The following is a 57,671-nucleotide window of genomic DNA, read 5'->3' as shown; positions in this document are numbered from 1 at the left end:
CTGCACGTCATGCTCGGCGATTTTGGTGTGCGCAAGCGTTTCGGCGAGGATTGCAGCGTGGAGCAAGCCGATCAGCTTGAAGACGAGCTGGTGGAGATGATCTGGCGCCTGCCGGACAATGGATCTGTGCTGTCCGGGTCACGTTGACCGGGTCACGCTGACCGGCTCGCGCGGCCGAACGCGGCTCCCACAGGCTGATCCCGCTAGTTCAGGCGATATTATTCTCCACTACCCATACTGCCGCTTCAGTGCGCGAGCGCATGCCGAGCTTGTTGAGCAGCCGCTTGACATGCACCTTCACCGTTCCCTCGGCAATATCCAGGCGGCGGGCGATCATCTTGTTGCTCAGGCCCTTGGTAATGAGCTTGAGCACGTCCTTTTCCCGTTTGGTCAGATTGGCCGCCTGCACCTGTGACGGGGTTTTGGGCCTCTCGCGGATAGCTTCGGCAAGCACCATGGTCAGTTCCGGGCTCAGGGCCAGTTTGCCCCGTGCAGCCAGGCGTATGTGCTCAACCAGAGCTTCCGGATCCATGTCCTTGAGCAGGTAGCCGTCGGCACCCTGGCGCAGAGCCTGCAGCACGTCACTGTGATCATCCGACACGGTGAACATGATAATGCGCGCATCCACCTGTTGGTCGCGCATCTGACGCAGGGTCTCCAGGCCGTCCATGCCGGGCATGTTCAGGTCCAGCAAAATCAGGTCGGGCTCCAACTCGGTGGCCATGCGAATGGCGTCGGGGCCGCTCCCGGCTTCACCTATCGGATCCATGTCGTCCTCCATGGCCAGCAGGTCACGCAGGCCCCTGCGCATCATGGGATGGTCGTCTACCAGCAGAATTTTTACCGGGTCATCTGTGGGGCTGTCCGTGGCAATGGCTTGGTCGGTCATGATCCGCTCCGCTCCTGTTTGAGATCGAGTAGGCGATAGTCCGGTGGGAAGCGCAGATATACCCGTGTGCCGCCTGCGTCCCTCGGTGTAACAGTCAAGGTACCATTGAGGCTGTTGGCGCGCTCGACCAGAATAGTAATACCGTAATGTCCCGCCGGAGAAATGCTATCGGTGATCCCGATGCCGTCATCATCGACGGTGACATGTATGGTGCCTTGCCTGTCCTGAGTCAACCGCAGGGCGCAGCTCTTTGCCCTGGCATGTTTGACGACGTTGCTCAGTGCCTCACGGACAATCTGCAGACAATGGATTTCCTCGTTGGGCGTCAACGGGCAATGGTCGAGCTGGTAGTCCATCTGGATGTCTACTCCCGAGTTGGCCCCGAACTCCTTCACGGTTGCCTGCAGTGCCGGTTTCAGGCCCGGCTCGTTGACCTTGATGCGAAAGGTCGTAAGCAGCTCGCGTAGCTGACGATAGGCGGAGTTGAGGCCTCGCTCGATCTCCTCCATGGTGTCGGCCAACTCTTCCGGCGCGCATCCCTTTGCCGTCTGACGCTTGAGCCTGGCCAACTGCAATTTCTGTGCGGACAGGGATTGGGCAAGGGAGTCGTGGAGTTCGCGGGCGATCACCGCGCGTTCTTCCATTAACGCCATCCTGGCGTGCTGCTGACCTTGATTGGCCAGGCTGAGAGAGGCCGCATACAGATCGGCGAGGGTGATCATCAATCGTGATTGCCAGGGCTCGAGCTGCTCGCCTGCCGGCTGTTCGACGCGCAGAGAGCCCAGATCGGTCTGCCCTGAACGCAATTCGAAACTGATCAGATGGTTGCCGGACGGCAAATGGGCGCCGTCCTGGTTGACCGGGCACGCCTGGCAGTCGGGCAGCTTGCAATAGGCTGGCGGCAGCAGGCTGGCTGAGGTCATCGCTGTATGGCTGTCGGTCTCGGCTACCCGGTTCAGGCATAGCGAGACCGGACCGCAACCGAGAATGGTGCGTACTTTTGACAATTGGCGGCCCATCACCACTACCGGCTCGTCGGGTTGGCTGTAAAGCAATCGCGCGCTGTCGAACAGCAGCTGCAGCGTGGCGTTGCTGCGCGTCAGTGCGGCGGTTTTCTCATCAACCTTGCTTTCCATATTGGCGTAGAGGCTGCCCAGCTCCTGATTCATCTGGTTCAGCGTGCGCGAGAGCATGCTCAATTCGGTTTCACCTGCCACAGTAACCTGGCCGGTGAAATTGCCGCGGCTGATCTGCCTTGCCATGGCGGTCAATTGACGCAACGGGGTTACCAGCTTGTTGTTGAGCGCAAAGATGAGCAGGAATGCAATCAGTACAATCACAAACAACGTACCAACCTGAAGGCCTCGGATGATTTCCAGGTTCTTTTCCGATGATTTCTGCAGGGTTCCCACAAAATCATCGATCTGGGCAACAAACTGGGGCACCTCGGCGCGGAACGCTGTTGCGTTGGTGGGTAATTCCAGCAGCGGCCGCATGGTCTGCTGCCATTGCTCCAGGGTTCGGGCGTGCAATTCACTAAGGCCACTGCCGCTGTGTCTCATCAGCGCCGATTCAATGGCGGCCGCGCCCAGAGTGGCGTCCATTATCTGTACCTGCCGATTCAGGTTGGCCGGGTCCTGATCGGCGATCAGCGCCAGGCGATAAGCCTGCATTCGCAAGCTCCCAGCCTGGTTTATGGCGCCTGCATCCCCCTCCAGCGAATCCGCCATATACAGCCCCCCAAGCATGCTGACCAGGGTGACTCCGATGATGATGACAAACGCCACCAGCGTACTGAACACGATCGAATGGCGTGGTGCTGGAAGGTCAGCGTCGCCTGCCGCGATTTCGTCGTCTGTGCTGAGTGAGTGCATTTCGAGATGGTTCCGTGGGAAGGCCCTACGTTGCTGGCGGGTATACCCCTTAAGCCTCGACGTAGCGCGCAATGAACTGATCGCTTGTGTGCTGGTGTTACAAGTTGCTGATTTTTAGCATTTTTATGTGATTTTAGGGAGTAACCCAAAGGAGGTACACCCTCCAGTCTGCCAGTTTCACCCCCCTGAAAATATTGATGTGGATCAACTTAACAGGGGCGTCCCTCTTATACGTTGCCAGGCATCCCCAACGCTCCGGGCCTCCGGACGATGGCACAGCAGGCAAGATGGAAGGGCGCATTATGACCGATATCGAAAAATGGAACCCGGAAGATACCGACTTCTGGGACAGTCGCGGCAGGAAAATAGCCAATCGTAATCTGTGGATATCCATCCCCAGCCTACTGATGGGCTTCGCCATCTGGTTGATGTGGGGCATTGTAACGGTCCAGATGATCAACCTGGGCTTTCCCTTCGCTCCGGCTGAGCTCTTCACCCTGACCGCCATCGCCGGTCTGACCGGTGCCACCCTGCGTATCCCGGCGTCGTTCATGATCCGGATCTCCGGGGGGCGCAATACCATTTTCCTCACCACACTGTTGTTGGTGATCCCGGCTGCAGGCGCGGGCATGGCTCTGCAGAGTCAGGATACCCCGCTGTGGGTGTTCCAGCTGCTGGCCTTTCTGTCCGGTATCGGTGGAGGCAACTTCGCCTGCTCGATGAGCAATATCAGCGGATTTTTCCCGAAGAAACAGCAGGGCCTGGCCCTGGGCCTGAATGCCGGTCTGGGCAACTTCGGCGTCACCACCATGCAGATTCTCATTCCCCTGGTGATGACTGCAGGGGTATTCGGCGCCTTTGCCGGTGGTTCCATGACGCTGCTCAGCGACAGTGGAACCCTGATCGGGCGTATCGCGGCGGGTACCGAAACCTGGATACAGAACGCCGGCTGGATATGGGTGGTGTTCCTGATTCCGTTGGGGTTCGCCGGCTGGTTCGGCATGAACAACCTGCTGACTATCACGCCCAATCCAGGGAATGCCCTATCAGCCTTTGGCAAGATTCTGGGCCTGTATGTAGTCGGTTTTGCTACCGCCGGACTTGGCCTCTACCTCTACTTGCCGGCGCCAACCGGGTTGGGCGTGCTGAACATGTGGGTGACCATGATCCTGATCATGGGGCTGACCCTGTTCATTCTGCGCATGCTGCCAGGCAGCATCAAGCCGAACATCAAGCGCCAGTTCCAGATTTTTTCCGACAAGCACACCTGGTCGATGAGCGTGCTTTACATCCTCACTTTCGGTTCCTTTATCGGCTTTTCCATGGCGTTGCCCCTTTCGATCACGGTGATCTTCGGTTACCTGAATGAAGTTGCCATCGATGGCACGGTCACCCGGGTAGTGAATCCCAACGCGCCAAGCGCGCTGACCTATGCATGGATCGGACCCTTTATTGGCGCTCTGATCCGTCCTCTGGGTGGCTGGATTTCCGACAAGGTTGGCGGCTCCATCGTCACCCAGGTGATCTCGGTAGTCATGGTCATAGCGTCCGTTGCTGCCGGCTATGTGATGCAGCTGGCTTACAGCTCTACGCATCCAGAGCAGTATTTCTTCCTCTTTCTGGTGCTTTTTCTGGTGTTGTTTGCCGCATCGGGCATCGGCAACGGTTCGACCTTCCGCACCATCGGCGTGATCTATGACCGCGAGAAGGCCGGCCCGGTACTGGGCTGGACCTCGGCGGTGGCTGCCTATGGCGCCTTTGTCGCGCCTATCGTGATCGGCGAGCAGGTCAAGGCGGGTACTCCTGAGGTGGCCATGTACGGGTTCGCGGTGTTCTACGCACTCTGCCTGGTACTCAACTGGTGGTTCTACCTGCGCCCCAATGCCTACGTCAAGAACCCCTGAGCGGAGCAACCAATATGCGAATCATGATTGCCTATGACCATTCCCGCAACGCCATCACGGCATTGCAGAGCACCATCGATATGTTCAAGCCGCTCAAGCCGCTGATCATGCTGGTCGGTGTGGTGGAGGAGAGTCTGGATACCAGCAGCGTTGCAAGCCAGAGCTACGAACAGCAGCGGGCTGAATTCGAGGGTCACCTGCGCCTTGCAGCTGAAAAGGTTGTAGGCCAGGGCCTGGATGCCGAGGTGATTATTGCCGAAGGGGATGTGCGCAAGATGATCCTCAAGGCAGTCGAGCACAAGAAACCGGACCTGCTGGTGATTGCTCGTCACAGTCAGGAGCCCGACGGCGGATTTATCTCGCGGTCGCTGAACCTGCTGGTCGATGAGCTCGATTACATGACCTTTGGCAGCGTCAGCGCCTTTCTGGCCCGGCGCGCGCCCTGTCCGGTGCTGATTCAGGCATGTCCTTGATTACACCAGGAGAATCCAAATGAAAGTGTCTGAAGTTTTCCAGTGGAAGCGCCCTGAAATCCGCGCCCTGCACCTGACCTGGCTGGCTTTCTATATCAGCTTCTTTGTCTGGTTTGGCATGGCGCCATTGGCGTCGAGCATGCTCAAGAGTCTGAGCTGGCTGACCCCCGATGACATAAAGCTGTTTGCCATTGCCAACGTGGCGCTGACCATACCGGCGCGCATCATCGTCGGTATGGCACTGGACCGTTTCGGCCCACGCCGGGTGTTCTCGATTCTGCTGGTGGTCATGGCGCTACCGGCGCTGTTCTTCGCCTTTGGCGACACGCGGGTCCAGTTGCTGGTGTCACGACTGGTGCTGAGTTCGGTGGGTGCCAGCTTCGTCGTGGGTATTCACATGACTGCGATGTGGTTCAAGCCCAAGGACATCGGCTTCGCCGAGGGCTTCTATGCCGGCTGGGGCAACTTCGGCTCTGCCGCAGCGGCGATGACGCTACCGGCAATTGCCATTCACGCCTTTGGCGGGCCGGACGGCTGGCGCTGGGCGGTGGCTGCTTCGGCAATCATCATGGCGGCTTACGGCGTGTTTTACTGGTTCGCGATTACCGACGGCCCGGCCGGCACAGTCCATCGCAAACCCCACAAGACCGCCGCGCTGGAGGTCAGCACCTGGGCGGACATGCTCAAACTGATTGCCTGGACCATCCCCATGGTCGGGGTGCTGGCGATTCTGGTGTGGCGTATCGAGGGTATGGGCTACCTGTCTGATACTGGGGCCTGGATCTGCTACGCGGTCATTGCTGCGGTAGTGGTCTATCAGGTAGTGCAGATTCTCAGGGTGAATATTCCGATTCTGAAAAAGGGTGTGCCCGAGGACGACAAATACCCCTTCAACAGCGTCGCGGCACTCAACTCGACCTACTTTGCCAACTTTGGTGCCGAGCTGGCGGTGGTGTCCATGCTGCCGATGTTCTTCGAAATGACCTGGGGTCTGACGCCGACTACGGCCGGCATTATCGCGGCATCCTTTGCCTTTGTGAATCTGGTGGCGCGTCCGATGGGCGGGCTGGTGTCGGACCGTATGGGTAACCGCCGCTTCGTGATGCTCGCTTATATGCTCGGGATCAGCGTGGGCTTCCTGTTCATGGGCCTGATGAACGAGAAATGGCCGCTGTTTGTCGCCGTGATCATCACTGTCTGTTGCTCGGTTTTTGTTCAGGGTGCAGAGGGCGCCACATTCGGCATCATTCCTTCCATCAAGCGTCGGGTCACTGGCCAGATTTCCGGCATGGCCGGGGCCTACGGCAACGTCGGCGCTGTCTGCTATCTGACCCTTTTCACCTTTGTAACGCCTTCCCAGTTTTTCATGATCATTGCTGCCGGCGCGTTCGTCAGCTTTGCGGTCTGCTTCTTCTGGCTCAAAGAGCCGGAGGGTGCATTCTCCGATGAATATTACGTGTCTTCGGTAGACCGCGAACTGGAGGTACGGAACGCGTAGAAAGCCATCTGAATACGAACCTGAGTGCGCCGCACCGCGGCGCCCTGACATTACGTGATAGCCGGTCCGGCTATAAGACCAGACCGAATGAGGAGAAATACCATGAGCCACTTGCTTGATCAGCTACGCTTCTTCAACCGCAAGCAGGATGAATTTGCTGACGGACACGGTGAAACGCGCATCGAATCGCGCGACTGGGAAAATGTCTACCGGGCCCGCTGGCAGTACGACAAGATCGTGCGCTCCACCCATGGTGTGAACTGCACCGGATCCTGTTCCTGGAAGATCTACGTCAAGAACGGTCTGATTACCTGGGAAACCCAGCAGACAGACTACCCGCGCACCCGTCCGGACCTGCCCAACCACGAGCCACGCGGCTGTCCGCGGGGGGCCAGCTACAGCTGGTACATCTACAGCGCCAACCGCCTGAAGTACCCCAAGGTGCGCAAGGCACTGCTCAAGCTGTGGCGCGAAGAGCGGACAACCAAGGCCCCGGTGGACGCCTGGCGCAGTATTGTCGAGGATCAGGCCAAGGCCACCTCATACAAGGCAGAACGCGGCCTGGGTGGTTTCATCCGGTCCAGTTGGGACGAAGTCACCGAGATCATCGCCGCGGCCAACGTCTATACCGTCAAACAGTATGGCCCGGACCGTGTGGTCGGATTTTCACCGATCCCGGCCATGTCCATGGTCAGCTACGCAGCGGGCAGCCGCTATCTGTCGCTGATCGGTGGTGTATGCCTGAGCTTCTATGACTGGTACTGCGATTTGCCCCCAGCCTCACCCATGGTCTGGGGCGAGCAGACCGACGTGCCGGAATCGGCCGACTGGTATAACTCCAACTACATCATTGCCTGGGGTTCCAACGTCCCGCAGACCCGTACACCGGACGCGCACTTCTTTACCGAGGTGCGCTACAAGGGCACCAAGACCGTGTCCATTACCCCGGATTATTCGGAAGTTGCCAAACTGACCGACCTCTGGCTGAACCCCAAGCAGGGCACCGATGCCGCCCTTGCGCAGGCGTTCAACCACGTCATCTTCAAGGAGTTCCACCTCGAGAATCCGAGTGCGTACTTTACTGATTACGTGCGCCGCTATACCGATTTTCCGATGCTGGTGTTGCTGGAAGAGGCCGAGCATGGCTTCAAGCCAACACGCTTTCTGCGCGCTTCGGATCTCGACGATCAGCTGGGCCAGGACAACAACCCCGAGTGGAAAACCATCGCGATCGACAGCAACACCGATCAATTGGTATCGCCGCTCGGGTCTATCGGCTACCGCTGGGGCGAGTCGGGCAAGTGGAACATTGAAGCCCGTGAGGGTGGCGAGGGTCGTGAGGTCACACTGCAGCTCAGTCAGATCGAGAAGGGCGAAGTCGTCAATGTGGCCTTCCCGTATTTTGGCGGCCAGTTACACGATCACTTCCAGCAGGCCGATGGCGAAGAGATACAGTACCGTCATCTGCCCAGCCGTCTGCTGATCATGGCCGATGGCAAGCAGCTGCGCGTGGCCACCGTATTCGATATTCAGGCTGCAGGTCTGGCTATCGACCGCGGCCTGGGCGGCGCCAACGTGGCCAGCAGTTATGACGATGCCAGCGTACCGGGTACCCCGGCTTGGCAGGAGCAAATCACCGGTGTGAGCCGCGAAAAGGTCATTCAGGTGGCACGCGAGTTCGCCGACAACGCGGACAAGACCAAAGGCCGCTCGATGATCATCGTCGGCGCGGCGATGAACCACTGGTACCACATGGACATGAACTACCGTGGTCTGATCAACATGTTGTTGATGTGTGGCTGCGTGGGTCAGACCGGTGGCGGCTGGGCACACTATGTGGGCCAGGAAAAACTGCGTCCGCAAACCGGCTGGCTGCCCCTGGCCTTCGGTCTGGACTGGGACCGCCCACCACGTCAGATGAACGGCACCAGCTTTTTCTACAACCACAGTTCCCAGTGGCGCCACGAGAAGATGAGCGTGCACGAAATCCTCTCGCCGCTGGCCGACAAGTCGCAGTTCCCCGAGCACATGCTCGATTACAACATTCGCGCCGAGCGCGGCGGCTGGCTGCCGAGCGCGCCGCAGCTTAACCGCAACCCGCTGGCAATCTGCCGTGAGGCTGCGGCCAAGGGCATGGATCCCAAGGACTATGCACTGCAGAGCCTGCAGGATGGCAGCCTGAGATTTGCCTGCGAGCAGCCGGACAACAGCGATAACTTCCCGCGCAACATGTTCATCTGGCGCTCCAACCTGCTGGGCAGTTCGGGCAAGGGCCATGAGTACATGCTCAAGTACCTGCTGGGTACGCCCCGGCATGGCGTGATGAACGAGGACCTGGGCAAGCGTGACGGAGTCAAGCCGACTGAAGCCGACTGGGTAGACGAGGGTGCCATCGGCAAGATCGACCTGGTCACCACGCTGGATTTCCGTATGTCCTCGACCTGCGTGTACTCCGATATCGTCCTGCCGACCGCAACCTGGTACGAGAAGGACGACATGAATACCTCGGACATGCATCCGTTCATTCACCCCCTTTCCGCTGCCATCGATCCAGCCTGGGAGTCCCGTTCCGACTGGGACATCTACAAGGCAATCGCCAAGAAATTCTCGGAGATTTCCGAGGGTGAGCTGGGTGTGGAAAAGGACCTGGTAACCATCCCGATGCTGCACGACAGCCCCGGCGAACTGGCCCAGCCCTTCGGCGGTACCGACTGGAAAACCGCCGGTGAAGCACCTGTGCCCGGCAAGAACTGCCCGAACATGGTGGTAGTGGAGCGTGATTACCCCAACACCTTCAAGAAGTTCAGTTCCCTGGGCCCTTTGCTCGAGAAGCTGGGCAATGGCGGCAAGGGGATCAGCTGGAATACCGATGACGAGGTGGAGTTCCTCGGCAAGCTGAACCACGAAGTCCTGGATGAGGGTATCAGCCAGGGTCGTCCACAGATCAATACCGCGATCGACGCCTGCGAGGTGATCCTCTCGCTGGCTCCGGAAACCAATGGCCACGTTGCGGTCAAGGCCTGGGCTGCACTGTCGAAGTTCACTGGCCGCGACCACAGCCACCTGGCGGTGGGCAAGGAGCATGAGGCGATCCGCTTCCGTGATATCCAGGCCCAACCGCGCAAGATCATCTCCAGCCCGACCTGGTCAGGCCTGGAAGACGATCACGTGAGCTACAGCGCCGGTTACACCAACGTCCACGAGATGATTCCGTGGCGCACCATTACCGGCCGCCAGCAGTTCTTCCAGGATCACCCCTGGATGCAGGCCTTCGGCGAACAGCTGATGAGCTACCGTCCGCCGGTCAACACCCGCACCACCGGCTATGTGCTGGGCAAGAAGCCCAATGGCAACAACGAGATCGTGCTGAACTGGATCACCCCGCACCAGAAGTGGGGTATCCACAGCACCTATTCCGACAACCTGATCATGCTCACCCTGAGTCGTGGTGGCCCGATCATCTGGTTGTCCGAGGTCGATGCGGTCAAGGCCGGGATCGAGGACAACGACTGGGTTGAATGCTTCAACGCCAACGGCGCCCTGGTCGCCCGTGCAGTGGTCAGCCAACGGGTGATGGAAGGAATGGTGATGATGTACCACGCCCAGGAACGCATCATGAACATGCCCGGTAGTGAAATGACCGGCACCCGCGGCGGGCACCATAACTCGGTCACCCGCGTGGTACTCAAACCGACCCACATGATTGGCGGCTATGCCCAGCAATCCTGGGGTTTCAATTACTACGGCACCGTCGGCTGCAACCGCGATGAATTCGTTGTGGTGCGCAAGATGGACAAGGTCGACTGGTTGGATGACGTCGAACTGGGTGGCCTTGGCGGGGACGCCCTGCCACAAGCCCTGCCACAGGACATCAAGTGAGGAACCGGCCATGAAAATTCGTTCACAAGTAGGAATGGTACTGAATCTGGACAAGTGCATCGGCTGCCACACTTGCTCGATTACCTGCAAGAACATCTGGACCAGCCGTGAAGGTATGGAATACGCCTGGTTCAACAACGTCGAGACCAAGCCTGGTATCGGTTACCCGAAAGAGTGGGAAAACCAGACCAAATGGAAGGGCGGCTGGAAACGCAATGCCGACGGTTCGATCAATCCGCGCATTGGCGGCAAGTTCCGTGTACTGGCGAACATCTTCGCCAACCCGGATATGCCGACCATCGATGATTACTACGAGCCCTTCGACTTCGATTATCAGCACCTGCACACCGCACCTTCGTCCAAACACCAGCCCACCGCCCGGCCGCGTTCGGCCATCAGCGGCAAGCGCATGGAAAAGATCGAGTGGGGTCCCAACTGGGAGGAAATTCTAGGTACCGAGTTTGCCAAGCGCCGCAAGGATCAGAACTTCGACAGCATTCAGGCTGACATCTACGGTGAGTACGAAAACACCTTCATGATGTATCTGCCAAGGCTGTGCGAGCACTGCCTGAATCCGACCTGCGCAGCGGCGTGCCCCAGTGGGGCCATCTACAAGCGCGAGGAAGACGGCATCGTACTGATTGACCAGGAAAAGTGCCGCGGCTGGCGCATGTGCATCAGCGGTTGCCCGTACAAGAAGATCTACTTCAACTGGAAGAGCGGCAAGTCGGAAAAGTGCATTTTCTGCTATCCGCGTATCGAAGCCGGCATGCCCACCGTCTGCTCGGAAACCTGCGTCGGCCGTATCCGTTACCTGGGTGTACTGCTGTACGACGCAGACCGCATTCACGAAGTGGCCAGCACGCCCAGCGAGCAGGACCTGTACGAAGAGCAACTGGGTCTGTTCCTGGATCCCCATGATCCGGCGGTAATCGAGCAGGCGTTGGCTGACGGCGTACCGATGTCAGTGATAGACGCAGCGCAGGCTTCACCAGTGTACAAGCTGGCGGTCGACTGGCGTCTGGCGCTACCGCTGCACCCGGAGTATCGCACCCTGCCGATGGTCTGGTATGTGCCGCCATTGTCGCCGATCCAGAACGCCGCCGAGGCGGGCAAAATCAGCATGAACGGCATTTTGCCGGATGTGGACAGCCTGCGCATTCCCCTGCGTTATCTGGCCAATCTGCTGACTGCCGGCGACGAAGCGCCGGTCAAACTGGCGCTCAAGCGGCTGTTGGCCATGCGTGTGTACAAGCGCTCGCAGCAGGTCGACGGTGTAGAGAATCTCCAGGTGCTGGAAGACGTGGGTCTGACCCGCGCGTTGGCCGAGGACATGTACCGCTACCTGGCGATTGCCAATTACGAAGACCGTTTCGTGATTCCGACCGCCCACCGCGAGGAAGCGTTGAGCGAAGTATTTGCAGAGCGAAACGGCTGCGGCTTTAGCTTCGGCAGCGGCTGCTCCGGCAGCTCCGATACCAATATGTTCGGTGGCAAGAAAGCCAACCGTCGCGACGTCGTCAAGACCGTCCAGCTCTGGGAGGAGTAAGCATGAAAATTCTCAAGGTGATTTCCCTGCTGATGGATTATCCGGTGCAGGCCTTGCAGGACGCCCGCATGGAACTCGAGGAGGCCATTGTTGCCTCCCGCGAGATCAGCCCCGAGCAGCGCCAGGATCTGGTCGACCTGCTCACGCGTCTGGCCAGTACCGATCTGCTGGACGTACAGGAAGCCTATACCGAGGAATTCGAGCGTGGCCGCTATCTGTCGCTGCTGCTATTCGAGCATGTACACGGTGAATCCCGTGACCGGGGTCAGGCCATGGTCGACTTGATGGCCCAGTACGAGAGCGCCGGCTTTGCCATCGGCGTGAAGGAGCTGCCTGACTACATACCCCTGTATCTGGAGTTTCTGGCTACCCGCGACGGTGAAGAAGCGCGTGCCGGGCTGGGTGAAGTCGAACACCTGCTGGCGCTGCTCGCCAGTAGGCTGGAAGAACGCGGCTCTGATTATGCGTCCTGTTTCCGCGCCCTGCTGCAGATTGCCGGCACGATTCCGGAGCTGGCAATGGCGGCGATTCGCGAGCAGGTGCTCGAGGAAATTCCCGACAACAGTCTGGAGGCCCTCGACAAGGAATGGGAGGAGGAGCAGGTGACTTTTCTCAACGGCGACAGCGTTGCGGCCTGTGGTACCCGGCCGGCAAACGTCAAGGCCAAGGAAGAGATAGCAGTGCCGGTGCACTGGGTAGATTTCAATGACAATACCGTGCCGGCTGGCCGGGCATAGGAGGCAGACATGTCAAACTTCAATTTTCTGTTGTATGGGGTCTATCCCTACGTTGCTCTGGCGGTCTTCATCATCGGTAGCTGGGCGCGATTTGATCTGTCCCAGTACACCTGGAAGGCGCACTCCAGCCAGCTGATGGATAACAAGGGCCTGCGACTTGCCAGCAACCTGTTTCACATTGGCATCCTGTTCATCTTTGCTGGGCATTTTGTTGGCCTGTTGATCCCCGAGGTTATCTATCACCATGTGATCAGTACGTCGGGCAAGCAGATTCTGGCGGTCGTCTCAGGCGGCTTCTTTGGGATTCTTTGTCTCATTGGTCTGGTGATGTTGATTCACCGACGCATGACCAATCCGCGGGTCAGAGCCCAATCCAGCTTCTCCGACATCATGATTCTCTGGGTCCTGCTGGCGCAGTTGCTGCTTGGCCTGCTCACCATCTTCTTCTCCGTGCAACATCTGGATGGTTCAGTAATGGTCATGCTGGCGAACTGGGCACAGTACACAGTAACCCTTCAGCCGCTGTTGGGTGCCGCCGCCATCGAGCCTGTCGGGCTGGTTTACAAGTTGCATGTGTTTCTTGGTTTGACGCTGTTTGTACTCTTCCCCTTCACCCGTCTGGTTCATATCATCAGTGCGCCTGTGTGGTATCTGGGGCGGCGCTATCAGATTGTAAGGCTCAAGGCATCTGCCCCTGAGCGTCCCAGGCCGGTTCGTCCGGCGCGCGCCGGTGCTTCACCGGCCAAACAGCCCGCTGCAGCGCACAAGGGGCAACCATGAACGCCGACAGCATCATTGCCAGCAGTACCCGGCAGGAATGGCCGCGGGTGAGCATCAATGGAGTACCGCTCGATCCGCAGGATATTGCCCTGGAAATGCAATATCACCCGGCCGATACACGGGAGGAGGCGGTATTTATGGCCGCCCAGGCCCTGGTTATCCGTGAGCTGCTTGAGCAGCGCGCGGCATTCCTGGGGGTTGAAGTCTTGAAGCAGGCTGATGAGACCGATGAGGAGGCACTCATTCGCGGCTTGCTGGAGCGGGAGGTCCAGGTGCCGGCGATAGACGAGCAGGCCCTGGAGCAGTTCTACCAGTCCAACCTGGAGCGTTTCAGTTCGGCGCCGTTGGTTGCCGCCAGGCATATTCTGCTCGCGGTCGCTCCGGACGATGTAGCTGGGCGCAGCCGCACCCGTGAGCAGGCAGTGGCCCTTATCGGCCAGTTACAGGACAATACTGCGCGTTTCGCCGCGCTGGCCACGGAGTATTCCGACTGCCCGTCCAGGCAACAGGGCGGCGCCCTGGGTCAGCTCAGTTCCGGGCAGACAGTTGCCGAGTTCGAACGCCAATTGCTGCGCCTGGATGAGGGTCTTGCGAACCAACCGCTGGAGTCGCGTTATGGCTTTCATATCGTTCTGGTTGATCAGCGAATCGACGGGAAGCAACTGCCCTTCGAGCTGGTCAGAGACAGCATCGAGGGCGAGCTGGGCGAAAGAGTCTGGCAAAAAGCCGTGGTACAGTACATCGAAATGTTGATAGGTGAGGCAGGTATCGAAGGCATCGTCATGCGCGGAGCTGCTTCACCACTGCTGCAATAGGGGAAGAGTCATGGCCGACACACAATTGATGGATGGACTGGGTCGACGCATCGATTACCTGCGCATGTCGGTGACCGATCGCTGCGACTTTCGGTGTGTCTATTGCATGGCTGAGGACATGACCTTTCTGCCTCGGCAACAGGTGCTTACCCTGGAGGAAATCCAGCGGCTTGCCGCGCTCTTTGTTGCCCAGGGAGTAAAGAAGATCCGCCTCACCGGCGGTGAGCCCCTGGTGCGGCGCGGTATTGTTGAGCTGTGTGCCGGTATCAGCGCATTGCCTGGCCTGCGCGAGCTGGTGATGACCACCAACGGTTCGCAACTGGTGAAGCTGGCGCAGCCGCTGGCGGACGCCGGCGTCAAGCGACTGAACATCAGCCTGGACAGTCTGGACCCGGAGAAATTCCGCGCCATTACCCGCACGGGTGAATTGCAACAGGTGCTTGACGGCATTGATGCCGCGCGGGATGCCGGGTTCAAGCGCATCAAGCTCAATGTGGTGGTGATGAAGGGGCGTAATGCAGATGAGGTGCCAGCGTTGGTGGACTATGCGCTGGCACGCGATCTGGATATCACCTTTATCGAGGAAATGCCCCTGGGCAATGTGGGTCGGTCCCGGGGCGAGTCATTCTGCTCCAGTGACGAGGTGCGTGGGATTATCAGTCAGCGCTACCAGCTGCTGGACAGTGCCGAGAACTCCGGTGGGCCAGCGCGATACGTGCGGGTGGAGGGATATGGGGAAAGTCGTATCGGGTTTATTTCCCCGCACTCGCATAACTTCTGTGCAAGCTGTAACCGGGTGCGCATGACCGCCGAGGGGCGACTTTTACTTTGCCTGGGACAGGAAAATTCGATCGACATGCGCGCACTGGTGCGCCGCCACCCCACAACTGATGAACCGTTACGAAATGCATTGCGCAAGGCGCTGCAGGGCAAGCCAGCCCACCATGACTTTACGGCTGATGGAGATGTTCAGATTGTCCGTTTCATGAACGCGACAGGGGGATAGTAAAACGCCCCTTATCGCAGAGCGACAAGGGGCGTTTTCAAGTCGGTTTGACCCGGTTTACTTGAGTGAGGCGTAGTAGGCAGCCAGGTCGGCGATGTCCTGGTCGCTCAGGTTCTTGGCCATCGGGCTCATGATGGCGGCGTTACCACCCGCCCGCTGGCCTTCGCGGTAGGCTTTCAACGAGCCCTCAAGGTAGGCCTCATTTTGTCCCTTCAGGTTAGGATAGATCGGTACCAAGGCAATGCCGTCGGCGCCATGGCATGCGGAGCAGACTGCAGATTTGCCTTTGCCAGCAGCAGCGTCGCCAGCAGCCTGGGCTACACCGCTGATGCCAAGAGCCAGTACGGTAGAAGCAAACAGAATTTTCAACATCTTAATTTCCTCATCATTTCTTTATTGGGTGTTTTCACAACCAGTAATACCATCAATTGTGAATTTGCAAAGGCTAAAGTTTCTCCATTGCACCTCCTTGTATAACCAGACATTACCGCAGGGTTGATCACAGAAACAACGCTATCGCGCAGAGGACGACTAACAGCCATCCACTGACCGCCAGACGAAACACCAGAGGTGCGGTTTTCATCCCCATGAACTGGTCAATGACCCACTGTCCCTTGATGGCGCTCAACAGCAGGACAGCCCACAGCAGCCATGCTGGTTGGACCTCGTTGGTGGCTGGTTGGTGCCCCAGCCACCAGCCGATCAATGTAAGAGCCAGAAGACCAAGCCAGGTCAACGTCAATCGGTAGGTCATGCTCACCTCAGGGCAGCACATAAAGCAGTGGAAAGAGCATCAGCCACACCAGATCAACCATATGCCAGTAGCTGGCTGCGGACTCTGCGGCCATTTGCCGCGTCTGGTGCGAGTCATATACGCCCCGCCGGAAGCGGCTTGCCACCACCAGCAGGATTAGCATCCCCAGCACCACATGCATTAAATGGAAGAAGGTGGTGAAGAAGTAGAAAAAGTAGAAGGTATTGGTGCGCAGCGTGTAACCGGCGCTGAACATCTGCTGGTATTCCAGCAGCTTGATGATCAGATAGAGCAGGCCGCTCGCCGCTCCTGCGCGAAACCACCACACCACGCTGGTTGATCTGCCGCGGCGCATAGCCGCGACGCCCAGTGCCACCCAGTAACTCCCGGTCAGCAGCGCCAGGGTGTTGATCAGCCCTGCCACCGGGTGCAAGGTGGCGACGCCCGCACTGAACATCTCCGGCCATCTGCCGCGCACGTAGGCCATGGAGCCCAGCAGCAGCGCGAACACCGCCAGCTCGGCCAATATGAAACACCACATGGCCAGATCACCTGGTAGCTCGCGTCTCCGGGTGACCGGAGCAATAACCGGCAGGCACTGCATTGCTGTCACGGGGTCCTCCCGGTCAGGGTCAGGTACAGGCGGGGTAGCAGGGAGGGCAACTCGGCGGCGTTGTGCAGCAGGTGAAAACGCTGTGGCCCGAACAGATACGGCAGATAATCGGCTGCCTGCTGGTCGATAGTCACGCAGAACGGCTCCAGGCCAGCCTTGCGTGCCTCCAGAAGCGCCTGGCGGGTGTCTTCCATGCCGTAACGCCCCTCGTACAGGTCAAGGTCGTTGGGCTTGCCATCGGTCAGAAGCAACAGCAGCCGCTGCTCGGCAGGCTGCTCCTTGAGGATCTCGGTGGCCTGACGTATCGCCGCGCCCATGCGGGTGTAATATCCCGGTCGCAATGCCTGGATGCGTCCGTGCACCGGCTCACCCCAGGATTCGGCAAAATTCTTGATCACGCTGAAGCGCACCTGATCACGCCGTTTGGAAGAAAACCCATACATAGCAAAGGCGTCGTTGCCGGCGTCCAGTGCCTCACCCAGTAAATGCATGCTGTCGCGCACCACATCGATCACCTGATGTTCGTTGTCGGCATAGGCTTCGGTGGACAAGGACAGATCCGCGAGGATCAGGCAGGCCAGGTCGCGATGTTGCACCGCCTGCTGGCGCCACAGGGCCGGTTGTGCGCTGGCCGCCCCACGTTGTCGGGCGGTGGCAAAGTCGATGCAGGCGTCCAGGTCCAGTGCCGAACCGCTGGGCTGGCGCTTGTTCCAGGCCTTCTGCGGGCGCAACACTTCAAAACGTCGGCGCAGCTGGCGGCCCATCGCCTGCAGCCGGTCGGGCAGGGGGCAGGGCGCGGCATCCTTGGGTAGCATCGGTATCACCCGACAGTGCCGCGGTATCAGTTGCTGTTTGCGCCAGTCCCACTCGGGCAGCAGGGTGCCCTCGCCCAGGGGGATGTCATCCTCCGCTGCGCTGGGTAGATCCAGATCCAGTTTCAGTCGCGATGCACCGGCATCACCGTGGCGGGACAGGCTGAGGTGGTCGAGGTCTTCAGCCACGCGATCGGCATCGTCGTCTTCGCTGTCATCGACGGTGCGGTCGACTGGTACAAATTCCGACCAGGAGAACAGGCTTTCCAGCCGAAATACGATCAGCCCGTCCTTGCCATCCACGTCATCGATGAATTCGGCGCGTTTGCGGCCCTTGCCCTCTTTTGGCTTGAGCCCGCCGTTGCTGGTATCGCTGTCACTATCCTCACGCGAGACGGCGGCCGGGTTGGTGTGCAGTGATGGATAAAGCCACAGTGGCACGGGCAGGCTGTCGCCATCGGCGTAGGGCAGGCTCTGTTGGCTTCCCGGCTCGAGAATCGCGTTGCGCAGGCAGTGCTCCCGACGCCGCTGGGCACCAGTGAGCGTATCCAGCGGTGCACGTACAGTCACCAGCCGCCAGGCCAGACGCTGGTATAGCCCGGTCAGGCCGGGAAAGCGCTCCAGTGTTTCCAGTACCTGGCGCTGATTCCACGCCAGCCAGTCGTTCTCCCCGGGTTGGCTCGCCTGGCTGGCCAGTGCGGTCAGCCAGAGATACAGATCTCGGTTCAGGTCCCTTTCGGGGTAGGCCTGAATGACTGGCGGCAGCCTTACACTGTCCTCGTCACGCCAGGCCATGGCGTATTGCCGCCCTGTGCCGGCGATCTTTTCCAGCCAGTGACGGGGTGGCTTCAGGGCGCGCTCTGTTGCCGCCTTGATCACCAGGCCGGGATCGCCACCCAGGGCACGGAAAACCATGGCCAGCCGCGGGCCCTCATCCTCCAGGCGAACCAGAGCTTCGGGGTAGCTGGTGCGGGCCAATCGGTTGATCAGATTGTGCCAGCGCATACCGACATATTCTTCCATCGTACTAGTCCTTTTCCAGAACGGGGATGCGAACGGGATCCTGAACCGGGATCTGGCTACCCGGTTGCTTGTCCATCTTCACGGCGTCCTCACCGCTGACCCAGTGCAACAGGGCACCTTCGGGGTTGTTTGCCTGAACCTGCTGGCAGGTCTGTACACAGACGCCGCATTGGGTGCAGGTAATCTTGTGGCGCTTCATGCCGCGCGGTGGCAGCCGCATCGGGCAGGCTCTGTCGCAGGCATTGCAGTCGCGGCAGTCACGCGCCCGTTCGCGTTTGAAACCGATCACCATGGCGCGGCGGTTCACCGCCCAGATCAGGCTCTGAAAGATGCCTACGGCGCAGCCGTATTTGCAGAAAAAATGCCGCGCCAAGGCAAACTCGATACAGAACAAAGCCGTACCGATACCGATGAAAAACCAGTGCCAGGTCGGCAGGTTCAGACTCAACAGCCCCGTCCACAAGGGTATTGGCGGTACCAGGTAGCTGAGCAGCGTGACGGCCCACAAAGCGGATCCGCCCAGCACCACCAGGCTCATGACCATCCGCGCGCCGGCCTGCCGGGGGGCAGAGGGCTTTTCCCAGACTGAGCGCCGGCCCAACCAGCGGGCCATCAGGCCGTCGATCCACTCAACCATCGAAAAGTGCGGGCATAGCCAGCCACAATAAATGCGGCCCCAGCGCCAGACGACCCAGAGCAGCACTCCCAGGGTCAGCAGAATGGGCAGGCCCAGGCGCAACAGCAGGTGCAGGGTGATGGCCGCGGGATCCAGGGCGCTGTTCTGGGGATCAAGCCCCAGGGTCCAGTCCATGGTCAGAAAAACAAAATGGCCCCTGCTCAGATCGAGACGAAACAGATCCAGTAAAGGCGCCAATAGAAAGAGGATAAAAAAAGCGCTGCGACTGAGTCGGCGAAGCGTTGCAAGCATCATGGTGTCTTCGCCTCCAGCCAGTTTGATGTTCGAGGTGGTGCTGGCAGTGGATACTGCCAGCACCGGGTTATAGCCATGATCAGCTCAGGGCGGCTTCAGCAACGAGCGGCTCGGTCGGCTCACTGGTGCGGGCTGCGACCACAAAACTGGCCAGGTACATGAATACGCCGACACCAAAACCGATCCCCGCCCCCAGACGCAGCCAGTAAATCGTGGTGATGGCGTCCTGGGTGGCCATGAAGCCCAGTGCATCGGCGTTATCCGGAATACGCTGCAGCCAGATCTGCACCACGCCAGCGGCGGTCAGCAGCAGGGTGATCAGCAGCATGCTGATGCTCATGGTCCAGCAGGAGGCAATCTCCAGGCGCTGTGCCTGCAGGCTGTTGGCTTGCCGGCCGTGGAGTATCGGCCAGGCGTAGGAGATGATGGCCAGCACGATCATCACGTAGGCACCGTAGAAGGCCAGGTGGCCGTGCGCCGCAGTCAGTTGACTACCGTGTGTGTAGTAGTTGATCGGTGCGAGGGTGTGCATGAAACCCCATACGCCCGCGCCCAGGAAAGCCATGATGGTGCAACCGACTGCCCAGGTAACGGCGGCCTTGTTGGGGTGGTCGCGGCGACGCTGCTTGAGCATGCTGAATGCGAACACCATCAGCATGAAGAATGGCAGCGGTTCGATAGCCGAGAAGATCGAGCCGATCCAGAGCCAGTATTCCGGTGCGCCAATAAAGAAGAAGTGGTGGCCGGTACCCAGGATGCCGCTGATCAGGGCCATGGCGATAATCAGGTACAGCCATTTCTCGACGACCTCACGGTCTACACCGGTAGTGCGGATCAGGATGAATGCCAGGATAGCGCCCAGAATCAGTTCCCAAACGCCTTCAACCCACAGATGCACGACCCACCACCAGAAGTACTTGTCCATCACCAGCGAAGCGGGGTTGTAGAAGGCAAACATCCAGAACACCGCCAGACCGATCAGACCGGTTGTCAGCACCATGTTGACCACGGTCTTGCGGCCCTTGAGTACGGTCATGATGACGTTGAACAGAAAGCCGATAAACACCAGGGCCAGACCGATCTTGGTAATGGTCGGCTGCTCGAGAAACTCCCGTCCCATGGTCGGGAAATACTTGTTGCCGGTGATGTCCGCCAGGGTCGCGTAGGGCACGGCCAGATAGCCAATAATGGTCAGCGTGCCCGCGGCTGCGAATACCCAGAACAGAATTCTGGCTAGCAAGGGACTATGCAGTTCGCACTGGGTTTCCTCGGGTAGCAGAAAATAGGTCGCGCCCATGAAGCCGAACAGCAACCAGACGATCAGCAGGTTGGTGTGGACCATGCGGGCCACGTTAAAGGGTATCTCCGGAAACAGAAAGTCACCGATGATGTACTGGGTTCCGAGGATCAGACCGAAAACGATCTGCCCCAGGAAGAGAATGATGGCGAAGATAAAATAGGGCTTCGCCTCCGACTGACTTGCGTATTTCATGGCAGTAATCCTTGCGTAATTGATCCGGGGTCAGCTTCAGCCTTCGTTGTTTGGTGGCCAGTCGTTGGTGTCGATCCGCGATGTCCAGATCAGGAACTGGGACAGCGCGCGGGTTTCTTCGGCTGTCAGGTTGAATTGCGGCATCTTGCGCCGGCCCTCTACCGGAATCGGTTGGGCGGCCATCCAGGCGCTGAAATACGCATGAAACGCCTCTTCGTTATCGCCGCCGCGGCGCGGGAATACATTACCCAGCTCGGGAGCAAAGTAAGCGCCTTCGCCCAGCAGCGAATGGCAGCCAACACAGTTGTTTTTCTCCCAGAGCTCCTTGCCATGGGCGACCTCCGCAGTCAGTTGATCCCGGTTCTCGCGCTCGGGAATTGCGACTACCGTATCGAAGGTGAGACCAATAAATAGCAGCATGAAGAACATGCCACCGCCGTAGTAGATATTGCGGGCCATGCCCTTGGTGAATCTTTCCGACATGATTGAATCCTCATTGATTAGGCAGTAACGGCTTTACCGTCAGCGTCAGATGCTGGAGCGGCGCAACGCCGGATTGTTGTGATTGTTGTTCTTGTTCGATGTCTCGGCGAAGTGCGCGCGGACGACATCGAGAATGGCCGCCTGGGTGGTCGGGTCGTCGCTGAGCGGCTCGGCCAGGCAGGCGGTACAGGCAGTAATCGGGTCCATCCCACTGAGCATCATGCGTGCGGTATGGATCAGTAGCCGGGTGGACGGGGCTTCTTCCAGATCATGGGAGCCCATGTGCCGCAGTGAGCCGCACAGCTGGACCAGCCGGCCTGCCGTATCAGCGTCGATGCCGCTTTCGCTGATCAGAATGTCGGCTTCGGCGTCGGCATCCGGATAATCGAAGCTCATCGCGACAAAGCGCTGGCGAGTACTCGGCTTGAGACCCTTGAGCAGATTGCGATAGCCGGGGTTATAGGACACTACCAGCATGAAATCCGGGTGTGCCTCCAGGCACTCGCCGGTGGCATCCAGTGGCAGAATGCGGCGGTCATCGGCCAGCGGGTGCAGGACCACAGTGGTGTCCTTGCGCGCCTCGATTATTTCATCCAGATAGCAGATGGCGCCCTCGCGCACGGCGCGGGTCAGTGGGCCATCCTGCCAGTAGGTGCCATTGCTGCCGATCAGATGACGGCCGACCAGATCGGCGGTTGTCAGGTCGTCATGGCAGGCGACGGTGTATAGCTTGCGACCCAGTTTGTCGGCCATGTGCTGCACGAACCGGGTTTTGCCACAGCCGGTTGGGCCCTTGATCAGAACGGGCAGCCGATGGCTGGCGGCGTGTTCGAAAACATCGATTTCGTTGCCGGTGGGGCGGTAGTAGGCGTTGCCTGCGTCCCGTCTGGGTGGCGCTGGGATGGAGGTCAGATTGTTCACGGTTGGATCTCTGTCAGTGTGCGTGCCAGATACACTGCAAGGTCGATGCCATATTGTAAGTTATTGAATATTAACGAATAAAAAACGACAGGGTGTTATTAACCAAGCTTTTGGATGGTTTTTAGTACCGGCAATGGTAAAAATAACCTCAAGCTGTTCCTTTTACCTCATGAAAATGCGGAGCGGGCAAAAGCGTGGTCGCTCTTGGTCGGGAGGCAATTGAGAGCAACCTGTCTGAAAAAAGGCAAGGCGGGTTATGGTGGGGGCGTCACTGACTGCGTACCGGAGGTGTCGCCTGTATCGGGTCGCGACCAGAGCCAGAATGCAACGCTCAGCAAAATGGCATTGCCACCCGCGCTCAAGAGTAGCGGCACAGGTACGAGCCAGAGCATGATTGCGCTGGCCAGCATCATCACGCTGGCCAGCCATTTGGCCCGGCGTGGTACCGCGCGGCGCTCGCGCCAGTTGCGGATCATGCTGCCATAGCGTGGATGCTCGAGCATTCTGGCCTCAAGTGCAGGCCAGCCCCGGGAGCCTGCCCAGGCTGCAACCAGCAGAAAGGGTGTCGTGGGCAGGCCGGGCAGGACCACCCCCAGCGCGCCAAGGCCTAGAAAGACAGAAGCCAGGCCGCGCCAGAGCAGCAGCCGGATCATCAGCTGACGCCCTGGGGTTCCAGCGTAAAGGTATTGAGCAGTTTCTCTACGCTGGGAATACGGATATGCCTGGCATGGCTTTCTATCAAGCCGCGATCGCGCAGGGTCGCCATTGCCCGGGAGAGGGTTTCGGGCTTGATCGACAGGCGGGCCGCGATCAGGCCCTTGGGCAGCATAAGATCGAGCTCTGCATGGTCTTTCTTCCGATCTTTCACCTGACCCACCAGGTAGAGTGCAAAGCGTTGGGTAGCATTCTGCAGGGTCAGGTTTTCCAGTTCATCCAGCCGCTGGTGCAGGCGTATGCTCAGATGCCCGAGCAAATGCAGGCAGGTTTGCGGATTGTCCTGCAGAAAATTCAGCATCAACTTGTTGGGCAGTGCGGCAATACGCACCGGCTCCAGAGCTTCAGCGCATACCGGGTAGACCTGCTTCTGCATAAACATGACCGCTTCAGCAAAGGTGTTACCGGCCTGGATAATCTCGACGACTTTTTCCTTGCCGTCGGCGGAAATCCTGAACAGTTTTACCTTGCCCTCAAGAACAAAGAAAAACCGCTCGGCCCTGTCGTCCTGCCTCAGTATCAGCGCATGTACCGGATACTCCCGGCACATAGTGTCGCTTAACAGATCAGCCTGTGCCTGCTCGGGAAGCAGGGCCAGTATGGGATGTTGCAAAAGCTGTTTGCGATCTTGTGGTGTCAGCGTCATGGAGATTGCCTGTGTTGATGCGTGCCTGTGACGGAGGGTCTTAGCCGGGTCGTCCATCGGGACGCGGGCGATACAGAATGGCCGCGTAAAACCAGACGAAAAGAGCAAAAGCAGCAGCCCAGCTGAGTGCTGCCAGCCAGAACCCCAGTTGCGGCCAGGTGGGTGCAATCCAGACACGTGCAGGTACCGCCAGGTTGATCAGGGCAAAGGCCATCGACATCGCCGGCACCGTTTCCAGGGGGCGTCCAGTGTGGCCCAGACTAACGCGGGCAATCATCGCCAGGATCATGCCGCTCAAGCAACCAATGGCGAGCAGGTGAACGGCCTGGCTGAAATCCACCAGCCAACCAGCATTCCACAGGGCCATGGCGTAAAGTGCGATCACCAGCCAGGCATAGGCCAGGTGCAGCGACCAGAGCAGGGGCACAGACCAGATCCGGGGGTTGTGCCAGAGTATCAGGCGGACCAGATGTCCGGCTCCCAGCAGAGCGAACAGGAATCCGACGGGCACGGAAGGGCGCAGTGCTATCCCGCTCACCATCAGCAGTGCGATCAGAATACTGCCGCCGAGTAGCGAGTAATCGAGCCAGGGTAATGCGGGCATTGGCTTGTCCAGGTCCAGTCCCCGTTGGGTGAAGAAAGGGATCACCCTGCCGCCAATCATGCCAACCAGTGCTGCTACCAGCCAGAGCGCACCGAGGTTGCCCTGACGTTGTACTGTCACATCCAGCGAGGCGATGCCGATCAGGCTGACCAGGTTGCACAAGGCCAGCAGAGCCAGCACCAGCACTATGGGGTAGTTGCGTTTCTGACGGGCGATCCATATGGAGCGGGCCATAGCAAGGGTGACCGCGGGTAGAAACAGCATATCCAGGGTCATAACCAGCCAGAACGGCAGCGCTGTCAGCCAGGCCAGGCGGGCCAGTAGCCAGACTGCAGCCAGAACGATCAGCGGTTTGCCGCTCAGACCGGGCACGCCTGTCCAGTTCTGCACCGCAGTGAGCAGAAAGCCGGCGGTGATTGCGGCAATGAAGCCGAAGAGCATTTCATGCATGTGCCAGGCGAACCAACCACCGGTGGGTTGCCAGTCGCCGGTCATCCCAAGCCACGCAGCCACCCACAGTGGGATCGCCAGCGCGGCCAATACGCTCCCAGCCAGAAAGAACGGGCGAAAGCCGAGATCGAACAGCGCCGATCGGGGTGGTTGATGCTGTTTCATGTGCTACTCCATTATTGGACGTATGCTCACCCCCGGCATGCCTGGCCACAATATGCCAATAGGGGTACTCCGCCTGCCGCAGGGGATAACAGTCAGTTACTCGTTACAATGGCCTGCAAACCGGAGGAAAAGATTCATGCTTTATCTGTCACTCAAGACGCTGCATCTATTGATGGCCATTGCCTTTATCGGCACGCTGTTTTTTCAGGTTTTCATCCTGGCCCCTGTCAGTCGTCAGCTTCCGGAAGACATGCGTAGCCGGATGTCCTCCCTGTTGGGACAGCAGGCGCGACGAGTGATTCACTGGGTCGCCTTGCTGTTGTATGGCGCGGGTATCGCGCTGGCCTGGCCGCACCGGCAGGCGCTTGCCGATCCGTTGGCTAGTACCTTCACTCTCCTTTTTTCCATCAAGCTGCTTTTGGCGGCCCTGATCATCGGGCATTACGTTGCTCTGATCATGCTGCGCATCAAAGGCCGGATTACCGAGCGTGGCATGCGCCTGCTGAACATCAGTCTGCTGGTGCATGCAGTCGCATTGGTGTTCTGTGCCAAGGCGATGTTCATCCTTTAGAGCAGCAGGCGTAGCCAGTTGCCCTGGGTGAGCTGGCAAACAGAATGTTGTTCTCCAGGTGAATATGCTGCATCAGGTCCTGTCTGAACTCCTCGAGTCCGCGATACAGTGCCTGCCAGGTATTGCAGGCCCCCACCGGCGGGGTGATGTCATCGGTCAGTCTGATGATTTCATCCAGTGCTTCACCGTGCTGTTCATGCTCGTAGCGCATCACGCTGATAGGGCCGCCTGCTATCGCCTGCTGCCCCTGGAGTAACAGCGGGAACAGGATCTGTTCTTCCTTGAGCATGTGGCTCTCCATTTCCTGAGCCATGCAGGAGAGATGGTCCGCCAAGCCGTTCGGACAGTCAGGACGATCGCCATGGACCTGTTCCACGCGCCGAGCCAGTCTCATCAACTCCGGTAACTGCTCGCGATGGCGCATGTGGAAGCGTGCCAGAATGTGTTCTACCAACTCTGCAGAGGATGCCTGCTGCCAGTCACGCGCGTCCGAGACTCCCGGCTTCAGGGCCTCGAGCTGGACGATAACGTCTGTAGCGCTGATGCCTTTTTTTGCTGCGGCATCGGCGAGCGTGCGGTGACCCTGGCAACAGAAGTCCAGGCGATTGGCATGGAAGACGGCGGTTGCGCCCGGGATGGTGCGGGCTAGATCGCCCAAGGCGGTGTTCAGATAATCGGCAGACATGGCATGTGCACTCCGGTAGAGGTGTCAGGTTGTGTGTATAAGACCTGTTTCTTCTACAGCAAGGCTTGTGCCAGAAACTAATTCCATAAAAAACATATACTTGAAACTGAATAGGTTTTTTATACCCTGATCAGGTAAGGTATTTAAAACCCCGAAAGGTGATTGATACCATGATCGAACCCTTGCTGCTGCCGGACCTTGTTGCGGAATTGCCGGCCGCCGTTCGCCTGCAACGCCTGGTGCAGGTGCTGCGCGAACATTTCCAGTGTGGTGCAGTAGTACTGCTCCAGCATTCCGATGAATGCCTGCGCCCGCTCGCCGCCGTGGGTCTGGTTCAGGACGCTCTGGGTAGACGTTTTCAGACTGCCCGCCACCCGCGTCTGGCGGCCCTGCTGTCACGCCGTGAGCCGACCTGGTTCGATCCGCAAAGCCCGCTGCCGGACCCCTATGACGGGCTTCTGGATGAATCGCCGGGTGAGCCGCTGCCGGTACATGACTGCATGGGCGTGAGCTTGTATCTGGAGGGACGTCTATGGGGCGCAGTTACCTTCGACGCGCTGCAGGCCGGCACCTTCGATGAGGCCGCGCGACTGGAATTGCAAAAGATGACTCCCTTGATCGAGACCTGTGTACGCATCACCCGTCTCGAGGAAGACAATCGTGCGCTGCGTATGGCACGTGTGGTTGGGCAGGGAACGCTGTCCGAAGCCAAGGATCACAGCATTATTGGGCACAGCGGCCCGGTGACCAAATTGCTTGAAGAGTTATCAGTGGTTGCCGATACCGAGCTTCCGGTGTTGCTTAGTGGCGAAACCGGTGTCGGCAAGGAGCTGTTTGCCCGCTGGCTGCACAGTCACTCGGATCGGGCCGACAAGCCCCTGGTGTTGGTCAACTGCGCAGCGTTACCCGAATCCCTGGCCGAGAGCGAGTTGTTTGGTCATGTAAAGGGTGCGTTTTCCGGGGCCTCAACTGACCGGGGCGGCCGCTTTGATGCTGCTGATGGCGGCACTCTGCTTCTGGATGAGATCGGCGAACTGCCCTTGAACGTGCAGGCCAAGTTGTTACGAACACTGCAGAACGGCGAGATTCAGCGTCTGGGCGCCGATCAGCCATTACGGGTAAATGTACGCATTATCGCCGCAACCAACCGTAATCTGGCGGACCGGGTGGCCAGTGGCGATTTTCGTGCCGACCTCTACCATCGTCTGTCGGTCTATCCGGTACAGATTCCGCCGTTGCGCGAGCGGGGTAACGATATACTCCTGCTGGCCGGGCACTTCATCGAGCTCAATCGCGCGCGGCTGGGATTACGGGGGCTGCGCCTGTCCGTAGAGGCAGAACAGGTTCTGCTGGGTTATTTCTGGCCGGGTAACGTACGTGAACTGGAACATGTGGTCAGTCGCGCGGCGATCAAGGCACTGGGTTACAAGGGGTCGCGTCTGGCGATTTTGACCCTGGAGCCGGTGCATCTGGATATCCAGCCAGGCAACAACAATTCATCGGCCGCAGAGTTCGGTCCCGGGCAGCTTGATTCGCCAGGCCAGGTACTCCCGCTTAAGCAGTCGGTTGACGCCTGTCAGCGTGAACAGATTCGACTGGCTCTGGCGCAGACCGATGACAGCTGGGCGGCAGCTGCGCGGCTGCTCGACCTGGACGCCAGTAATCTGCACAAGCTGGCCAGAAGGTTGGGAATGAAAAGCTGATCAGTCAGTTGACCAAAATTTGACCTGCATCAAAGTGGTGGTTCCGCCCGGGGTTTAGCCTGCACGACATTACAGCTATAACGCCATGTTTGCGGAGTCATCCCATGTTCGATCCAATCTGCTGGAACGCGGACCTGATACGTCGGTACGACAACGCAGGGCCGCGATATACCTCCTATCCCACCGCAACCCAGTTCGTTGACGGTATCGAGCCATCTGATCTGGTGCGGGCGCTGCAACTCAGCAGCCAGGCACAAAGCCCCCTGTCGCTGTATGTGCACATCCCGTTCTGCGCGAACATCTGCTACTACTGCGCATGCAACAAGGTCATTACCAAGGATCGCAGTCGGGCCGAACCCTATCTACAGAGCCTTTACCGCGAGATAGAGCTGGTCAGCCAGCATGTGGATCCGGCGCAAGAGATCCAGCAGCTGCATTTCGGTGGTGGTACGCCGACCTTTCTGGCCCACGACCAGTTGCGTGGGTTGCTCGACAAACTGCGCGCGCATTTCAACCTGCGCTTGGACGATGCCGGTGATTACAGCATCGAGATCGACCCCCGGGAGGCGGACTGGGCGACCATGGGTCTGCTACGTGAAATCGGCTTTAACCGGGTCAGTTTCGGTGTTCAGGATCTGGACCCGGAGGTCCAGCGTGCGGTAAACCGCCTGCAGACGCTGGAGCAGACCCAGACAGTCATGGATGCGGCCAGAGCGCTGCAGTACCGCTCGATCAATATCGATCTGATTTACGGTTTGCCCAAGCAGACCCGATCCGGTTTTGCCAGAACGGTAGATGCCATCATTGCGATGAAACCCGATCGTTTGTCAGTCTTCAATTATGCGCATCTGCCCGAGCGCTTTCTGCCCCAGCGACGCATCGAAACAGCCGACCTGCCGAGCCCGCAGGATAAGCTGGCCATGCTGGAAGACACGATCAATCAGCTGATGAGTGCTGGGTATCGCTATATTGGTATGGACCATTTCGCGTTGCCTGATGATAGCCTCAGTAGCGCCCAGGAAAACGGCGAGCTACAGCGTAATTTCCAGGGCTATACCACCCATGGTCACTGCGATCTGATCGGGCTGGGTGTGTCTTCGATCAGCCAGGTCGGCGATCTGTTCAGCCAGAACACCAGCGACATCAAGGTCTATCAGCACACGCTCGATAGTGGCAAGCTGGCCACACGACGGGGGTTGGAGTGCCATGCCGACGATCGTCTGCGGCGGGCGGTGATCAGTCAGTTGATCTGCCACTCCGTGCTGGATTTCACAGCTATAGAGCAGCGTTTCGGCATCGTTTTCGTGGATTATTTCGCCGATTGTCTGCCGGTGCTGGAGCAGATGCGCCGCGACGGGCTGATTCAGCTTACCGACAGGAAAATCCGGATACTGCCTGCCGGCAGATTACTGGCCAGGTCTATATGCATGGTTTTTGACGCTTACCATGCCCTGGAAAATGATCAACGTTATTCGCGGATTATCTGAACGGGGTCAGGTATTTCAATGCGCGCCGCTGGAGAGCTGCGCGACCCAGATGGTGTGCCGGGTTCCCCGGTTGCCATGGGCATATACCTTGACTTCCTCGGCAACAAAACCGGCCTTGCGCAGATCGCTGGTGAAGCGTTGGTCAGCACTGGCCGACCACACCGCAAGTATGCCGCCGGGGCGCAACGCGCGACCGCAGGTGCGCAGGCCAGCCACGCTGTATAGCCAACTGTTGGCAGACTGGGTGAGACCTTCGGGGCCATTGTCGATGTCGAGCATGATCGCGTCGTAACCGCCCGGTTCATTTCGCAGCAGCTCTGCCACGTCCTGGTTGACTACCTGCGTGCGCGGATCCGACAGGGGGCTGCCAGCCTTTTCACCCAGGGGGCCACGATTCCACTCGATCACCCCGGGCAGCAGTTCGGCCACGACTACTTCGGCATTACCACCGAGGTGCTGCAGGGCGGCTGCCAATGTGAAGCCCATGCCCAACCCGCCTATCAGCACCCTGGGCCGGGCGCGGGAAGATACTTTCTGGCAGGGTATCCGGCCCAACGCATCTTCGGAGCCATGGGTGCGGGTGTTCATCAGTTGCCCGCCTTTACCACCTTCGAGCTTGATGACAAAGTCTTCCCCGTATTCGAACAGACACAGGGCGCCGCCATCGGGCAGGGGCGTGGTATCCAGCAGAATAAAGCGCTTCATGGGCAGTCCGCGGTAGTTTCAACGGCAGGCATGATACCGGCAAGCTAGGGGAAGTGCTGCAGTGCAGGAGACTTATTGGTTGGAGCGGGTGAAGGGAATCGAACCCTCGTCGTAAGCTTGGGAAGCTTCTGCTCTACCATTGAGCTACACCCGCATCGCATTCGCGTGCTGCGCATTCTAGGCGCTTGCCGATAGTTCGGCAAACAACTTCAGCAGTTATTTCACACCTTGCCGGCCACTTCCATCATCCGTTGGTAGCTGTCCTTGCGCAGGGCCTGATCATGGATCGAGCTGCTCACTATCAGCTCGTCGGCACCGGTGCGCTCAAGCAGATCGGCCAGTTGCTGACTGACGGTTTCCTTGTCTCCGATCAGTGTGCCGGCCAGGGTCGATAGCACGCTGTGCTTCTCGTGTGGTTGCCACAGCGGTTCCATATCGTCGACCGGCGGTGGCAAGGGGCCCGGGCGTCCGCGTATCAGGTTAAGAAATGCTTGCTGGTGTGAGGTAGCAAGCATGGCGGCGTGCTCTCGGCTCTCACCGACATAGGCATTGATGCCCAGCATGACGTGGGGCTGCGTCAGGCTCTCAGACGGTTGAAAGTGCTCACGGTAGGTACGCAATGCGCTGAACATGAAATCAGGGGAAAACTGGCCGGCAAAGGCAAAGGGCAGTCCCAGCTCGGCAGACAGCTGCGCGCTGAATGTGCTCGAGCCGAGCAGCCAGATGGGAACCTTGAGACCGGCCCCGGGCACAGCTTGTAATCGCTGGCCTGGTTGGGGCTCGGCAAACAGACGGCGCAATTCATCGAGCATCTGCGGGAAGTCGGAGCCGTCGCCGCGGCCATGACGTAGTGCCTGTGCGGTAGCCTGATCGGTACCCGGGGCGCGCCCCAGTCCCAGGTCGATCCGGCCGGGATAGAGAGACTCCAGGGTGCCGAACTGTTCGGCAATCTGCAGGGGTGCATGGTTGGGTAGCATGATGCCTCCCGAGCCAATACGAATGCGCGAGGTACCCGCAGCCAGATAACCCATGACAACGGAGGTCGCGGCACTCGCGATGCCGGTCATATTGTGATGTTCCGCTACCCAGTACCTGCGGTAACCCAGGCTCTCTGCATATTGGGCCAGGGCCATGGCATTGCTCAGCGCCTGCGCGGGGGTCGCACCCTGGGGGACCGGACACAGATCCAGAACAGATAGCGAAACAGCTTGGTTGGACATAGGTACTCCTGCACAGGTACAAATAATGGCTGTATGCTAACGTTTAACCGAGTCGGCGCATACTGGGAAGCCTTGACTGACATCAGAGCTTGGGGGCTGCCGAAACGCATGCCAGGGAGAGTTATCATGCACTTTACGCGTTATCCGGCCATGCTCGTGGCTGTGTTTCTGGCCAGCACTGCCGTCGCCATTCCGGCTGCCACCCTGCCGGTTCTGGATCAGCAGGGCAACGCCCTGAAGGATGCAGTGATCCTGGTTGAGGGTGTCCCACAGCGGCCGCCTCTGTCCTCTTCGATGGATCAGATCGACCTTCAGTTCCAACCCCGTGTGCTAGTTGTGCCCGCCGGAACGGATGTCGGATTCCCCAACGGCGATAATGTTCGCCACCATGTGTACTCATTCTCTCCGACAAAAGCCTTCGAGCTGCGGCTTTTCCATGGCTCCGAAGCGCCTCCGGTCACCTTCGAACAGGCTGGGCCGGTGGTATTGGGCTGCAATATTCACGATGCCATGATCGGCTATATTCTGGTCACCGATCGCCCCTGGTATGGCCTATCCAACCCGCAGGGGATACTCGACCTGGAGCATCTGCCCCCGGGCGAGTCCGTGGTGTCCTGGTGGCATCCTACCCTGGGTGACGCACCGCCCGTCACCCTAGGCAGTATTGATCTGCACGCCAGCGACAGTCTGACTCTGGCCGTTGACGGTATGGCGGAAGCGGTGGTTGAAAAGCCGCTGTCCCCATTGCAGAAGCGTTTCAACAAGGCGGCCGGCAAGTATGCGAATTGAGCGGCTGCGCACGCGCCTGATCCTCCTATTGGTGGGTTTGCTTGCTCTGGTACTTGGCGCGGTCTTTGTTGCGGTATACAGCGCCACTGACAGCTCCGCAGAACGTCAGGCGCGTCAACAGCTGCAGGTGGGCGCCAATGTATTCAGCCGTTTGCTGGAGCTGAGGGCTCAGGAGCTTGCCGGCGCGACCGAGGTGCTGGCTGCGGACTTCGGCTTTCGCGAGGCGGTTGCCTCGGGGGATCTGCCGACAATTCGCTCGGCTTTGCTGAATCAGGCACGCCGCATCGGAGCGGATGAAGCGCTGTTTTTTGACGCCGATGGTAATATTCAGGTGTCCAGCCGGATGGAGGTCAGTGGTTCGCAAGTGGAGCTCAGTGCCCTGCAACCGTTGAGCACCAACGCCCTGGTGGCCTTGATTGATGAGCAACCCTTCCTGCTGGTCGATGCGGTCGTCATGGCGCCCCTGGCTGTGGGTCAGGTAGCAATGGCCTTTCGTCTTACCCAGGAACTGGCAGAGGAAATGCGCAGCCTGACAGGTCTGGAAGTCAGCTTTATCACCGCACAAGGTGATGAGGTGCTCGATCGCGTCGGCACGCTGCCAATGGACCATGCCATCGCGAGCCTGGAGACGCCCGAGTCGTCCATTGTGGATGTGGACGGAGAAGTCTACCTGGCCACCCGTATCACACTCCTGCAACAGGACGGTTTACAGGTGAAGGCGCAGCTTCTCAGTCCCCTGGAAGACGCCCTGGCCATATTCGACCTGCTCAAGCGCGAACTACTGCTGATCACGCTGATTGCCCTGGGAGTTTCCTCACTTGCCGCCTATGTGATGGCCGGAAGCCTTTCCCGACCAGTCAGCCTGCTTGCCGAAGCGGCGCGGCGCATCGGTCAGGGTGATTACGCCAGCATGGTCACCCTCAAACGCAGTGATGAGCTAGGCCGGCTTGCCGAAAGCATCGACACCATGCGCGAGGATATCGCCGAGCGTGAACGGCAGATAGCTCACAATGCCTTTCACGACCCTCTGACTGGCCTTGGGAATCTGGCCAAAACGCGTGAGCGATTGGCTGACTCTCTCTCTGCCGGCCGCTCCGGTGCCCTGGTTGCCTTTTACCTGTCTGGTGCCGAAGACCTGATCAAGGCCCGTGGCCAGACCTTCTACTCTCACACGGTAGTCGCCTCGGCGGATCGCATCCGTGCTCGCGTACCGACCAACTCGTTGCTCGCCTACCACCCTGGACAGGGTTTTCTGTTGGTGCTCAACAATATGGAGACAGATCAGGCGGTGATCACCACCGACCGGCTGATAACCATTCTGTCCGAGAGAATGGACAACGACGGCATGAAGCTCAACCTCGAGTGGCTGGCCGGTGTGGTGGCGTGGCCGCATCATAGCGACGATCCTGACGAGCTGTTGCGACAGGTTGCCATTGCCGCCGCCGACGCGCATCCGGGACCGATGCGCATCTCCGTTTACCAGGCCAAGCGTGACCAGGACTACATGCGCCGCCTGCGCCTGATTCGCGACATCCATTTTGCAGCACAGATGCGTGAGCTTTCAGTGGTCTATCAGCCCAAACTCGACATCGCCAGCGGTGAAGTCAGGCAGGTGGAGGCGCTGATGCGCTGGCACCACTCGGAGCTGGGTTTTATTGGCCCAGATGAATTCATTCTGCTGGCCGAACAGACCGGAAGCATTCACAAGCTGACCCAGTGGATTCTTGGCGCGATTGCGACGCAGATGCGCCACTGGGCTGATCAAGGCGTCGAGCTCGGCGTCGCAATGAACATTTCCGCGCTGGATCTGGATGACGAGAACTTTGTCGATCAGGTGGCAAAGGTGCTGGAAAAGCATGGCATCGATCCGGCGATGCTGGCTTTTGAAGTGACCGAGAGCGCGCTGATGGTCAACCCGGAGCGCAGTCTGCGCAGCCTGCACCAACTGCGTGAGATGGGTATCAGTCTTGCGGTGGACGATTACGGTACCGGTTATTCTTCACTGGCGATGCTCAAGAGCCTGCCGGTGCAGGATCTGAAGATCGACAAGTCCTTTGTACTGAACCTGGCAGAGGGCAGTGAGGATGCAGTCATTGTCCGCTCCACAATCGAGTTGGCCCACAATATGGGCCTCAAGGTCATAGCTGAAGGTGTAGAGAACGCAATCAGTCTGGAGTGGTTGAGGGCGTTGGGCTGCGATACCGCCCAGGGTTACTACATCAGTCGGCCAATTGCGGCACTGGACCTGGAGGCCTGGTTAGAGAAAAATAGACACACGTACAAACAGACGGAGCATTCATGAAAAAGGCAGTGGTTGCAGCTCTGTTGAGCTGCATGCCTGTTTTCGCCGTTGCTGAGCCCGGAGATCGCCTGCTGGCGACGGGCGGAGCGAGCATGATAGAAGGCGCAGCTGGCGGCGGCATTGTACCCTGGGCGGTGATGTCCGGTTACGGTACCCGTGAGCAGTGGGGCGGCGCTGCGTTCGCGACCCGGGTGGATACCGGCGATTATCGCCTGGATACCGCGGGAGCAAGCTTCAGTTATGCCAATCGCGTCGAGCTGTCATTCGCGCGGCAACGACTCGATATCGACACGCTGGCCAAGGCTGCCGGGTTGCCCGAACGCAGTCTCAATCAGGATGTTTTCGGCGCCAAGTACCGCCTGTTCGGCGATCTGGTCTACGATCAGCTGCCTCAGGTTGCGCTGGGTCTGCAGTATAAGCGCCAGACCAATTTCTTTATTCCGGACGCGGTGGGCGCCCGACGTGATTCTGATACCGAAGCCTATCTGGCCGCCAGCCGTCTGTTCCTGGGTGGCGCCTTTGGCTACAACCTGCTGGTCAACGGTACGCTGCGCTACAGTCGCGCCAACGAGACCGGATTGCTGGGCTTTGGTGGTGATCGTCGAAGCGGTCGCAGCCTGCTCAAGGAGGGGAGCGTCGGTATATTGCTCAATCCGCAATGGGTCGTGGGTCTCGAGTATCGGGAGAAGCCCGATAATCTCTCCTTTGCCGGAGAAAGCGACTGGCAGGATCTGTTCGTCGGTTATTTTCCTTCCAAAAGGGTCTCGATTGTCGCTGCCTGGGCCGATCTGGGTGAAATCGCCACTCTCGATGATCAGACCGGCTTGTACCTTTCACTGCAGCTGAGCTACTGAGGTCTCCATGCGTCACCTGATTGTACTTGTCGCCGCGCTGACCCTGGGCGGCTGCGCCGCCCATTCCGCCGCTCCGCCACCTGCCGAGGATGAGTTGTACCAGGCTCTGGGTGGGCAATCGGGTATCGAGCGGATTGTCGAGGGGTTGCTGATCAATATTGCCGATGATGAACGCATCGTCAGTCATTTTGTAGACGCTGATATTGACCGCCTTTTTGAAAAGCTGGTCGAGCAGATATGTATGGAAAGTGGCGGGCCCTGCGAATATACCGGTGACAGCATGGAAGATAGCCATGCCGGTATGGATATTACCGAGGGAGACTTCAACGCTCTGGTGGAAAATCTGATTGTCGCGATGACCGCGGAAGGGGTGCCGGTAACCTCGCAGAACCGGCTTCTGCACAGGCTTGCGCCCATGCGTGGCTCGATTATCTACCGTTAAGACGGTCGCTCATGACTTTCTGATGTTGCTGAGCAGAGTGATTCTTGGCAGGGGCCTGCCGTTCTCCGGCTCGGTAACCAGATGCGGGGAAGGCTTGCCAATGTGATAGCCCTGCACATCATCGATATTGAGTAGACGAACGCACTCGAGCACTGCCTTGCTGTGCACAAACTCGGCGACAGTGCGCATCCCCAGGCCCGTAGCAAATTGCTGAATGCCGCGGGTCACGTTCAGGGCGATCGGATCGGTATCGATATGCTCAATCAGGCTGCCATCGATCTTGATAATGTCGACATTCAGGCGCAGCAGATGCTGGAAGTTCGAGTAACCGGTTCCAAAGTCATCAATCGCAATGCGGCATCCCAGGGCCTTGACCCGGTCAATGAAGCGGCGCACCTCAGCGTAATTCTCGATACCCTCCGACTCCAGAATCTCGAAGATCAGCCTCGAAGCCAGCGAAGGGCTGCCCTTGAGCTTGTCGACGATGAAGTTGGTCAGATCGGGATCGAGCAGGTCCTCGCATGACAGGTTCAGGGAGAAGGCATAATCATTCTCGGCAAACCGGGTGAAACACTGGGTAACCATGGTGCGTGTGATCAAGCGGTAGAGCCGGATCTTCTTGGCCACGCCTAGAAATTCGGCAGGACAGATCGGGCTGCCATTTTCATCAATCATGCGCGCCAGACATTCGAACTTCTCGATACGACCGGTGCGCAAATCCAGGATCGGCTGAAAATAGGGGACGATACGTCCGTCATCCAGGGCGCGCCTGAGGCGGTTGGCCCAGATCAGGTTCTGTTCGTAACTTTCACGGGTACGGTGTGCCGGGTCGTATATGCAATAACCTGTGCGGGCCATGCGCGCTGATTTCAGAGCGATGCTGGCCGAGGTCAGCAACTGCTCATCCGCTTGCTGGGAGCCGTCCTGCTGAAGACTGGTGGCAACGCCAAGGGTCACATTGAGCGGAATGGTCTGCTGCTGCCAGGTTACCGGCAGCATGCTGACAAACCTCAACAGGGATTCGGCACGACTGGCCAGTTGCGCCGAGCTTTCGGCAGAGGGCAGCCAGATTGCCAACTCGTCCCCCGGCATGCGGTATAGCCGGCACGCAGCCCAGCCCCGGTCCCGCAGCAACAGATCCCGCAGGCCCAGTGCCAGATGGCTGATGACATGATCGCCACACTGGTGGCCGTAAAAATCATTGATCTCCTTGAACGAGTCGATATTGATCAGCAGCAGGGAGGCGACGTCGGACCGTTCCAGATCAACCAGCAATTTTTCCCGGTTGGGCAGTTGGGTCAGGGCGTCGGTGTAAAGAATCTGTACCCGGTTGAGTATGCGCGCGACGATCAGCATGATCAGTAACGTCAACCCCAGGGTAACCGCGCTGACCAGGGCGACAATTTTCAGGTTGCTCTCACGCATGGGGAGCAATACGGCATCAATTTCAGTCTTGGGTACACCCACCCCAAAGACCATACCCGCCCGGGTTCGGCTGTAAAAAAGCAGATGTTGCTGGTCATCCACCGTCAGCGGCATGGTTTGCATCGGGGCCACCAGCAGGCTTCCGGAAATCACCGCAGACTGGGGCCGGGAGCCGCCAACGCGGTCATGCAGGTTCGAGTTGATTATCGCATCGATCTTGCGTTGGGCTGCCAGCACGTCGTCGGCGTAGGCTAGGCTCGACAGATTGCGGTTTTCGTTATCCAGTAGGAAGGCAAAGGTACCCGGCGTCACCTTGACGCCACTGACCAGATTGATGATGTCGTCTGCGCGCCAGTCGGTAGATGCCAGCCCGATAACCGCTCCCTGGGCGTCCCGCATTTCGGTGGTGAGGCTGATCACCACGTTATCGATCAGCTCCTTGTAGTAGGCAGGCGTCCAGAAAAAACCGGTGCGCTCCAGGGGTTCCCCGCCGGCAGTAACTTCAGGCAGAACCCGGCTGTACCAGTTCCTGCTGTGATAGAGGTTTCCGTCAGATTGAGTACGGATCAGACCTGCGTTGCGATAGGCATAGGCCGAAACGTCCTGCCCGGATTGATTACCATTGCCCGGGCGGTTGTACCAGATTTCTGCACCGTAGGCCTGAGGCATTCTGCGCAGCCCATTCTCGAGACTGGTAGCAAGCGCTTGGGCTGCGTCGCCCTGAGCCATTTCCCTGCTGCGGTAGAGCGTCTCGCCCAGGTTGGCCAGGCTTGAGGTATTCTGTTCCATCAACTGGTGGTGGGCGTTGATCCGGTTCAGGTTGGCCTGAAAAATATCGGTAATCTGTTTCTGGCGCAGCTCCGCCATTGCCTGTTGGGAAAAATCCAGATTCAGTGATGACATCACCAACATGCCCACGAGAAAAACACCGGCGAGCAAGGTGAGGATGAGCATGATCAGGCGCTTCATCCTCATGTCAGCGAGGTTTTTCAGTCCCATCGACCGTTAATCCCGTCCTCGACGCGTGATCGGGCGGTCGCCAGCTGACTGCCTGTCAACAGCTTTTCTTGCCGTTCAATACCAGCTTTGGCGTCGTCGTGGCCGTTGAGCAACGCAAGGCTGTACCAGACATAGGCGGCTTCGTTATCGGTCTGGCCGTGGGTGCCCCGCGCATAGCTTTCGCCCAACAGATACTGGGCACGGGCCGAGCCCTTGCGCGCAGCCTGATCCAGCCAATAGCGCGACTGCTCGGGAGCACTGCCTTCATGCAACTCTGCCAGGGCAAAGTAGGCCGGGATGTGCCCGCTTGCAGCCGCTTTTTCCAGGTACCTTGCTGCGTTCGCTGCATTGGCGCTCACCCCGGTACCTGTCTGGAAGCTCAGGCCGGTGTAATAGGCGGCCTCGGCAAGCCCCTGATCTGCGGCGCTTTTCAGCAGGCCATGGGCGCGGATGGGATCCTTGGCTATGCCACGACCGTCCTGCAGCAGCAGGCCCAGAGCGAGCTGTCCGGGCGGGTACTTCTGGGCCGCCGATTGTTTTGCCCAGTCAGCAGCACTGGAGGTGTTGTTACTCATGAGTGCCAGTTGGGCCATGTGATGTTGCGCCTTGGCATCGCCCTCGGCAGCCAGCGGTTCGCACGCCTCAAGAGCCTGGGTGTTGTTGCGAATAGTAAACAGCAGATAGCAGTCGCTGTGTTGTCGCCGGCTCAGCGCATCTTCCAGCTCGGTGTCCGGCTGGTCGCTGCTGGCTGAGCTGACAGGGCGTGCGGCGGGGCTCTCAACCTGCTTTCCGGGCCGGGCAACCTGGGCGGCCCTGGTTGAATCAGAGCGACTGGCCGTGGTGGTATTCGTGCCGGAATCGACGCGAGCGGCAAAGCGTTGAACCTCGGTAGGGCATGAATACAGATAACCGCGACGCATGCGCTGCAGGTTGTCGCGAGTGGCCGTGCGATCGGCGTAGGTATCAGCGATATCTGCGCAGCGACGGTTACGCTCGGCAGCCACCCGTGCGAGCTGGGCAGCGAAACGGTCATCGCCCGAGCGCTCCTCCAGATAACGGGTCAGTGGGTCTATATAGGGTTGGGCGAAGAGGGCGCTGACTTCCTTATCGCGGGCCTCGTCATCCTTGCTGCTCACCAGACTGCCGGCGAAGTTGGCCAGGCGTTTGCGCTGAGCCTTGAGCACCTCTGCCGACTGGTTGAAGAAGTCGCTGGAGCGCGACCAGACCTCTTCGCGGTCCGGCAGGCTGCTGCAGCCGCTTAACGAAAAAGCGAGCAGGCCAACAACAAGGGTGGCCGGGAATGCGTGCATGATGTCTCCAGATCGAACCAAGGCGCTAAGCCATCACTCAGGAGCATAGCCGGGTTAGGTGACGGCTCCAATCACTTTATAGATCAGAGCGCGCATTCCTCTCTTCCCCGCCAGCGCTAGTCTTATCTGCCAACACAATGTCGGTAATCAGCGCGTTGGCCGGCATGCCGATACAGGCGCCCTGGGCAAAATCGATGCCCAGCGCTCTCACCTGAGCCAGCACTGCCTGACTGTGTACAAATTCAGCGACGGTCTTGAGGCCGAGCTCCTTGGCGAACTGAACGATCCCCCGGGTCAGTGTCATCGCATTGGTGTCGGTATCCAGCTGCCTGATCAGACTGCCGTCAATCTTGATCAGATCAACATTCAGGCGCAGCAGGTGTTCGAAGTTGGAATATCCCGTCCCAAAGTCATCAATCGCTATGCGGCATCCCAGCGCTTTCACTCGGTCGATGAACAGGCGCACGGGCTCGTAGTTCTCAATGCTCTCGGACTCGAGCACCTCGAAAATTACCCGTTCGGCCAGGGACCGCTTTTGCAAGCGTTCAACAATAAACTCATGGAGCTCGGGATCCAGCAGATCCTCGGACGACAGATTGAGGGAGAACTCGTAATTGTTGTTGGCAAACCATTGCAGGCTCATATCGATCATTCGCCGGGTGACCGAGCGGTACAGGCGGATTTTCCGGGCAATGGGCAGGAACATGGCCGGGCTGATCGGTTCACCCTGGTGGTCGAGCATACGCACCAGACATTCATATTTTTCTATCCGGCCGCTCTCCACGTGCATGATGGGTTGGAAGAAGGGCACCAGCCGGTTTTCTTCAAGAGCCAGCTTCAACTTGTTGGCCCAGATAAGGTTGTGTTCGTAATTCTCGCGCGCACGATCGGCAGGGTCGTAGAGCATGTAACCGGCCTGAGCTACACGGGCGTGCTCCAGGGCAATATTGGCGGAGGGGAGCAGGTGTTCCGGGTCGAGTTTTTCGCCGTTGCGCAGGCGCGTACTGGCCAGCCCCATACTGACATGCAGCGTAATATCGTGATCTTCCCACTGGGTCCGTACCGAGCTCACAAACGCCTGTAGATCACTCGCCAGGCTAACCAGTGCGGCCTCATCTGCCTGACCGGGTCGCCAGATTGCCAGCTCGTCACCCGGCATACGGTAGAGCCGACCGCTGCGTGAAAGGGGCCTGGCCTGGAGATAGGCTTGCAGCTGTGTTGAGAGGGTCACAATCACATGGTCGCCACACTGATGGCCGTAGAAATCGTTGATTTGCTTGAAGCCATCGATATTCAGCAATACCAGTGACGCGGCGGGCCGGCTGCGCAGATCCACCAGCAAGCGCTCACGATTGGGTAATTGGGTCAGTGGGTCGGTGTAGAGGTTGCGCAGCCGCCTGAGAGTGCCGGCGATCATGTATAGGATCAACGCCGACAAAACCACCAGGATACTGCCGATCAATGCCACGATCCGCAGGTTGCTGGCACGCATGGGTAGCAGAACAGCGTCAATCTCCGCCTGGGGGACGCCAATGCCGAAAACCATACCTGCCTGGGTGGCAGAGTAGAACAGGGCAAACTCCTCGCCCCCCACTTCGAGGGTTCGCTGCTCTCGGGGGGGCGTCACACTCGACAACCGGCCCACGGCCTGCGGCACCAGCTGTTGCAGCTGAGCGTCACTGATGGCCGTCATCAGTTGTTGTGCGTGCTCCACATCATCGGCCCGGGCCAGGCTGGACAGGTTGCGGTTCTCGCTGTCCAGCAGAAAGGAAAACGTACCTGGCGTTATGTCTACGCCGCTGATCAGGCGGATGACGTCATCGGCCCGCCAGTCGGTCGAGACAATACCAATGCTGCGACCGGACGCATCCCGCATGGTGGTGCTCAGACTTATTACCACGTCATCGATACGGCGCTTGAAGTAGGCCGCTGTCCAGTAGAAGCGGCGGGCCTGGCCCGTCACCCTGGCGTTATCCAGGTTGTCGACCAGTCGCCGATACCAGGCGCGGTTGACGAATTCGGCGCTGGCACGGGTGGTGATGATCTCCGAACCCTGTCGATAGGCAATCACCCCGACAGGTTGATCGGCTAAAGCCCCCGGTTCGTACCAGACGCCGCTCCCGTGCGCGTCTGGAAAATCATCCAGCCCGTCACGAAGCATCGATTCCAGTCGGGATGCACTTGCGTTGCCCTGTTGTCGCAGCCGATGAAATAGCTCACCGGTACGCGCCAGCCCGACCGTATTCTGCTCCATTTTCTGATGGTGGGCGTTTATGCGGTCCAGATTGGCTTCAAAGGTATCGATGATCTGACGCTGACGCAGGTCGGACATGGCTTGCTGGGCAAAGTCCAGATTCAGCCGCGACATCAACAACATGCCAATGATGAACAGCACCACCAGCAGGCTCAGCACAACCATGATCAGTCGCTGTGTAGGCATGTTAGCGGGCAGCTTCACGGTTGATCTCATGGTGCGGCCCTTGGGCTGATTGGACTGGCAGACAGGGTCGGCTCAAAGGCAGCCCGCTTTTTTGTTGCACTGCAATATTAGCAGCGATCGATCGCCCTCGTTGTGACAGCTATGTGTGATTCTGTGACAAAAAATCGCAGACTGGAACGGAACTTGCGTAGGGTCATGCCAGGCCGTATCTGGCGTCAAATATTTGATCGGGAATGTCGAACGCATGGCAGTGAATCGCACAGAAGTAATGGGGAACATGCGCAGTAACCTGGCGGGGCTGCGCCACGGCAGCCTGGGCGTGCCGATTCTGTTGCTGGTCATGCTCGGCATGATGATGCTGCCAGTACCGCCATTTCTGCTCGACGTGCTCTTTACCTTCAATATCGCGCTTGCGCTAGTGGTGCTGCTGGTCTGTGCCTACGCCCTGCGGCCCCTGGACTTCGCTGTGTTCCCGACCATCCTGCTGGTGGCGACCTTGCTACGCCTGGCGCTGAACGTGGCCTCCACGCGGGTGGTGCTGCTCTACGGTCATGAGGGTGGAGATGCCGCGGGCAAGGTTATCCAGGCCTTTGGTGAGGTGGTGATCGGCGGCAACTATGTGGTCGGTCTGGTGGTCTTCGCGATCCTCATGATCATCAACTTCGTCGTGGTAACCAAGGGCGCCGGACGAATCTCCGAAGTCAGTGCGCGATTCACCCTGGATGCCATGCCCGGCAAGCAGATGGCCATTGATGCCGACCTCAATGCCGGCATTATCGATCAGGAACAGGCCAAGCTACGTCGCCAGGAAGTGGCCCAGGAGGCAGACTTCTACGGCTCCATGGACGGTGCCAGCAAGTTTGTTCGCGGTGACGCGGTCGCCGGTCTGCTGATTCTGTTCATCAACGTCATTGGTGGTCTGGCAATCGGCATCGCCCAGCACGACTTGAGCTTCGCTGACGCCGGACGTATCTACGTGCTGTTGACCATTGGTGACGGTCTGGTGGCGCAGATACCGTCGCTGTTGCTGTCCACTGCTGCAGCAATTATGGTGACCCGCGTTTCCACCTCCGAAGACATGGGCGCGCAGGTCAACCGTCAGATGTTTGCCTCGCCGAAGGCACTGGCGATTGCGGCGGCGATCATGATCGTCATGGGTCTGATTCCCGGCATGCCGCACTTCTCCTTCCTGAGTCTCGGTGCCCTGGCCGCCGGCGCTGCGTATTACATCGCCAACCGCCAGCGTTTGAAGCTGGTCGAGGCGGAAGAAGTGCAGCGCCAGGAAGCGGAAGTGCCCGCTCTGGCTCGCCCTGAAACCCGTGAGCTGGGCTGGGACGACGTCACTCCGGTAGATATGGTCGGCCTGGAAGTCGGTTACCGCCTGATTCCCCTGGTTGATCGCAACCAGGGGGGCCAGCTGCTGGCGCGAATCAAGGGTGTGCGCAAGAAGCTCTCCCAGGACATGGGCTTTCTGATGCCCTCTGTGCATATTCGCGACAACCTGGATCTGTCGCCCAATTCCTATCGCGTCACACTGATGGGCGTGGGTGTGGCGGAGGCCGAGGTGTACCCCGACCGCGAGCTGGCCATCAACCCGGGTCAGGTTTTTGGCGAGATCAAGGGCCTGGCCGGCAAGGATCCGGCGTTTGGTCTGGATGCAGTCTGGATCGAGCCGATGCAGAAGGATCAGGCGCAATCACTGGGTTATACCGTGGTGGACGCCAGCACCGTGGTGGCCACCCACCTCAATCAGATACTGCACAAGCATGCCCACGAACTGCTTGGTCATGAGGAGGTTCAGCAGTTGCTGCAGGTGCTGGCCAAGGCTTCCCCCAAGCTGGCAGAGGAGCTGGTGCCTGGCATCATTTCCCTGTCAGGGCTGCTCAAGGTTCTGCAGGGCCTGCTGCAGGAGCAGGTGCCGGTCCGGGACATTCGCACCATCGCCGAGGCTATCGCCAACCAGCCTGGCAAGAGTCAAGATCCTGGCGCACTGATTGCGGTTGTTCGCGTGGCGCTGGCTCGCTCCATCGTACAAAGCATTGTAGGGCTTGACTCGGAGCTACCTGTGATCACTCTGGAGCCAAGGTTGGAACAGATATTGCTACAGAGTCTACAGAAGGCCGGTCAGGGGGGTGACGACGGCATCATGCTCGAACCGGGCATGGCCGAGAAGCTTCAGCGTTCACTGGCCGATGCGGTACAGCGGCAGGAAGTGCAGGGCAAGCCGGCGATATTGCTGGTAGCGGGACCGGTTCGCGGCATGATGGCCAAGTTTGTTCGCTACGCAGCCCCCGGAGCCCATGTGCTGTCCTACCAGGAAATACCGGACAGCAAGCAGGTCACCATCGTTGCTACGGTCGGCCAAAGCTAATACATACGAATAGAAGGGTGGGTCAGCCATGAAAGTAAAAAGGTTCTTTGCTGCCGATATGCGCCAGGCGATGAAGCTGGTCCGCGAGGAGCTGGGTGCCGACGCCTCGATTATCGGCAACCGCCGGGTTGTTGGCGGCGTGGAACTGACCGCCGCGGTGGACTACGAAGCGCCACGCCTGACTCCGCCCACCCCAGGCCTGAGCCAGGAGCTCAAGAAAACCCAGGAGCGCATCGTCAGCGCCCGGGCTCAGCTTGAGGCCGGCGACCGTTCGACCGAGCAGCCCAGCGTCAATCGGCAGTTGTTTGGCGAGACCATGCGCCAGGCAGTGCGCGATGGCTCGCCTGTTGCCCGCGAGCTGCTCGACAGACTGAATAACGAAATCGCCGACCCGGTCCCCGAGGCGCCCCGCGCCCAGGCAGCACCCACTCGGCAGCAGACTCACTCCGAACCCGAAAGCAGCTCCGGCCTGAGCGCCATGCGCGATGAAATTGCCGGTCTGCGCGAAATGCTCGAAGCGCAGTTGGGTAGCATGGCCTGGGGTCAGGTCAATCAGCAGCGCCCACAACAGGCCAGCCTCTGGCGGCGTCTTACCCAACTGGGCCTGCCAGCCGAATTGAGCCAGAAGCTGCTGCAACTGGTAGCTAACGAAACCAATACGCGCCAGGCCTGGCGGATGCTGCTGGCGCACCTGGCCCACAGCATCCCGGTCATGCGCGAAGAGCTGGTTGATCAGGGCGGCATTGTTGCATTGGTCGGTCCCACCGGCGCCGGCAAGACCACCACCCTGGGCAAGCTTGCCGCACGCTATGTGCTCAAGCATGGCAGCCAGCATGTGGCTCTGGTCACCATGGATACCTATCGCATTGGTGCCCACGAGCAATTGCGTACCCTTGGGCGTATTCTCAATGTGCCGGTGCGCGTGGTTGACGAGCAAAACAGCCTGGCCGATGTGCTTCAGGAATTCTCCGGCAAGCGCCTGGTGCTGGTCGACAGCGCCGGCCTTCAGGCCCAGGACCCGCATCTTCACGGCCAGCTCAATCAACTGGCGGCACTGGGCCATCGTGTCAGCAAGTTGCTGGTGCTGGCAGCAACCAGTCAGTATCAGGTGCTCAAGGCTGCTTATCACACCTACAAGGTCTGTGGCCTCAGCGGTTGCGTGTTGACCAAGGTCGACGAGGCAGCCACTCTCGGAGAAGCATTGGGTCTGGCCATGCAACAGGGTTTACCGGTAGCCTATCTGGCAGATGGCCAGCGCATACCGGATGATATTGCCAAGGCAGTGGGGCATCAGCTGGTCAGCCGCGCGGTCAGTCTGGCGGGCAACGAGGCGCCGGCAGATCAGGCCATGGCAGATGTGTTTGCCGGTATACTACACACCCAGCGGGCAAGCTAACCGAACTTATAAGAAGGTAATCAACGCAGATGGGCAGCAAACATCCGGTTCAGGTTATTGCGGTCACCGGCGGCAAGGGCGGCATAGGCAAGACCAACGTGTCAGTCAATCTCGGCCTCGCACTTGCCGATTTGGGGCGGCGTGTCGTCCTGCTTGATGCTGACCTTGGTCTGGCCAACGTCGACGTTCTGCTCGGACTCAAGGCCAAGGCGACGCTGGCTGACGTGCTGGAAGGAACCTGCGAGCTGCGCGATGTGCTGCTCAACGGCCCCGGGGGGATCCGCATCGTTCCAGCCGCTTCCGGCGCTGCCAGCATGGTCAACCTCAATCCCCAGCAGCATGCGGGTCTGATTCAGGCGTTCAGTGAAATCGGTGACAATATCGATGTGCTGATTGTCGACACCGCCGCCGGAATCGGCGATTCGGTTGTGAGCTTCGTACGCGCCTCCCAGGAAGTTCTGGTGGTTGTCTGCGATGAGCCCACCTCGATTACCGACGCCTATGCGCTGATCAAACTGCTTAATCGTGACCACGGCATGACGCGCTTTCGCGTGTTGGCCAACATGGTTCACACTCCCCAGGAAGGTCGTCTGGTGTTCAGCAAGCTGACCAAGGTCACCGATCGGTTTCTGGATGTGGCCCTGCAGTATGTTGGCGCGGTACCCTACGATGAAAACGTACGCAAGGCGGTGCAGAAACAGCGCGCGGTATATGATGCTTTCCCGCGTAGCAAGGCATCGCTGGCGATCCGCGGGATCGCACAGAAGGTGAACGCCTGGCCATTACCGGCCAATCCACGCGGCCACCTTGAATTTTTTGTCGAGCGCCTGGTGCAACAGACCGGAACAGGCCTATGACCTTAACGGCAGGTGGGGTGAGCATGTATACACGCGCACAGGGTTCCGCGGGTTCCCAGGATCGTCTGGTCGAACAGTTCGCTCCTCTGGTCAAGCGTATTGCCTACCATCTGCTGGGCCGCCTGCCGGCCAGCGTCCAGGTTGATGATCTTATACAGGCCGGCATGATCGGCTTGCTCGAAGCCTCTCGCAAGTTTGACAATTCCAAGGGCGCCAGCTTCGAGACCTATGCCGGTATCCGTATTCGTGGGGCCATGCTCGATGAGGTACGCAAGGGTGACTGGGCGCCACGTTCGGTACACCGCAATACTCGCATGGTCAGTGATGCAGTGCGCGCCGTCGAGTCGCGGCTGGGACGTGATGCCAAGGATCAGGAGATAGCTGCAGAGCTGGAAATGAGTCTTGAGGAATATTATTCGATCCTCAATGATACAGCCGGCAGCAAGCTGTTCAGCTTCGATGACCTGCTCGAATCCGGAACCCGGGCCGACGCACACGGCGACGAAGAGCCCTTTGGCGGGCTGGAGGACCAGCGTTTTCGCCAGGCTCTGGTGGAAGCAATTGACACCCTGCCCGAGCGTGAGCGTCTGCTGCTGTCGCTATATTACGACGAAGAGCTGAACCTCAAGGAAATAGGCGCAGTGCTTGGTGTCAGTGAGTCGCGCGTCAGTCAGTTACACAGTCAGTGCGCAGCGCGGCTGCGCGCCAGGCTGGGCGGATGGCGAAATGATTGATTTTGTGGTCAACATCCGGACAATGCCCACAGAACGAGAATATCGCCTGGCAGTAACAGGTACGAAGACGAACTAATGTCAGCGGAGGCAGCACGATTGGGCCACTCCGGTTACACTGGCGTCAATAAAACGTGAAAGGCTTGTTTGGCCAGTAGCTTAACGGAGTGTGACAACGCACTCTTCCTGGTGTGTACGGAGGTCGACTTGGACAAGAATATGAAAATTCTCATCGTTGATGATTTTTCAACGATGAGGCGCATCATCAAGAATTTGTTGCGCGACCTGGGGTTCACCAACACGGCGGAAGCCGATGATGGCACCTCCGCGCTGCCAATGCTGCAAAGCGGTAATTTTGACTTTCTGGTTACCGACTGGAACATGCCCGGCATGAGCGGCATCGATCTGCTACGTGCAGTACGAGCTGACGAACGCCTCAAGCATCTCCCGGTGTTGATGGTTACCGCTGAAGCCAAACGCGATCAGATCATCGAGGCCGCCCAGGCCGGTGTGAACGGTTACGTTGTCAAGCCGTTTACCGCTCAGGCACTCAAGGAAAAGATCGAGAAGATCTTCGAGCGCGTTCAGGCTAAATAACAACCGGGGTACAGGTTATGGCGTTAAGTAAGGACACCGGCCAGGCTACCGCTCAGGAATACGAACATTCCCTGAAGGACAATGCGCGGCAGTTGGTCGATCTCTTGGAGAAAGGGCAGTTCGGCGAAGCCATACTGGTCATTCACGCGATCAATCAGGCACGCGACCGCGGTCTCTATCATGAAGTGGGGCTGCTGACGCGTGCGCTGCACAACGCCATCGTCAACTTTCAGCTCGATACCAGCCAGGCGCTGGGTGATGATGTTGAAGCCACGCGTATCTCGGATGCCTCGGATCGGTTGGACTATGTCGTGACACTCACCGACAAGGCGGCCAACCGCACCATGGATCTGGTTGACGCCAGTGCGCCTATCGTTGCCAATCTGGGCCAGGAAGCCGCTGCACTGCGCACCGACTGGGAACGTCTGCAGCGACGCGAAATGGCCGCCGGCGAATTCCGCGACCTGTACAAGCGCATGGGTGACTTTCTGGAGAAAACCGAAAGCTCAGCCACCCAGGTCAGCGGTCAGTTGAATGAGATTGTCATGGCTCAGGATTATCAGGACCTCACCGGTCAGGTGATCAAGCGGGTGATTACTCTGGTGCATGACGTCGAGGAAAGCTTGCTGGATCTGGTACGCATGGCCGGTCAGGTGGATCGTTTTGCCGGCATAGAGCATCAGAAAGCCACCCCCGAAGCAAAAAAAGTGTCACCCAAGGGTGAAGGTCCGCAGATTCATGCCGATAAAAGAGAAGATGTTGTCTCAGGGCAGGATGAAGTCGATGACCTTCTGTCCAGCCTGGGCTTCTAATAACAAGCGCTACCCGGGAGTGGATGCATGAGCTTTGATGCGGATGAAGAGATCCTCCAGGACTTTCTGGTTGAGGCCGGAGAGATTCTGGAATTGTTGTCCGAACAGCTTATCGAGCTGGAAAATCGTCCCGACGATACCAACTTGCTCAATGCTATCTTCCGCGGCTTTCATACCGTCAAGGGTGGCGCCGGATTTCTTCAGCTCGACGCGCTGGTAGGCTGCTGTCACATCGCCGAGAACGTCTTCGATATCCTGCGCAAGGGCGAGCGAAAGGTTGATTCCGAGCTGATGGACGTCGTCCTCCAGGCATTGGACAGCGTCAACACCATGTTTGACGAAGTGCGCGAGCGCACCCCGCCAACGCCCGCCGATCCAGCCCTGCTCGAGGCCCTTGCACGACTGGCAACGCCAGCTGCTGACGAGCCCGCAAGCGACCCACTGCCCACCGAAGCCAGTCCGGCGACACCTGAACCGCAGGCCGTCCAGGCGCCGGAAGCGACAGTAGCCGAGGGCGATATTACCGACGATGAGTTTGAGCAGTTGCTCGATGCGCTGCATGGTCCGTCCGCAGATGCACAGCCATCCGGTGCCGTTGCACAGACTGACGCAGTCGCAGCCATTCCGGCTTCCGGCACGGGTGACGAAATCACCGATGACGAATTCGAAGCGCTGCTCGATCAGTTGCATGGCAAAGGCGCAACAACAGCCGCCACCGCCGCCGTTGCCGCCGCGCCGCCGTCTGCACCCGCACCGACGAGTGACGAAATCAACGACGACGAATTTGAAGCGCTGCTGGATGAACTCCATGGCAAGGGTGCAGCCCCGGGTCTTGCGGCCGCCTCCAGTCCCGCTGCCACATCCGCACCGGAGCCCGAAGCGTCAGATCACATAACCGATGACGAATTCGAAGCGCTGCTTGACCAGTTGCATGGGAATGGTAAACCGCCGACAGTGATTGACCCGCAGCCGGCTTCTGCTCCCGCCAAACCGGCGGCTGACGCAAAAAAAGCAGCCAAGCCCGTTGCGAAGGCGGCCAGTCCCGTATCAGCGGCCGCCACCGACACTGCACCGCCAACACCACCTTCTATCCCGCCGGTACCCAAGGACAAGGCCGGGGCTGCCTCCGATAACCCCGCCGTCGAAACCACGGTGAGGGTCGATACCGCCCGTCTTGATGAGATCATGAATATGGTCGGCGAGCTGGTGCTGGTGCGTAACCGCCTGGTGCGCCTGGGCGTGAGCAGCGGCGATGAGGAGCTCAACAAGGCAGTCGGCAATCTTGATGTGGTTACCGCTGATCTGCAGTCGTCGGTAATGAAGACGCGGATGCAGCCGATCAAGAAGGTGTTTGGCCGCTTCCCACGCGTGGTCCGGGATCTGGCGCGTAGCCTGAAAAAGGAAATCAACCTGGACATGATCGGTGAAGAGACCGATCTGGACAAGAATCTGGTCGAGGCTCTGGCCGACCCCCTGGTGCACCTGGTGCGCAACTCGGTCGACCACGGTATCGAGCTGCCCGCCGAACGGGAAGCCGCGGGCAAGCCGCGTACCGGCAAGGTAGTGCTGGCCGCCGAACAGGAAGGCGATCACATCCTGCTGACGATTACCGACGATGGCCGTGGTATGGACGCCGAAGTGTTGCGCGCCAAGGCAGTCGAGAAGGGCATGATGGACAAGGAGGTTGCCGATCGTCTGACCCAGAGCGAATGCTTCGATCTGATTCTGGCACCCGGTTTCTCGACCAAGACCGAAATTTCCGACGTATCCGGCCGCGGTGTCGGTATGGATGTGGTCAAGACCAAGATCTCCCAGCTCAACGGCACCATTGGCATCACTTCCACCAAGGGCCAGGGTACGGTGATTGCGATCAAGGTGCCCCTGACCCTGGCGATCATGCCGACCCTGATGGTGATGCTGAACGATCAGGCCTTTGCTCTGCCGCTGGTCAGCGTGAACGAGATCTATAATCTGGACCTGTCGCGCACCAACGTGGTGGACGGACAGGAGGTCATCATCGTCCGTGACAAGGCCCTGCCGCTGTTCTTTCTCAAGCGCTGGCTGATGCCGGGTGTCGAGGATACTTCAGACCGTTCCGCCGCCAGCGTGGTTATCGTCTCGGTGGGTACGCAGCGTGTCGGCTTCGTGGTCGATCAACTGGTCGGTCAGGAAGAAGTGGTGATCAAGCCGCTGGGACGCATGCTGCAGGGCACTGCCGGCATGTCCGGCGCGACCATTACCGGTGACGGTCGTATTGCGCTGATTCTGGATATCCCCAGCCTGCTCAAGCGTTACGCGCGCCGCAGTTAGTCGGCATGGTCGCGCATTAAATGGATACAGGCACGCTGCCGTCCGGCAGTGTGCCCTTCAGGTTTCAGGAGAGCAGATAGCCTATGGTAGTCAAGGTGCTGGTGGTGGACGACTCCGGGTTTTTCCGTCGCAGGGTGACGGAAATCCTGGCGGGCGACCCGCAGATCAAGGTAGTCGGCACCGCATCCAACGGGCGCGAAGCCGTGGACCAGACCCTTGCATTGCGTCCAGACGTGATCACCATGGATTACGAGATGCCGGTGATGGATGGCATAACGGCCGTGCGCGAAATCATGCAGCGCTGTCCCACCGCGGTTCTGATGTTCTCGTCGCTGACCTATGAGGGCGCGCGGATCAGTCTCGACGCTCTGGATGCCGGCGCCGCAGATTACCTGCCAAAGAATTTCGAAGATATCTCGCGCAATCCGGACAAGGTCCGGCAGTTGCTCTGCGAGCGGGTACATACCCTGGCCCGCACCAACCGGCGCTCACTGGGTCTTGGCGGATCGGGCTCCACCTCAGCGTCGGCCTCCCTCGCCACCCCGGCTCCGGCTCCCTCTACAGGCGCTACCTCCGCCCGGCCCGGGTTGCGTCCCGCTGAGCCGGCAACACCACGGCCCGCACCCACACCTATACGTAATAGCCCGCCGCCGCGCAAAAAGCATTACCAACTGGTGGCGATCGGCACTTCCACTGGCGGCCCGGTGGCGTTGCAGAAAGTATTGACTCAACTGCCGGCCAACTTCCCCTCACCCTTGCTCCTCATCCAGCATATGCCGGCAGCCTTTACCAAGGCCTTTGCCGAGCGGCTGGACAAACTCTGCCGTATCAGCGTCAAGGAGGCCGAAGATGGTGACACCTTGAAGCCTGGCGTGGCCCTGCTTGCCCCCGGCGGCAAGCAGATGATGCTGGATGGCCGCGGGGTGGTGCGTATACTTCCCGGAGATGAGCGGTTGAACTTCAGACCCTGCGTGGATGTGACCTTCGGTTCTGCGGCCAAGACGTTTCGCGACAAGGTGCTCGCGGTGGTACTCACCGGCATGGGCGCGGATGGCCGTGAGGGCGCGCGGATGCTCAAACAGGCAGGCAGTGACGTATGGGCTCAGGACGAGGCCAGTTGCGTGATCTACGGCATGCCCATGGCCATCGCCAAGGCCAATCTGGCTGACGGGATCTACAGCCTCGATGACATCGGCCGCCATCTGGCAGAGCTCAGCTAATGGATATCCTCAGCATCATCGGTGTGATTCTTGCCTTCGTTGCGATACTCGGGGGCAACTATCTCGAGGGGGGGCATGTTGGCGCCCTGCTCAATGGTCCGGCCGCGCTGATTGTCTTTGGCGGCACCCTGGGTGCCGCGTTCATCCAGACCCCGCTGAAGGTCTTCAAGCGGGCGCTGGTCATTTCCCGCTGGATCTTCGTGCCCCCAGGCAACCGCCTGCAGGAAGGCATCAATCAGGTGATCGAGTGGAGCACCATCGCGCGCAAGGAAGGTCTGCTGGGTCTTGAGCAGATCGCCGAGATCGAACGTGACGTATTCGCCCGCAAGGGCCTGCAGCTGCTGGTTGATGGCAGCGAGCCGGAAGCCTTGCGCAGTATTCTCGAGGTTGACCTGCTGACCCGGGAAAATCATGACCTGATGGCCGCCAAGGTGTACGAAAGCATGGGCGGCTATTCTCCCACTATCGGTATTATCGGTGCGGTCATGGGCCTGATCCACGTGATGGGCAACCTTGCGGACCCATCCATGCTGGGTACCGGTATCGCCGTTGCCTTTGTGGCGACCATCTATGGTGTTGCCCTGGCCAACCTGTTCCTGCTGCCGGTGGCCAATAAGCTCAAGTCAGTCGTATTGCAACAGTCGCGCTACCGGGAAATGCTGGTTGAAGGCTTGCTGTCGATCGCCGAAGGCGAAAATCCGCGCTCCATCGGGATGAAGCTGGAAGGCTTCCTCGATTAACCGCAGGGGTCCAGCATGCGTCGCAGACGACAGGAAGAGCACGAAAATCACGAACGCTGGCTGGTGTCCTACGCCGACTTCATTACCTTGCTGTTCGCCTTTTTTGTTGTCATGTATTCCATTTCATCGGTCAACGAAGGCAAATACAAAGTCCTGTCCGACACACTGGTCGGTGCATTCAATCAACCCCAGCGCACCATCGACCCGATCCAGGTCGGCAACAACGTTCCGCGGGGTATCGACACCAGCGAGCAGCCGGGTACGGCTGGCAATGACGGCCAGGGCGAAGGCGCCGATGCCCTTGAAAGCATTGCCGACGCCATGCGCTCGGCCTTTGGCGATATGATCAGTGCAGGTGACCTCGAAGTCCGCGGCAACGAGCTGTGGATCGAGATAGAGTTGAATTCCGGATTGTTGTTCCCCAGTGGGGATGCATTACCCCTGGACGCCGCCTTCCCGCTGATTGAACGTATTGCCAAAATCCTGGCGCCCTATGAGAATCCGATTCATGTAGAGGGCTTTACCGATAATATCCCGATGCGCTCGCGGGCGTATCCAACCAATTGGGAACTCTCTGCCGCGCGTGCGGCCAGTGTGGTGCGGATGCTCGACAACGGCGGGGTTGATGCAGGTCGATTGGCAGCCGTGGGTTATGGTCAATATCGCCCGGTAGCAGACAACACAACGGCTGCCGGACGCAGAGCCAACCGGCGGGTGGTCTTGCTGGTCTCGCGTTTCACCGATAAACGCCACGAGGCATTTGCCGGAAATGCAGCAACTGAAGTGGACTCAATGCGTGAAGCGCGCATTGAATCCGGCGCTGCGCCCGGTGCGGGCAGTGCATCTGGCACGACTCCTGCTTTGTAGGTTTGTGAGTGTGTCGGTACGCGTGTCGCGTCAATCTGTTGTCGGAGGAAGGGCATGAAAGTCTGGGCTGTATCCAATCAGAAGGGCGGGGTGGGCAAAACGACCACCGTCGTAGCCCTGGCCGGTTTGCTGGCCGATCAGGGACAGCGTGTGCTCGTGGTCGATCTGGACCCCCATGGTTCGATGACCAGCTACTTCGGCCATGATCCGGACAGCTTGACCAGCAGCGTTTTCAACCTGTTCCAGCACAAGGGGCAGGTGCCTCAAGGACTGGCTGCAGCGCTGTTGCTCGACACTTCCCATGAAAACATCAAACTCATGCCCTCCAGTACCTCACTGGCCACACTGGAACGGCAATCTGCCATGCAGGGGGGGTATGGACTGGTTCTGTCCCGCGCGCTCACTCAGCTATGGGACGACTACGAGTTTGTATTGATCGACAGCCCACCGCTGCTCGGTGTGTCCATGATCAACGCCCTGGCTGCCTGCGAGCAGCTGGTGATCCCGGTGCAGACCGAGTTTCTTGCCCTCAAGGGGCTCGAACGCATGGTGCATACCCTGGATATGGTCAATCGTTCGCGCAAGCAGGCGCTACCCTTCACCATTGTGCCAACCCTGTTTGACCGCCGTACCCAGGCGTCCCTTAGCACCCTGCGGGCCTTGCGGCATGATTACGCCGACCATCTCTGGCAGGCCTATATTCCGATCGACACCAAATTGCGAGATGCGAGTCTGGCTGGCCTGGTGCCTTCACGCCTGGATAATTCCGCCCGTGGCGTTCTGGCCTATCGGGCGTTGCTGCGCTATCTGCTTGCGCAATCATTACCCCGTCGCAACAAGGTTGCCTGAATGCGACGCCCGCTTGCTACGGACCTTGCTACGCACGTTCGCTGCGCACGCTACAATCAACGCTCATGCTTGGCCGGGCATGGCCGATACAAGAATACAGGGCTGCTTTTTTGGCATGCCAAAGCGTCGTGACAAGACAAGCTATCTATGAATAAACCCTTACCCGTCGAGCAATACATTCCCCAGCAGACAATCCAGAGCTATCTGGATGCGTTGCTGCAGGATGCATCCAGTGAGCTGCTGCTGGCCGAAACGGCGGCGGTGGAGGTTCAGCAGGATGAGCCCGTCATTGCGCCACCGGTTGCGGCCCCACACGGCAATGCCGGTCAGGTCGATCCTGTACCCGCCGTGCAGGAAAAGTCACGCATAGCCGAACGTATGCTGGGACAGCCTCGATTGGGGCATCAGGATACGCCCCCGACACTGGAGCAGCGCCAGACTCCGGTCGCTGCAGAGGCAGCCGCTGCTGCCCCTGAGCCAGTACAGGCATCCAAACCAGTGTGGCGGGAGCAGGAATTCGAGGCATTGTTATTTGATGTGGCTGGTCTGACCCTGGCCGTACCACTGGTCTCGCTTGGCACCATTCATGCGCTGGATAGCGAAATTACACCGTTATTCGGTCAGCCCGACTGGTTTCTGGGCATACTGCCCACGGTAACAGGCAACCTCAAGGTGCTGGATACTGCGCGGTGGGTCATGCCCGAGCGCTACACAGATGCCCTGCAGGAAGGGCTGCGCTTTGTTATCTCGGTGCAGGGCTATGACTGGGGGCTTGCCGTGCATGGCGTCAGCAGATCGATCAAGCTGACCCCTGATCAGGTCAAGTGGCGCTCACAGCAAGGCAAGCGTCCCTGGTTGGCTGGCACGGTGATTGATCAGATGTGCGCACTGCTAGACGTGGCGGCGCTGGCCGAGATGATTGCCACCGGGCAGGGCGAACACGATAAACGCAAGGACACCTCCGGCAGGGCATTGGTATAGCGCTGCCATGGAGTATGATTGACCTTATGTAGCAAACCGGCATTCCGCTGCCATCCAGCGGAATTGGCTTATACGAAGATCGGGAACCGAGACAATGCAAAACAATACCGCACAGGGCGCTGAAGATCCGATCCTGCAATGGGTTACCTTCCGCCTGGATAACGAGAGCTATGGCATAAACGTGATGCAGGTGCAGGAAGTACTGCGCCACACCGAGATCGCCCCGGTTCCCGGCGCGCCGTCCTACGTGCTGGGCATCATCAACCTGCGCGGTAACGTGGTCACGGTTATCGATACCCGCCAGCGCTTCGGTCTGACACCGGCGCCAATCACCGACAATACTCGCATCGTGATCATCGAGGCTGACAAGCAGGTAGTCGGTATTCTGGTCGACAGTGTTGCCGAGGTGGTCTATCTCCGTCAGTCGGAGATCGAGACGGCACCGAACGTGGGTACCGATGAGTCTGCCAAGTTCATCCAGGGCGTATGCAACAAGAACAATGAATTGCTCATCCTGGTCGATCTGGAAAAGATGATGACCGAAGACGAGTGGGCAGAGCTGCAGGGATTCTGAGCGGCATGATCGACACCGGCGCCCTGCTGATGTTGTTAGTGGGACTGGCCCTGGGCGCGCTGGTCGCAGCCCTGGTGGCCCTGTATCTGGCCAACCGGCGTATCGCGCGTCAGCTTCAGACGCTCGAGGAGCGTCAGACCCAGCGTTTGCAGCAACTCAAGAGCGAAGTGAAAACCTTCCAGCAGGGGAGTATCCGTATGGGCGAAGATCTGGTCGCCCTGCGGGATCAATTCAAGCGCCTGGAGGACAAACAGCAGCGGATTGAACAACACGATCCACAGTCGCTACCTTATAACCAGGCCGCCCGGCTGGTCAGTCTCGGGGCCAGCGTCGAAGATCTCACCCAGTCGTGCGGGCTGTCAAAGGCCGAAGCCGAACTGGTGGCCAAGTTGCATGCGGCTCGCAAACCCTGATTATTCAGGGTCCCGATCAAACTGTTCCGGCGCTACAAACCCCTCCGGCGCCTTGCCCTTCAGGTACCAGGCAAAGGCAATGATCTCGGCAATGGTGCGATACAGCGCCTCGGGTATCTGATCGCCCAGTTCCAGGCGTGCCAACACCTTCGCCAGTTCCGCGTTTTCATAGATTGGCACTTCGTACTCCATAGCCAGTTGAATGATCTGCTCGGCCAGATCGCCCTCACCCTTGGCTGTCAGCGTTGGCGCCTGATCGCCGTCGTACACCAGTGCAATCGCTTCGCGGTTCTTGCCCATCATGTCACCTCGTCGATCCAGCGTTGCTGCAGGGCCTGATTGGGTTGCGGCGGCGTGCCCTGATGGCAACTGATTTCGCCTACCTCCAGACCCTTGGCCAGTAAGCGGTCGCGCAGCAATGCCAGCTCACCGTTGAGCAGCGACAGCGTATGGGGCTGTTCAGCCCAGAACTGGGTGTTTACCCGCCCCTTGTACAGCTTGGCGATGGCCTGCAGCGCGCCAAGATGGTCCAGCGTGAAGGCCAGGCGTACTTCCCAGAAGGGCGTCTGCTCTACGGCTTTCTTGCTTGGGGCCTCATCGTCGCGCTGTATTCGTACCTGCACGTGATTGAATTGTTGACCATCGCGCAGGGGGATTTCCAGTTGCCAGGTGGTCTGGGTGCTGCCGTCGGTAAAGGTTTGCGATTGCCCCAGGCTCTGCAGCTGGTGGTGCTGAATACGCGATAGCAGCGCAGCAGTCAGGCGCAGCAGCGAGCCCAGATCCGGTGTTTCTGTCAGTGCCTGCATGGCTCGCGGCGGAAGAGGAAAGCCGCCAGGTGGCGGCCCCATGCCCTGAGCCCAGGGGCCCGGCGGCAGGACCAGGGATTTCAGCGCAGTCGGTGGCAGTTGCTGTTGCACATTGACCAGCAGATTGATCAGTGCGGCTTTAAGATCTGCGCCAGGCAGGGGAGGGGCGCCCGGTGTCACCGGCAGTGCAGCAAGCGCGGATA

Annotated in this window: 52 protein-coding genes and 1 tRNA gene (2 of these 53 cut by a window edge); 31 read left to right on the top strand and 22 right to left on the bottom strand. The window is 59.1% G+C overall.

What is annotated here, in order from left to right; translation table 11 throughout:
* Window positions 1–147 carry the final stretch of a putative zinc-binding protein gene (locus IEV54_RS08420; RefSeq protein ID WP_150278660.1) on the top strand. 249 nt of this gene lie to the left of the window's left edge, so the window shows 147 of its 396 coding nt (coding positions 250–396); the start codon falls outside the window, past its left edge; the stop codon is at window positions 145–147.
* Window positions 148–208: 61 nt separating this feature from the next.
* On the opposite strand, the gene narL is transcribed toward IEV54_RS08420, so the two are convergent.
* Window positions 209–889, bottom strand: a complete 681-nt coding sequence (gene narL, locus IEV54_RS08415; protein ID WP_150278659.1) for a two-component system response regulator NarL — start codon at window positions 887–889, stop codon at window positions 209–211.
* Window positions 886–2,763 carry a histidine kinase gene (locus IEV54_RS08410; protein ID WP_150278658.1) on the bottom strand — a complete coding sequence of 626 codons (1,878 nt, stop codon included), beginning with the start codon at window positions 2,761–2,763 and terminating at the stop codon, window positions 886–888. Before IEV54_RS08410 ends, narL begins: the two co-directional genes overlap by 4 nt.
* A gap of 302 nt (window positions 2,764–3,065) precedes the next feature.
* On the opposite strand from IEV54_RS08410, the gene IEV54_RS08405 reads away from it, so the two are divergent.
* From IEV54_RS08405 to moaA, 9 genes are all read left to right on the top strand, one after another.
* A complete protein-coding gene (locus IEV54_RS08405) occupies window positions 3,066–4,667 on the top strand; it encodes an MFS transporter (protein ID WP_150278657.1) in 1,602 nt (533 codons plus the stop codon).
* Between the two features lie 14 nt (window positions 4,668–4,681).
* Complete coding sequence (locus IEV54_RS08400) at window positions 4,682–5,140, top strand: universal stress protein (RefSeq protein ID WP_150278656.1); 459 nt, start codon at window positions 4,682–4,684, stop codon at window positions 5,138–5,140.
* A 19-nt stretch (window positions 5,141–5,159) separates the two neighbouring features.
* Complete coding sequence (locus IEV54_RS08395; RefSeq protein ID WP_150278655.1) at window positions 5,160–6,638, top strand: MFS transporter; 1,479 nt, start codon at window positions 5,160–5,162, stop codon at window positions 6,636–6,638.
* Between the two features lie 102 nt (window positions 6,639–6,740).
* Window positions 6,741–10,517: a nitrate reductase subunit alpha gene (locus tag IEV54_RS08390; protein WP_150278654.1), complete on the top strand. Its 3,777-nt coding sequence runs from the start codon at window positions 6,741–6,743 to the stop codon at window positions 10,515–10,517.
* Window positions 10,518–10,527: 10 nt separating this feature from the next.
* Window positions 10,528–12,066 (top strand): nitrate reductase subunit beta, encoded by a 1,539-nt coding sequence (gene narH, locus IEV54_RS08385; protein ID WP_150278653.1) that lies wholly within the window; start codon window positions 10,528–10,530, stop codon window positions 12,064–12,066.
* A 2-nt stretch (window positions 12,067–12,068) separates the two neighbouring features.
* The gene (gene narJ, locus IEV54_RS08380; RefSeq protein WP_150278652.1) at window positions 12,069–12,803 is read left to right on the top strand and encodes a nitrate reductase molybdenum cofactor assembly chaperone; all 735 of its coding nucleotides are present in this window, start codon (window positions 12,069–12,071) and stop codon (window positions 12,801–12,803) included.
* Window positions 12,804–12,812: 9 nt separating this feature from the next.
* A complete protein-coding gene (gene narI, locus IEV54_RS08375) occupies window positions 12,813–13,583 on the top strand; it encodes a respiratory nitrate reductase subunit gamma (protein ID WP_150278651.1) in 771 nt (256 codons plus the stop codon).
* Window positions 13,580–14,398, top strand: coding sequence for a peptidylprolyl isomerase (locus IEV54_RS08370; protein WP_150278650.1), 819 nt, complete (start codon window positions 13,580–13,582; stop codon window positions 14,396–14,398). The genes narI and IEV54_RS08370 overlap by 4 nt, the downstream gene beginning before the upstream one ends.
* Before the next feature lie 10 nt (window positions 14,399–14,408).
* Window positions 14,409–15,404: a GTP 3',8-cyclase MoaA gene (gene moaA, locus IEV54_RS08365; protein WP_150278649.1), complete on the top strand. Its 996-nt coding sequence runs from the start codon at window positions 14,409–14,411 to the stop codon at window positions 15,402–15,404.
* Between the two features lie 57 nt (window positions 15,405–15,461).
* On the opposite strand, the gene IEV54_RS08360 is transcribed toward moaA, so the two are convergent.
* The 11 genes from IEV54_RS08360 to IEV54_RS08310 all read right to left on the bottom strand — a co-directional run bounded on the left by IEV54_RS08360 (window position 15,462) and on the right by IEV54_RS08310 (window position 25,012).
* Complete coding sequence (locus IEV54_RS08360; RefSeq protein ID WP_150278648.1) at window positions 15,462–15,776, bottom strand: c-type cytochrome; 315 nt, start codon at window positions 15,774–15,776, stop codon at window positions 15,462–15,464.
* 127 nt (window positions 15,777–15,903) lie between these two features.
* Entirely contained in the window at window positions 15,904–16,158 is a 255-nt protein-coding gene (locus IEV54_RS08355) for a cytochrome C oxidase subunit IV family protein (protein WP_188434385.1), read from the bottom strand.
* 7 nt (window positions 16,159–16,165) lie between these two features.
* Window positions 16,166–16,762, bottom strand: a complete 597-nt coding sequence (locus tag IEV54_RS08350; RefSeq protein ID WP_150278702.1) for a cytochrome c oxidase subunit 3 — start codon at window positions 16,760–16,762, stop codon at window positions 16,166–16,168.
* 5 nt (window positions 16,763–16,767) lie between these two features.
* Window positions 16,768–18,606 carry a nitric oxide reductase activation protein NorD gene (locus IEV54_RS08345; protein ID WP_150278646.1) on the bottom strand — a complete coding sequence of 613 codons (1,839 nt, stop codon included), beginning with the start codon at window positions 18,604–18,606 and terminating at the stop codon, window positions 16,768–16,770.
* 4 nt (window positions 18,607–18,610) lie between these two features.
* A complete protein-coding gene (locus IEV54_RS08340) occupies window positions 18,611–19,600 on the bottom strand; it encodes a 4Fe-4S binding protein (protein ID WP_223825516.1) in 990 nt (329 codons plus the stop codon).
* A gap of 16 nt (window positions 19,601–19,616) precedes the next feature.
* On the bottom strand, window positions 19,617–21,029 hold the full coding sequence (locus IEV54_RS08335; protein ID WP_150278645.1) for a cbb3-type cytochrome c oxidase subunit I: 1,413 nt from the start codon (window positions 21,027–21,029) through the stop codon (window positions 19,617–19,619).
* A 36-nt stretch (window positions 21,030–21,065) separates the two neighbouring features.
* Window positions 21,066–21,512 carry a c-type cytochrome gene (locus tag IEV54_RS08330; protein WP_150278644.1) on the bottom strand — a complete coding sequence of 149 codons (447 nt, stop codon included), beginning with the start codon at window positions 21,510–21,512 and terminating at the stop codon, window positions 21,066–21,068.
* A gap of 45 nt (window positions 21,513–21,557) precedes the next feature.
* Window positions 21,558–22,424: a CbbQ/NirQ/NorQ/GpvN family protein gene (locus IEV54_RS08325; RefSeq protein ID WP_188434410.1), complete on the bottom strand. Its 867-nt coding sequence runs from the start codon at window positions 22,422–22,424 to the stop codon at window positions 21,558–21,560.
* Window positions 22,425–22,687: 263 nt separating this feature from the next.
* Window positions 22,688–23,086 carry a YbaN family protein gene (locus tag IEV54_RS08320; protein WP_150278643.1) on the bottom strand — a complete coding sequence of 133 codons (399 nt, stop codon included), beginning with the start codon at window positions 23,084–23,086 and terminating at the stop codon, window positions 22,688–22,690.
* Window positions 23,086–23,793: a Crp/Fnr family transcriptional regulator gene (locus IEV54_RS08315; protein ID WP_188434383.1), complete on the bottom strand. Its 708-nt coding sequence runs from the start codon at window positions 23,791–23,793 to the stop codon at window positions 23,086–23,088. Before IEV54_RS08315 ends, IEV54_RS08320 begins: the two co-directional genes overlap by 1 nt.
* A 40-nt stretch (window positions 23,794–23,833) precedes the next feature.
* Window positions 23,834–25,012 (bottom strand): NnrS family protein, encoded by a 1,179-nt coding sequence (locus tag IEV54_RS08310; RefSeq protein WP_150278641.1) that lies wholly within the window; start codon window positions 25,010–25,012, stop codon window positions 23,834–23,836.
* 136 nt (window positions 25,013–25,148) lie between these two features.
* On the opposite strand from IEV54_RS08310, the gene IEV54_RS08305 reads away from it, so the two are divergent.
* Complete coding sequence (locus IEV54_RS08305) at window positions 25,149–25,583, top strand: hypothetical protein (RefSeq protein ID WP_150278640.1); 435 nt, start codon at window positions 25,149–25,151, stop codon at window positions 25,581–25,583.
* Here the strand turns inward: IEV54_RS08305 and ytfE are convergent.
* A complete protein-coding gene (gene ytfE / locus IEV54_RS08300) occupies window positions 25,573–26,268 on the bottom strand; it encodes an iron-sulfur cluster repair protein YtfE (RefSeq protein ID WP_150278639.1) in 696 nt (231 codons plus the stop codon). The genes IEV54_RS08305 and ytfE overlap by 11 nt on opposite strands.
* Window positions 26,269–26,438: 170 nt before the next feature.
* On the opposite strand from ytfE, the gene norR reads away from it, so the two are divergent.
* Both norR and hemN read left to right on the top strand, forming a co-directional pair.
* Window positions 26,439–27,971, top strand: a complete 1,533-nt coding sequence (gene norR, locus IEV54_RS08295; RefSeq protein ID WP_150278638.1) for a nitric oxide reductase transcriptional regulator NorR — start codon at window positions 26,439–26,441, stop codon at window positions 27,969–27,971.
* A 104-nt stretch (window positions 27,972–28,075) separates the two neighbouring features.
* Window positions 28,076–29,458 carry an oxygen-independent coproporphyrinogen III oxidase gene (gene hemN / locus IEV54_RS08290; RefSeq protein WP_150278637.1) on the top strand — a complete coding sequence of 461 codons (1,383 nt, stop codon included), beginning with the start codon at window positions 28,076–28,078 and terminating at the stop codon, window positions 29,456–29,458.
* A gap of 15 nt (window positions 29,459–29,473) precedes the next feature.
* On the opposite strand, the gene IEV54_RS08285 is transcribed toward hemN, so the two are convergent.
* From IEV54_RS08285 to IEV54_RS08275, 3 genes are all read right to left on the bottom strand, one after another.
* Window positions 29,474–30,163, bottom strand: a complete 690-nt coding sequence (locus IEV54_RS08285) for a spermidine synthase (RefSeq protein WP_150278636.1) — start codon at window positions 30,161–30,163, stop codon at window positions 29,474–29,476.
* 80 nt (window positions 30,164–30,243) lie between these two features.
* Window positions 30,244–30,317: transfer RNA gene (locus tag IEV54_RS08280), tRNA-Gly, on the bottom strand.
* A gap of 67 nt (window positions 30,318–30,384) precedes the next feature.
* Window positions 30,385–31,383 carry an LLM class flavin-dependent oxidoreductase gene (locus IEV54_RS08275; RefSeq protein ID WP_150278635.1) on the bottom strand — a complete coding sequence of 333 codons (999 nt, stop codon included), beginning with the start codon at window positions 31,381–31,383 and terminating at the stop codon, window positions 30,385–30,387.
* Between the two features lie 126 nt (window positions 31,384–31,509).
* On the opposite strand from IEV54_RS08275, the gene IEV54_RS08270 reads away from it, so the two are divergent.
* The 4 genes from IEV54_RS08270 to IEV54_RS08255 are packed head-to-tail and all read left to right on the top strand — an operon-like array spanning window position 31,510 to window position 35,770.
* On the top strand, window positions 31,510–32,172 hold the full coding sequence (locus IEV54_RS08270) for a methylamine utilization protein (RefSeq protein WP_223825515.1): 663 nt from the start codon (window positions 31,510–31,512) through the stop codon (window positions 32,170–32,172).
* Window positions 32,162–34,474: a putative bifunctional diguanylate cyclase/phosphodiesterase gene (locus tag IEV54_RS08265; protein WP_150278634.1), complete on the top strand. Its 2,313-nt coding sequence runs from the start codon at window positions 32,162–32,164 to the stop codon at window positions 34,472–34,474. The genes IEV54_RS08270 and IEV54_RS08265 overlap by 11 nt, the downstream gene beginning before the upstream one ends.
* A 32-nt stretch (window positions 34,475–34,506) precedes the next feature.
* Window positions 34,507–35,328, top strand: coding sequence for a DUF3034 family protein (locus tag IEV54_RS08260; protein ID WP_223825520.1), 822 nt, complete (start codon window positions 34,507–34,509; stop codon window positions 35,326–35,328).
* A 7-nt stretch (window positions 35,329–35,335) separates the two neighbouring features.
* Window positions 35,336–35,770, top strand: coding sequence for a group I truncated hemoglobin (locus tag IEV54_RS08255; protein WP_150278632.1), 435 nt, complete (start codon window positions 35,336–35,338; stop codon window positions 35,768–35,770).
* Window positions 35,771–35,779: 9 nt separating this feature from the next.
* On the opposite strand, the gene IEV54_RS08250 is transcribed toward IEV54_RS08255, so the two are convergent.
* The 3 genes from IEV54_RS08250 to IEV54_RS08240 form a co-directional block, all read right to left on the bottom strand.
* A complete protein-coding gene (locus tag IEV54_RS08250) occupies window positions 35,780–38,194 on the bottom strand; it encodes an EAL domain-containing protein (protein ID WP_150278631.1) in 2,415 nt (804 codons plus the stop codon).
* Window positions 38,185–39,504, bottom strand: a complete 1,320-nt coding sequence (locus IEV54_RS08245) for a tetratricopeptide repeat protein (protein WP_150278630.1) — start codon at window positions 39,502–39,504, stop codon at window positions 38,185–38,187. The genes IEV54_RS08250 and IEV54_RS08245 overlap by 10 nt, the downstream gene beginning before the upstream one ends.
* 76 nt (window positions 39,505–39,580) lie before the next feature.
* On the bottom strand, window positions 39,581–41,962 hold the full coding sequence (locus IEV54_RS08240) for an EAL domain-containing protein (protein ID WP_223825514.1): 2,382 nt from the start codon (window positions 41,960–41,962) through the stop codon (window positions 39,581–39,583).
* A gap of 250 nt (window positions 41,963–42,212) precedes the next feature.
* On the opposite strand from IEV54_RS08240, the gene flhA reads away from it, so the two are divergent.
* From flhA to IEV54_RS08170, 14 genes are all read left to right on the top strand, one after another.
* Window positions 42,213–44,315 (top strand): flagellar biosynthesis protein FlhA, encoded by a 2,103-nt coding sequence (flhA, locus tag IEV54_RS08235; protein ID WP_373286438.1) that lies wholly within the window; start codon window positions 42,213–42,215, stop codon window positions 44,313–44,315.
* A gap of 28 nt (window positions 44,316–44,343) precedes the next feature.
* Entirely contained in the window at window positions 44,344–45,711 is a 1,368-nt protein-coding gene (flhF, locus tag IEV54_RS08230) for a flagellar biosynthesis GTPase FlhF (protein ID WP_150278628.1), read from the top strand.
* A 29-nt stretch (window positions 45,712–45,740) separates the two neighbouring features.
* Window positions 45,741–46,568 (top strand): flagellar synthesis regulator FleN, encoded by an 828-nt coding sequence (gene fleN, locus IEV54_RS08225; protein ID WP_150278627.1) that lies wholly within the window; start codon window positions 45,741–45,743, stop codon window positions 46,566–46,568.
* On the top strand, window positions 46,565–47,302 hold the full coding sequence (locus IEV54_RS08220) for an RNA polymerase sigma factor FliA (protein ID WP_150278626.1): 738 nt from the start codon (window positions 46,565–46,567) through the stop codon (window positions 47,300–47,302). The genes fleN and IEV54_RS08220 overlap by 4 nt, the downstream gene beginning before the upstream one ends.
* 216 nt (window positions 47,303–47,518) lie before the next feature.
* Entirely contained in the window at window positions 47,519–47,896 is a 378-nt protein-coding gene (locus IEV54_RS08215) for a chemotaxis response regulator CheY (protein WP_150278625.1), read from the top strand.
* A gap of 17 nt (window positions 47,897–47,913) precedes the next feature.
* Window positions 47,914–48,708, top strand: a complete 795-nt coding sequence (locus IEV54_RS08210) for a protein phosphatase CheZ (RefSeq protein WP_150278624.1) — start codon at window positions 47,914–47,916, stop codon at window positions 48,706–48,708.
* 27 nt (window positions 48,709–48,735) lie between these two features.
* On the top strand, window positions 48,736–51,018 hold the full coding sequence (locus tag IEV54_RS08205) for a chemotaxis protein CheA (RefSeq protein ID WP_150278623.1): 2,283 nt from the start codon (window positions 48,736–48,738) through the stop codon (window positions 51,016–51,018).
* 83 nt (window positions 51,019–51,101) lie between these two features.
* Window positions 51,102–52,238, top strand: coding sequence for a protein-glutamate methylesterase/protein-glutamine glutaminase (locus tag IEV54_RS08200; RefSeq protein ID WP_150278622.1), 1,137 nt, complete (start codon window positions 51,102–51,104; stop codon window positions 52,236–52,238).
* Complete coding sequence (locus tag IEV54_RS08195) at window positions 52,238–52,978, top strand: flagellar motor protein (RefSeq protein WP_150278621.1); 741 nt, start codon at window positions 52,238–52,240, stop codon at window positions 52,976–52,978. Before IEV54_RS08200 ends, IEV54_RS08195 begins: the two co-directional genes overlap by 1 nt.
* Before the next feature lie 15 nt (window positions 52,979–52,993).
* Window positions 52,994–53,845: a flagellar motor protein MotD gene (gene motD / locus IEV54_RS08190; RefSeq protein ID WP_150278620.1), complete on the top strand. Its 852-nt coding sequence runs from the start codon at window positions 52,994–52,996 to the stop codon at window positions 53,843–53,845.
* Window positions 53,846–53,899: 54 nt separating this feature from the next.
* Window positions 53,900–54,694, top strand: a complete 795-nt coding sequence (locus tag IEV54_RS08185) for a ParA family protein (RefSeq protein WP_150278619.1) — start codon at window positions 53,900–53,902, stop codon at window positions 54,692–54,694.
* A 147-nt stretch (window positions 54,695–54,841) separates the two neighbouring features.
* Window positions 54,842–55,675 carry a CheW domain-containing protein gene (locus tag IEV54_RS08180; protein ID WP_150278618.1) on the top strand — a complete coding sequence of 278 codons (834 nt, stop codon included), beginning with the start codon at window positions 54,842–54,844 and terminating at the stop codon, window positions 55,673–55,675.
* Window positions 55,676–55,769: 94 nt separating this feature from the next.
* Complete coding sequence (locus IEV54_RS08175; RefSeq protein ID WP_150278617.1) at window positions 55,770–56,249, top strand: chemotaxis protein CheW; 480 nt, start codon at window positions 55,770–55,772, stop codon at window positions 56,247–56,249.
* 5 nt (window positions 56,250–56,254) lie between these two features.
* Window positions 56,255–56,662, top strand: a complete 408-nt coding sequence (locus IEV54_RS08170; protein ID WP_223825513.1) for a DUF2802 domain-containing protein — start codon at window positions 56,255–56,257, stop codon at window positions 56,660–56,662.
* Here the strand turns inward: IEV54_RS08170 and IEV54_RS08165 are convergent, their stop codons facing one another.
* Entirely contained in the window at window positions 56,663–56,965 is a 303-nt protein-coding gene (locus IEV54_RS08165) for an EscU/YscU/HrcU family type III secretion system export apparatus switch protein (RefSeq protein ID WP_150278616.1), read from the bottom strand. It lies immediately after the preceding gene.
* Window positions 56,962–57,671, bottom strand: the 3' end of a protein-coding gene (gene fliK, locus IEV54_RS08160) for a flagellar hook-length control protein FliK (protein ID WP_150278615.1). The gene runs 1,063 nt beyond the window's last position; 710 of the gene's 1,773 nt are visible here — the last part of the coding sequence; the start codon falls outside the window, past its right edge — the gene reads right to left on this strand; its stop codon occupies window positions 56,962–56,964. Before fliK ends, IEV54_RS08165 begins: the two co-directional genes overlap by 4 nt.

The organism is Halopseudomonas salina (genome assembly GCF_014637955.1).
Classification (GTDB): Bacteria; Pseudomonadota; Gammaproteobacteria; order Pseudomonadales; family Pseudomonadaceae; genus Halopseudomonas; species Halopseudomonas salina.
Note: the sequence above shows the minus strand (reverse complement) of the source record. Positions and strands in the feature narration are given on the sequence as shown.

Coding starts and splice junctions, on each gene's coding strand:
- narL (WP_150278659.1), bottom strand. CDS start 889: ATGACCGACCAAGCCATTGCCACGGACAGCCCCACAGATGACCCGGTA.
- IEV54_RS08410 (WP_150278658.1), bottom strand. CDS start 2,763: ATGCACTCACTCAGCACAGACGACGAAATCGCGGCAGGCGACGCTGAC.
- IEV54_RS08405 (WP_150278657.1), top strand. CDS start 3,066: ATGACCGATATCGAAAAATGGAACCCGGAAGATACCGACTTCTGGGAC.
- IEV54_RS08400 (WP_150278656.1), top strand. CDS start 4,682: ATGCGAATCATGATTGCCTATGACCATTCCCGCAACGCCATCACGGCA.
- IEV54_RS08395 (WP_150278655.1), top strand. CDS start 5,160: ATGAAAGTGTCTGAAGTTTTCCAGTGGAAGCGCCCTGAAATCCGCGCC.
- IEV54_RS08390 (WP_150278654.1), top strand. CDS start 6,741: ATGAGCCACTTGCTTGATCAGCTACGCTTCTTCAACCGCAAGCAGGAT.
- narH (WP_150278653.1), top strand. CDS start 10,528: ATGAAAATTCGTTCACAAGTAGGAATGGTACTGAATCTGGACAAGTGC.
- narJ (WP_150278652.1), top strand. CDS start 12,069: ATGAAAATTCTCAAGGTGATTTCCCTGCTGATGGATTATCCGGTGCAG.
- narI (WP_150278651.1), top strand. CDS start 12,813: ATGTCAAACTTCAATTTTCTGTTGTATGGGGTCTATCCCTACGTTGCT.
- IEV54_RS08370 (WP_150278650.1), top strand. CDS start 13,580: ATGAACGCCGACAGCATCATTGCCAGCAGTACCCGGCAGGAATGGCCG.
- moaA (WP_150278649.1), top strand. CDS start 14,409: ATGGCCGACACACAATTGATGGATGGACTGGGTCGACGCATCGATTAC.
- IEV54_RS08360 (WP_150278648.1), bottom strand. CDS start 15,776: ATGTTGAAAATTCTGTTTGCTTCTACCGTACTGGCTCTTGGCATCAGC.
- IEV54_RS08355 (WP_188434385.1), bottom strand. CDS start 16,158: ATGACCTACCGATTGACGTTGACCTGGCTTGGTCTTCTGGCTCTTACA.
- IEV54_RS08350 (WP_150278702.1), bottom strand. CDS start 16,762: ATGCAGTGCCTGCCGGTTATTGCTCCGGTCACCCGGAGACGCGAGCTA.
- IEV54_RS08345 (WP_150278646.1), bottom strand. CDS start 18,606: ATGGAAGAATATGTCGGTATGCGCTGGCACAATCTGATCAACCGATTG.
- IEV54_RS08335 (WP_150278645.1), bottom strand. CDS start 21,029: ATGAAATACGCAAGTCAGTCGGAGGCGAAGCCCTATTTTATCTTCGCC.
- IEV54_RS08330 (WP_150278644.1), bottom strand. CDS start 21,512: ATGTCGGAAAGATTCACCAAGGGCATGGCCCGCAATATCTACTACGGC.
- IEV54_RS08320 (WP_150278643.1), bottom strand. CDS start 23,086: ATGATCCGGCTGCTGCTCTGGCGCGGCCTGGCTTCTGTCTTTCTAGGC.
- IEV54_RS08315 (WP_188434383.1), bottom strand. CDS start 23,793: ATGACGCTGACACCACAAGATCGCAAACAGCTTTTGCAACATCCCATA.
- IEV54_RS08310 (WP_150278641.1), bottom strand. CDS start 25,012: ATGAAACAGCATCAACCACCCCGATCGGCGCTGTTCGATCTCGGCTTT.
- IEV54_RS08305 (WP_150278640.1), top strand. CDS start 25,149: ATGCTTTATCTGTCACTCAAGACGCTGCATCTATTGATGGCCATTGCC.
- ytfE (WP_150278639.1), bottom strand. CDS start 26,268: ATGTCTGCCGATTATCTGAACACCGCCTTGGGCGATCTAGCCCGCACC.
- norR (WP_150278638.1), top strand. CDS start 26,439: ATGATCGAACCCTTGCTGCTGCCGGACCTTGTTGCGGAATTGCCGGCC.
- hemN (WP_150278637.1), top strand. CDS start 28,076: ATGTTCGATCCAATCTGCTGGAACGCGGACCTGATACGTCGGTACGAC.
- IEV54_RS08285 (WP_150278636.1), bottom strand. CDS start 30,163: ATGAAGCGCTTTATTCTGCTGGATACCACGCCCCTGCCCGATGGCGGC.
- IEV54_RS08275 (WP_150278635.1), bottom strand. CDS start 31,383: ATGTCCAACCAAGCTGTTTCGCTATCTGTTCTGGATCTGTGTCCGGTC.
- IEV54_RS08270 (WP_223825515.1), top strand. CDS start 31,510: ATGCACTTTACGCGTTATCCGGCCATGCTCGTGGCTGTGTTTCTGGCC.
- IEV54_RS08265 (WP_150278634.1), top strand. CDS start 32,162: ATGCGAATTGAGCGGCTGCGCACGCGCCTGATCCTCCTATTGGTGGGT.
- IEV54_RS08260 (WP_223825520.1), top strand. CDS start 34,507: ATGCCTGTTTTCGCCGTTGCTGAGCCCGGAGATCGCCTGCTGGCGACG.
- IEV54_RS08255 (WP_150278632.1), top strand. CDS start 35,336: ATGCGTCACCTGATTGTACTTGTCGCCGCGCTGACCCTGGGCGGCTGC.
- IEV54_RS08250 (WP_150278631.1), bottom strand. CDS start 38,194: ATGGGACTGAAAAACCTCGCTGACATGAGGATGAAGCGCCTGATCATG.
- IEV54_RS08245 (WP_150278630.1), bottom strand. CDS start 39,504: ATGCACGCATTCCCGGCCACCCTTGTTGTTGGCCTGCTCGCTTTTTCG.
- flhA (WP_373286438.1), top strand. CDS start 42,213: ATGGGGAACATGCGCAGTAACCTGGCGGGGCTGCGCCACGGCAGCCTG.
- flhF (WP_150278628.1), top strand. CDS start 44,344: ATGAAAGTAAAAAGGTTCTTTGCTGCCGATATGCGCCAGGCGATGAAG.
- fleN (WP_150278627.1), top strand. CDS start 45,741: ATGGGCAGCAAACATCCGGTTCAGGTTATTGCGGTCACCGGCGGCAAG.
- IEV54_RS08220 (WP_150278626.1), top strand. CDS start 46,565: ATGACCTTAACGGCAGGTGGGGTGAGCATGTATACACGCGCACAGGGT.
- IEV54_RS08215 (WP_150278625.1), top strand. CDS start 47,519: ATGAAAATTCTCATCGTTGATGATTTTTCAACGATGAGGCGCATCATC.
- IEV54_RS08210 (WP_150278624.1), top strand. CDS start 47,914: ATGGCGTTAAGTAAGGACACCGGCCAGGCTACCGCTCAGGAATACGAA.
- IEV54_RS08205 (WP_150278623.1), top strand. CDS start 48,736: ATGAGCTTTGATGCGGATGAAGAGATCCTCCAGGACTTTCTGGTTGAG.
- IEV54_RS08200 (WP_150278622.1), top strand. CDS start 51,102: ATGGTAGTCAAGGTGCTGGTGGTGGACGACTCCGGGTTTTTCCGTCGC.
- IEV54_RS08195 (WP_150278621.1), top strand. CDS start 52,238: ATGGATATCCTCAGCATCATCGGTGTGATTCTTGCCTTCGTTGCGATA.
- motD (WP_150278620.1), top strand. CDS start 52,994: ATGCGTCGCAGACGACAGGAAGAGCACGAAAATCACGAACGCTGGCTG.
- IEV54_RS08185 (WP_150278619.1), top strand. CDS start 53,900: ATGAAAGTCTGGGCTGTATCCAATCAGAAGGGCGGGGTGGGCAAAACG.
- IEV54_RS08180 (WP_150278618.1), top strand. CDS start 54,842: ATGAATAAACCCTTACCCGTCGAGCAATACATTCCCCAGCAGACAATC.
- IEV54_RS08175 (WP_150278617.1), top strand. CDS start 55,770: ATGCAAAACAATACCGCACAGGGCGCTGAAGATCCGATCCTGCAATGG.
- IEV54_RS08170 (WP_223825513.1), top strand. CDS start 56,255: ATGATCGACACCGGCGCCCTGCTGATGTTGTTAGTGGGACTGGCCCTG.
- IEV54_RS08165 (WP_150278616.1), bottom strand. CDS start 56,965: ATGATGGGCAAGAACCGCGAAGCGATTGCACTGGTGTACGACGGCGAT.